Consider the following 45725-nt stretch of genomic DNA (forward strand, 5'->3'; position numbering starts at 1 on the left):
CGGCGCGCGAGGAGCTGCGTCGGGTGGTGAACTCCACGCTGGCGCGGCTGCTGGCGGAGCTGGGCCCGGCGTGGCTGCGCGAGGGGCGCCTGGACGTGATCGCCTCCGCGGTGCTTCCGATGGAGAGCGCGCCGGTCCCGTAGCTTTTTCAGCCTTGCCCGGCCCGGCGGTCCGGAGTGGTCCCGCAACCGCCCGAAGATACGGGCCTTCTTCGCCCCCAGCCCCTGGCACGCGCGCTGCTTTGCCCCTTGCCCGCTGGCCGTACGTGAACACGCAGCAAGCGCGTCGCTTGCTCCGCGTTCCCGGGCGGTCAGCAGCGGCATTCCACGAGGGCCAGGGGCACGCGTGTGACGGGACGAGCGACCGACAGCGAAGGGGTGGGGTACATGGGACCGGGCGCGCAGGGGCAGCGTCGCGACGTACTGGCGTTCTACATGCTCGCGGGGTTCGCGGCGGTGATGTACGCGGTGCCGGGTGAGTGGATCCCCGCGCTGGAGCCGCTGCGGCTCGCGCTGCTGACGTCGGGGCTGGGCGCGGGCCTGATGGTGATGCGCCGCATCGGCAAGGCGGAGCCCCTCTTCTTCGACGGCGCGCGGGGCATCGCGCTGCTGGCGTTCTCGTCGCTGGCGTTCTGCTCGGTGGCGTGGAGCGTGAACCCGGAGGTGACGCGCTTCCAGGGCGTGGAGCTGCTGAAGCTCACGGCCATCTACCTGACGCTCGTCAACGTCATCACCAGCGGCAAGCGGCTGGCGGTGGTGTGCGGCGCGATGGTGCTGGGCGCCATCGTGACGTCCATTGGCGTCATCAACTGGTACATCGTCGGCGAGGACATGGTGGAGGGCTTCCGCTCGCGCTGGGTCGGCGTGTACGCGGACCCCAACCACATGGCCATGAACATGGTGCTGGTGGTGCCGCTCGCGGTGGCGTTCCTCGCGCGCAAGAGCACGCCGTGGGTGTTCCGCCTCTTGTGCGCGGTGTCCGCGGTGCTGGCGGTGGTGGCCATCGTGCTGTCGCACTCGCGCGGCGGCTTCATTGGCCTGTCGGTGGCCATGGCGCTGTGGGCCATCCGTGAGAAGCGCCGCATGCAGGCCATCGTGCTGGGCAGCGTGTTCGTGCTGGGCCTGGTGGTGTTCGCGCCCAAGAGCTTCTGGCAGCGCAACGAGACGGTGGCGACGTTCCACGAGGACGCGTCCGCCATGGGCCGCGTGTACGCGTGGCAGGTGGCCAGTCGAATGAGCCTGGACAAGCCGCTCCTGGGCGTGGGCGCGGGCGGCTTCCGCTACGCGTGGTTCCAGTACGCGCCGCCGGAGGCGCACCGCGCCTACGTGGCGCACAACATCTTCCTCGACGTCATCGGGGAGCTCGGGTGGATTGGCCTCCTGTGCTTCCTGGTGTTCTCGGGAGGGGCCGTGGGCGGGGCGTTGGCCGCGTCGGCGGACTCGGAGATGGGGTGGCTGGCCCGGGCGCTGTCCGCGTCGGTGGCGGGCTACCTCATCTGTGACTTGTTCTCGGGCTACATCCTGTCCGCGCACTGCTACGTGCTCTTCGGCCTGGCCGCGAGCGCGCACCGCATCGCGCAGGCACGGGAGCGCGCCCTGGCGGTGGGGAGGCGGCCGGCGGTGAACACCGCGCCGGTGGCCACATGGGAGGGGTCTGGGCATGCGGCGTGAGGATGCGCGGATGGGGCACGAGCCCCTCCGCCTGGTGCAGTTCACCCGGTCGTTCCACATTGGCGGCACCGAGGTCCAGGTGCTGGAGCTGCTGCGAGGCCTGCCCTCCAGCTACCGGTTGCAGGTGTCGGTGCTGGAGGACCAGGGGCCGCTGATGGACTCGGTCTGGAAGCTGGGCCACGCGCCGGAGGTGTTCTCCCTGGACGGGTCGCTCCTCCAGCCCAACACGCTGTCGCAGATCCACCGGATGTCCCGCTGGCTCAAGGCCAACCGCGTGCAGCTGGTGCACGTGCACGACTTCTACTCCAGCATCATCGCGGTGCCGGCCGCGAAGCTCGCGGGCGCGAAGGTCATCGTCGGACGCCTGGACCTGTCCCACTGGCAGGGCAAGGCCCGCCGCCTGCTGCACGCGCGGATGACGCGCATGGCGGACCACGTCGTCGCCAACGCGGAGGCCATCCGCCAGCTGCTCATCCACGAGGAGGGGCTGCCCGAAGCGCGCATCTCCGTCATCCACAACGGCCTGGACCTCCAGCGCTTCGACGCCAGGGCGGCGGCAGGGCTCAAGGACGCCACCCCGGACACCGGCGGCGCGCCCACCGTCATCCACGTCGCCAACATGAACCACCCCGTGAAGCGGCAGGAGGACCTGCTCCTCGCGCTTGCCATGCTGCGTCATGAGGGGACGAAGCTGAACGCCTGGCTCGTGGGAGACGGGCCGCGCCGGCCGGAGCTGGAGAAGCTGGCGCACGAGCTGGGGGTGGAGGACGGGGTGCGCTTCCTGGGGCACCGGAGCGACGTCCCGGCCCTCTACGGACAGGCCACCTTCGGCGTCCTGTGCTCCACCGCGGAGGGCATGTCCAACGCGGTGATGGAGGGCATGGCGGCCGGGCTGCCCATGGTGGTGACGCGGGTGGGCGGCAATCCGGACCTCATCACGGACGGCGAGCGCGGCCTGGTGGTGGAGCCGGAGCGGCCCGCCCAGCTGGCCCAGGCCTTCCGCCGGCTGCTGGCCCAGCCCCAGGAGGCCCGGAAGATGGGCAAGGCCGCTCGGGGCTTCGTCGCCCGGGAGCTGTCCCTGGAGAAGATGGTGCGCCGGCATGACACGTTGTACCGCCAGGTGGCAGGGCTGGCCCCAGGCTGAAGCCCGCCCTTCAGGGCCGGGAAATGTCAGACCGATCCGGAGAATCCACGCCCGTCCTCAAGCAATTGGGGGCGGGTGCGTTCGTAGGAAGGGGGAGGTGCTTTCCCCGGTGGGCTCCGCGTGTGCGTGGATTATAGATGGGAATAGCGCGATTTTCGTGGAGATTGATGGGCGGGGTGTGGTAGTGGCGCCTCGGGTGTTGCCGGTGAGCAGGCGCGTGCCCACCGTGGTGATGGCGGATCAGTCGGGTGCAGGAATCGCCGCCGGGACGCAGGAGTTTTGAAGGAAGCGGACGCCGAGCGCGGGGCCCGAGACCCGGGACGCGGGGCGGACGGCAGAAAACATGAAGGTGGCGTGGGGCCGGGCCTTCGGGCCGCTTCACGTCCGCCAGCGACTTTACGAGGCCCTGCCAGTCGGCACGCGGCCCGGGGCGCTCGCCGGTAAAACTCCAAGGTGCCGGCGAGCGCTCTCTTTTTTGTCACCCAGCTACAGCTGCACACCCGGGCGTCCTGACGGGTCCTGCCTGCGGGCAGGACGCACCGGGTGGGGGACGGCCTGGGGCGCCTACGCGTCCTCGACCAGATCGAACTTCTGGCCCACGCCCTTCGCCAGCGCGACGTCGTAGAGCGCGCGGGCCAGGGCCACGTCCTGCACGGCGAGGCCGGTGGAGTCGAAGACGGTGACCTCCGTGCCGGTGCGGCCGGGCTTGCGGCCGGCGACGACCTCTCCCAGGGTGCCGGCGAGCTGCTCCGCCTGGATGAGCCCGTCATGCAGCGGCACGTTGACCTCGCCGGAGTGGAGGGCCTGCTCCGCGTCGTCGATGAAGACGCGCCCTTCGACGAGCAGCCGCGGATCCAGCTCCTGCTTTCCGGGGGCGTCCGCGCCCATGGCGTTGATGTGGGCGCCGGGCTGGACCCACTCGCGGCGGACCACCGGGGCGCGCGCGGGCGTGGCGGAGCAGACGATGTCCGCGCCGGAGGCCTCCTGGAGGCTCACCACGCGGCCGCCCTTCTCCTTCTGGAGGGCCTCCGCGGCCTGGGGGGACACGTCCGCCATGAGCAGCTCCAGGTCCCCGAAGAGGGCGCGGTGCGCGTCGATGAGGACTCGCGCCTGCACGCCGCAGCCCACGAGGCCCAGCGTGCGGGGCTTCTTCTTGGCCAGGTACTTGGACGCGATGCCGCCCGCGGCGCCGGTGCGCCACGCCGTCAAGAGCGTGCCGTCCAGGATGGCCAGCGGGGACGCGGTGTCCGGATCGCTGAGGATGTAGACGGCGCGCACCGTGGGCAGGCCGTGCTTGCGCGGGTTGTGGGGATGGGCGTTGACCCACTTCACGCCGGCCGCGCCGTCGAGGAACGCGGGCATGGCGCGGAAGTCGCCGTCGTACTTCGGCAGGGACAGGTACACCTTGGGGGGCATGAGCGCGTCGCCGCGGCCGTGGGCCAGGAACGCACGCTCGACGGCTTCCAGACCGAGCTCGACGGTGTACAGGCCGCGCAGGTCCTTCGCGCTGAGGAGGAGGGTGGGCATACGCGCCGCTATATCCAAGAACGCAATGCCCCCCAAGGACCGGCACGGCCCAAGTGCCCGCCGCGGGCACTTCACGGGTTCCGCGGGCCGCTCTCGCGGCTCAGCCGTACAGCTCGCTCAGCGGTCCTGGCGCGATGCGCGTGCTGCCCTCCTGCCCGAAGGTGTTGAAGTCCGCGTCTCCGAACGCGTGGCCGAGCGTGTTGAAGAGGTTGGAGACCTGCCGGTTCCGGGCCGCGTCGTACTTCGGGTACACGACCGTGCGCCCGTCGGTCTTCAGGCCCAGTGCGTTGCCGCCCACCACGAGCTTCGGCCACTCCCGCGAGGTGGAGTGGTGCTGCTCGCCGTTGTCGGACATGAAGACGATCGCCGTGTGATCCAGCATCGAGCCGCTCGCGCCGACCTCGGGCGTGGCGGCCAGCGTCCTCGCCAGGTTCGCCACCAGCTGCACGTGGCGGCGGGTGACCTCGGCGACGCGATCCCAGTTCTGCCCCGCGTCCAGGCCGTGCTGCAGGCTGTGTCGCGCAACGTCGCTCACCTCCGGGCCGTAGGCCACGTCGAAGCCCGAGGTGCCCGTCGCCAGCACGACCGTGTTCGTCAGCCCGCCCAGGAGGGACGCCGTGGCGATCTGGAACTGCGCCTCGAACCACTTCAGCGAGTCGGGCGGTGAGCCCGCTCCGGTGAGGAGCGGGTTGTCCTTCGGCGCCAGCGGCAGGTAGGGCCGCACGCGGTCCGCCATGCCCGCGAGCTGCTCCTCCCGCGTGCGCAGCGACTCGAGCGAGGAGACGTAGCGCTCCAGCTTCAGCCGCTCGTTGGAGTTGCCGCTGAACTCCGCCAGCGCCTTGCGCGAGTCGGCCAGCGCGAAGTCGAAGAGCATCTTGCGGTCGCGCCCATTCGTCGAGCCGCCGAGCAGCGAGCCGAAGGTGCTGTCGAACGCGAGCGACGGGTTGACGATGATGCCCGCGGGCTTGCGGGGTCCGAGCGCGCAGGTTTCGTACACGATCGACACGCGCGCGGAGCTGGTGCCCAGGCGCAGCACGTCGAACGGCGCACCCCGGCGCAGGCGGGGTGCGATCACCGCGTCGAAGGTCGCGCCCGCGCCGTTCACCGCGCAGCTCAGCCCGCCCGTCCCGCTGGAGTGCCCGCCGCCCGCGATGAGGTTCGACAGCCCCAGCAGCACGGCGGAGCGGTTCACCAGGTCGATGTTGCCGGAGGACGCCGCCAGCGGCCCGAGGCTGATCGCGCTGGCGAGGTCGTCGCCCTCACGCACCAGCGGCGTGTCCTTGTACGCGTCCCAGAAGAGGCGGTCGGAGGTGGTGGCGCGGCCACCCAGCGCCGCGCGGGTGCCCGTGCTCAGGAGCGCGCGGGGGTAGACGCCATTGCACTCGAGGACCAGCACCAGGCGCGCCGGCAACGCGGACGACTGGGCGTAGACGTCGTGGAAGTAGGGCGCGAAGAGGCCGGCGGCCATGCCCTTCAGGACGGTTCGTCGCGAGAACATGGCAGTCACTCTCCAGCCTGCGGCACACGCCGCGTCTTCCAGGTGTCGCTCGTCATCAGCGTGGTCAGCATCTTGGAGAACGAGCCGCTGTTCTGATCATAGGCCTGCTCCATCTGCGTCAGCGTGCAGGCGTCGCTCGGGTTCTCCGGGCGTCCCATGAAGTAGCGGAAGGCCTGCCGCACGAAGCAGCGCTTCACGTACCGCGAGGTCGCCAGGCGCTCGCTCAACTCCACCGCGTCGCGCACCGGGCCGTCCAGCGCGGGGTCCGGCATCGACGTGAGCGTCGAGCTTCCGTCCGGCGTGGTCCAGCCTCCGCTGGTCGAGTGATCCTGCGCGCGCAGGAAGCCCGCGTGGTTGTAGATCTCGAAGGGCAGGCCGAGCGGCTCCATCAGCCGGTGACAGCCCTGGCACTGCGCACCGGCGGTCGCCTCCTGCAGGCGGCGGCGCGCGTTCTTGTCGGCGGCGTGAGGGCCGACCTTGGCCGCCACCTGCACGCTGCTGAGCGGCGGGACGAAGCCGCACAGGAGGTTCTCTCGCACCCACTTGCCGCGGTGGACGATGGACGGATCGTCCTCGAAGTTGCCGCCGTGCGCGGCCAGCCACACCGGGTGGGTCAGCACGCCCGCGCGCTCCGCGGCAGGCAGCGTCTTCCAGCGGCCCGCGACGGTCGCCGGGAGGATCTCGCTGACGTTGTAGGGGTGCGAGAGGCCCTTGTGCGAGTCGTACGCCGCGTCCTGCATGGAGGGCACGTAGAAGGTGCGCGTGGTGAGCAGGTTCGCCAGCACGTCCCGATCCTCGACCACCACCCGGGCGATCAGATCGTCGAACTGCTGGATGAAGGTCGGCTCCAGCGGATGGAAGTTGGTGAGCAGGTTGTCGTACGAGACCGAGCTGATGTAGCCGAGCCCCTCGAGTTCGAAGCGCGAGGTCGCCGCCGGGGACTCCTTGAACACCGCGGACACGTGCCCGTAGCCGAGCCACTCGCGGAAGAAGCCCGCGACGCCGTCACCCAGCCAGTACTGCCCGCGCTTGGAGCGCTGCTCCTCGTTGTAGTCCTGCACCAGGTCGAAGCGCGGTGTCCCGTTCTGGTGGGTGTCGACACCGCCCAGGTGCTTCTTGATCAGGGCGGTGGCCGTCGCATCCTGCGTGAGCGAGCCATCCTTCGCGGCAAGGGCCACGTCCGCCAGATGCCCCTCCAGGGGCGCGGAGTAGTACGGCCACACGAAGCTCGGCGTGGCCGAGGGCGCGCGCCCCGCCAGCGCGTAGGCCAGCTGCGAGCCCAGCTCGAGGCTGGTCAGCTCCACGCGACCGTCGGCCGGCTTGTCGCCCAGCTCGCGGCGGAACATGGCGCCGGTCATCATCCACGCGGCGTTGGAGATCCGCGTGATGGAGTCCGCGCGGTTTTGAGGGGAGTAGCTCGGCTCCTGCGCGATGACCGCGGTCGCGAAGGCGGTGAGGCGGGTGAGCTCATCCTCGGTGGGCGGGCGGAAGAAGACGCCGAACTCGAGCATCTGGCCCAGGTGGAAGCGCTTGCAGGCGTCGCTCGGGTTCGCGTCGTCGAACATGCACCTGAAGCGGCTGTCGGTGAAGACACGCTCCATCCGGTTGCCGTCCGGGTAGTTCATCGTCCACGGCGCGGCGGCCGCGCCGACCACCGGCAGGAAGAGCTCCACCGTGGCCTCGTCCAGCGTCTCGTCCGTGGCCCAGGAGCTGTACTGCTCGATGGCGCTGGGATCGAGCGGGTTGTCGTAGAAGCTGAACCCGGTCCAGCTGCGCTCGACCGAGCCCCCGACGTTGCGGGTGAACTCGCGCCGGTTCATGCGGCGGATGCGCGTCGGCGCATCCGAGCGCACGCCTTCGGTGCAGGTGAAGAGCGCGGACTGATCGAGCAGGTTGGGCTCGGGCACCGTGGTCACGGGCGGGCCGCCCGTGCCATTGCAGAGGGGCATCCCCTCCCCGATCCAGGTCTCGAGCGCGGTGAGCTCGGCTGCGCTCGCGCGCTCATGCGGGGCCGGCGGCATCGGAGACGCGTCGTCGCGCATGCGGATGAGCGCGCGCTGGGCGTTGCTGAGCTTCCCATCCATCGCCGAGCTCACCCGCATGTCATGCAGGGTGCGCAGCGGCATCGTCGCCCCCTGCGTCGGCAGCGCGGCGTGACAGCCAGAGCAGCGATTGGTGAGCACCGACTGCACCACGCACGCGGCGGCCAGGTTGCCCCCGGACCCGCCGGGATCCTCGGGGTTGTTGGGGCCGCCGGTGTTGGTGTTTGGCCCGATGTTGCCCTTGCACGCAACGAGGCTCAACAGTCCGGCCAGCAGGAGGACGCGGTTCATCCGGCCAGTCTGGCACGGTCGGCAGGTGGAATAGCAAGCCAGCTGTGCCAAACGGGCCCGGACGGGATTGGTTCCCAGCCTGATCAGGCGACTGCCTGAATGCGGCGTTGCAGAGCGCTTCGACAGGACCGGCGGCTACCGGATCAGGGGCTCGCGGCTGGAATGGCCCACAGCGAGAAACCCGGGGCGCCCGGGATGGCGCGGAAGAAGATGTCGTCACCCACTCGCGTGAAGGCCGCAGCCTCCGCCGGCGTCTTGTCCGCCGTCAGCGAGTCCACCGCGCGGGTTCCCTGGACCGTCCCATCCGTGACCCAGACATTGCCCTTCGCGGAGAACAGCAGGCCGCCGTTATCCAGCGCGAAGAGGGGGGAGTGATACACGTCCGGCCGGGTGAGGCCCGAAGACAGCCGCCGCGTGCCGGCCGCCGTGCCATCCGTCACCCACAGCTCCACGTCCCGAGGCATCTGGACGCGGGCGCCCAGCGTCTGGGCGAAGTAGATGCGGTCTCCCACGCTCACGGCGTTGCGCAGGCCCGGCACGGCCTGCGGGTCATCCGCGTAGGGATTGGAGAGGACCGTGACGCCCTGCTTGAGGCCTCCGGCCAAAGGCAGCCGCCACAGCTTCAGGTAGCGCTCGTCATCGGTGAGCGTGAGCACCGTGGCGAAGGAACCCACGACCCCCAGCAGTCGGCCATCCCGGCCGAACGCGTCCAGCCGCATCGTGCCGGCCTCCGTGCCGTCCGTCTTCCAGACCTCCAGGCTGGGGCCGGCATCGGTGAAGGTGAACACCACCGTGCCGTCCACGAGCTGGGGAACGCCCATATCCACGTCCCAGGACGCATCCAATCGCTTCAACATCCGGGTCCCCGCGACGGTGCCGTCCGTCCGCCACAGGCGCGTGCCGCCCACCGCGTCGCGAAGGATGAACAGCATCGAGTCCCCGACCCGCTGGGTCCACATGACCGTGCCCGTGTACAGCCCCGGAATGCCGAAGTCCTTCAGCTGGAACGTCCCGGCCGCGGTGCCGTCCGTGCGCCACAGCCGCACCGTCTCCTCGAAGTCCTCCGTGAAGAACACGCGGAGGCCGGAGGAGGGGAGCACCTCACCGAAGGCGCCGGTGAAGCGGCCGAAGTCCCGCAGGAGGACCGTGCCCGCCGCGGTGCCATCCGAGCGCCACAGCTGCGTGAAGCCCTGCCCGTAGGGCGCGTGCCGGAAGAAGGAGAGCGCGCCGTTGAGCTCCGTGAAGCCATACAGGTTCGAATCCGCGGGCCCGGCCGCCAGGTCCGCGACGGGCTGCGTGCCCTCCGGCGTGCCGTCGCTCACCCAGAGCTCCCATCCCAGCTCCGGCTCGAACAGGTGGAAGAACAGCCGCGAGCCCAGCGGCGTCATGCCGGTGATCCGCAGGCCGCCCAGCAGCGCGTTCGTCGGCTTGAAGGCCTTCACCACGACGGTGCCCCCGGGCGTCCCGTCGCTCTTCCACAACGCGATGCGCTGATCCTCCTCCTGCACCACGAAGTAGAGCGTGCCCGCGACGTTCGTCAGCAGGTCGGGACGCGGCTCCTTTTCCAGCTGCGTCCCCGGTATCCGGCCAAGCGGGAGCACCTGCTTCACCTCGCGGGTCCCCCACGCGGCTTCCATCCGTGACTGGACCTGCGCCACCTCCGGCGGCGTCCCGGAGTCTCCGGTCTCCGGTCCGGCACCGCACCCCAGCAAGCCCCCCGCCGCCGCCACCGCCCACCACCACGACCTCGTCCGCATGTCCGCCTCCCTGCCCCCAGATGCTAGGAAGGTGCTGCGGGGAGGACATGCGTGAAGCTGCCCCGCAGGGCAGGGTCGTTGCTCGAAAGACGACGGAAGCGGGAGCCCTACGCGAGCGGCCCCATGGCGGAGCTGGATGACCCGCCCACTTTCAGTCCGGCCAGGACCAAGGCGGTAAGCGCCTCGCCATTTGCAAGATGCGCTCTGGCAAGACGGCCGTGCTTCCGTACGATGGCGCCTCAGCGGTTAGATTCATCCGCTGAATTGATGCAGCAGGGGCTGCACGAGTGCATGATCGAAATGCACCAGTGCTGCACTATTCAATTTTTGAGGTGTTAGGGAGTACCTGGACTGGATCTGTTGCAGTTGGATCTCCCTGGTCGTGGCGGCGATCATACCAATCCATGCAATTTGCTATGGCGGCCGTGTTGTTACGGTCCTTGAGTGCTGCTTCGCAGGCCGTTTCAGGGCACTGTGGATTGGACGCATTGCTTGGTCTGCCGCAACTTGAGAGATTGAATCCGGGTTCAGATGAGGCATGCGAGCAGAATGATGTTACGTATTGTTCGACAATCTTGTTTTCGTCGAACCGTCCAGGCTGGCCGGATGTTGGGCCAAACGGGTCACCTACAGGACGCAAGTTGATCTGATTCTGAAAGCAAGCAGCTCTCAGTGAGCAAATCCGTTCTTTGAGTGCCTCATCCGAGGCATCGATCTTGCCGCGCAGGGCTTCGCGGAATTTGTCGGCCGCGCCATATACGCTTGCCGATGCCTTTGAATAGCTTTCTGAACGGGCATCTCCAGTGAAGGCAGTGTTGATTGCCAATGCTCCACCAATCAAAGTGGCGCTGATTCCTGTGATGGCAAATGCTTTTTGCTCATCCGAGTCTTTGGTTAGCAGCGTCGACGTAGCAGTGGATGCTGCGCCTACTGCCGTCAGGACTGGGCCGATGACCTTGTAGAACGTCCCCTCTTTGCTGCTGTTTGTTGATAGCTCAGCATAGCCGGCTGCGATATTCTCACAGACCTGGATTTGGTATCGCGCGGCCTTCATGAGTGGACTTTGGTTGGGTACGGCTTCAATGGGCGGCAGGCGGACGTACTCCCATCGCTCAGGACGCCGGTAACCCATTGTGTGCTTGGTACATCCAGTTGCCAGTGTCACGACAGTCGCTGCTGCCAATAGTTTGATGCTGGTCGAGCTGAAGTTCATGCTGTCTCCGTTGAAGTCGATCTTGGATGCTCGGTGACAGGCGAATTCTTGGCGTGTCAGGCACTGCGTGCGAAGTAGCCCTTGAGTGAGGGGCACGCCTGACCCATCAGTGAATCGGTTGGTGCTAGATGTGGGCTTGTGTCGTGCAGCCCAGCAGCGGCTTCACGGGCTATCAGATGGCGTCGAGGACGAGTTCGTGGACCATGTCCCACGTGCTGAGGATGCCTTTGTCGCTGATCAGCCCAAGCCTGACTTTCGTTGAGTGCTGTCAGGGCCAGGGCCGGGCGCAGTAGGGCCGAACCCTGAGGGCGCATGGTCCAAAGCTCGGTCATTTCGTCGAAAACTGCGGTGTTCGTGACGCGCTGACGCGGATGGCGCTACATCCACTCAATTGGCTACATCCGCGAGCCATAGGTTGGCGGCTGTTGCAACTGGGCTGCGATGCCAAGGTGCCTTGCAAGAACGAGGACAACTCCGGGATATGCGTCGGCCGGATATGGTCGAGCGATATCGAGCAAGTGCCATTGGGTAGGCCACGTGAAAACTTGCCCCAGAGGGCAGGGTCGTTGCTCGAAAGAGGACGGAGGGCGGCGGCCCTACACGGGAACGGCGGGCGTGCCCGGATGCGCGTCCACGCCAATCACGTCGCGCACGGACGCGAAGCCGTCCCGGGCCAGCAGGGCGCCCAGCTCCGGGAGGATGCGGTCCACCATGCCCGGGCCCTCGTAGATGAAGCCCGTGTACACCTGCACCACGGTGGCGCCCGCACGCAGCTTCTCGTAGACGTCCTGGGCGGTGAACACTCCGCCCACGCCGATGAGGGGCAGGGTGCCCCGGCTCCGCTGCCAGGCGCGGCGGATGACCGCGTTGGACAGCTCACGCACGGGGGCGCCGGACAGGCCGCCGGCCTCCTTCGCGTGCACGTGCTCGAAGGGGCGGGTGAGCGTGGTGTTGGTGGCGATGAGCCCGGACAGCCCGCGCTCCATCGCCACGTCGACCACCTCATCCACGGCCTCGGGCGTGAGGTCCGGGGCGATCTTCAGGAACAGCGGCGTGCCCGGCGCCACGGCCTCCATCCGCTCGCGCACCGCGAGCAGCAGCGCGGAGAGCTGCTCCGGCTCCTGCAGCTTGCGCAGGCCCGGCGTGTTGGGCGAGGACGCGTTGACGACGACGTAATCCCCGAGCGCCGCGAGCGCGTCCACGCACGCCACGTAGTCGTCCACCGCGCGCTCCAGCGGCGTGTCCTTGTTCTTGCCGATGTTCACGCCCAGCGGGCCGGGCTTCCACGTCCGGCCCTTCAGCCGCTCCGCCGCGGTGGCCGCGCCGTGGTTGTTGAAGCCCATGCGGTTGATGACCGCGCGGTGCTCCGGCAGCCGGAACAGGCGCGGCCTCGGGTTGCCCGGCTGCGGCTTCGGCGTGACGGTGCCGATCTCCACCGCGGAGAAGCCGCAGGCGAACAGCCCGTCCACCGCCTCCGCGTCCTTGTCCAACCCGGCGGCGAGCGCCACCGGGTGCGCGAACTTCAGCCCCGCCAGCTCCACGGACAGGTCCATGGGCGCCAGGCGCAGCGTGTGCTCGCGCATGGCGCGGCAGCGGGCGGGCCACCTGCCCAGGGCCGCGAGCCCGGACATGCCCAGCCGGTGCGCGGGCTCCGGGGGCAGGGTGAACAGCAGTGCGCGAGTGAAGCCGTACATGTCAGGCCGGGATGAAGGACGCCTCGCGCGCCCACGCGAGCGCCTGGTCCACCTGCTCGGTGGAGAGCAGGCCGTTGGACTCGACGATTTCAATCTCCCGCCGCATGTCCGTCTCCAGCAGGTAGGGGCCGTCCGTGTTGATGGTGAACTTCACCTTGCGGTCCCAGAACGTCCGCATGATGTGCTCCAGCTCCTTCAGGTCCGCCACCGCCTTGGTGTGGATGTTGGACGTGGGGCACAGCTCCAGCGTGATGTTGTTCTCACGCAGGATCTTCATCGCGGACTCGTCGTACGCGGCGCGGATGCCGTGGCCGATGCGGTTCGGCTTGAGCTTCTCCACCACCGCCATCAGGCCCTCCGCGCCCGTGCCGGCCGTCTCGCCGGTGTGCACGGTGCACTTGAGGCCGCCCTTGCGCGCGCGGGCGTAGAGGTCCTCGTACTGCGACAGCGCGGGCTTGTGCTCCATGGCGTCGCGCTCCGTGCCGGCCAGGTCGATGCCGTACACGCCGCGCGTGCGGTACTTGATGGCCTTCTCCACGATGATGCTGTTGAGCTTGTGGTCGAACTCGCGGGCCAAGCAGAAGATGAGGCCCACCTTCACGCCGTACTCCAGCACCGCGCGGTCCATGCCCCGCAGCGCCGCGTGGATGATGTGGTCCAGGTCCAGCTCGCTGGAGAGGTTGCGCTTCATGGGGTTGAAGCGCAGCTCGATCTGCGTGACGCGGCTGCCCCGGTACTCCTTGCCAATCACCTCGTAGACGGAGCGCTCGATGGCGCTGGGAGAGGATTGGATCTTCTCCGTCCAGGTGTGGAGGATCTTCAGGTAGTCGTCGAGGCTGCCCACCTTGCCCGGACGGGAGGTGATGAGCTCGACGAAGTCGAAGTAGTTCTTGACGGGGAGCTTGAAGCCCTGCTGGTGGGCAATGGACCACAGGATGTGCGGGGCCACCGCGCCACCCACGTGGATGTGGAGGTCAATGAGGTCGCGAACCATGGCGGCATGTATGCACAGCCACGGGCACGCGTAAAGCTATCGGCGCAGGAGCACGTACACGGCGCCGGCCCCGCCGTCCTGCGGGCGTGCGGTGGCGAACGCCAGGACCATCCGCTCCAGCCGCTTCTGCGACAGCAGGTCGCGCACCGCGTCCTTGAGCACCGGGATCTGATCCTTGGAATTCAAACCGCGTCCGTGGACGATGAGCACGCAGCGGCGCTTGGCCCGGCGGCTGTCGGACAGGAAGCGCTCCACGGCGGCCTGGGCCTCCTTCTGCGTCTTGCCGTGGAGGTCCAGCCGGTCCTGCACGGAGAAGTCGCCCCGGCGCAGCGAACGCAGCAGGTTGGGGTCGGTGCCGGGGGAGGCGCCCTCGAAGGACGCGTCCGAGCCGGTGAAGGACAGCGGCCCGTCCACCGCGACCAGGTCGGACAGCTGCGCCAGCGCCTCCGCGTTGTCGTCGATGAGCTCCGGCAGGCGCGGGTTCGTCTTGGGGGCCTCGCCGCGGTTCGTGATCTGCTGCACGCCGTCCATGGCGGAGAAGAACAGGCCCACGTCGTCGTCCTCCGGGCGGGCCTTGGGGGCCTTCGCGGGCTTCTGCACGGCGGCCTTCTTCTTGGCGACCTCCGCGGCGGCGGCGGCCTCCTTCTCCTGCTTCTGCTGGTCCTGGAGCGTCTTGATGGCGGACTTGAACGGGTTGTTCTGGAACTCCGCTTCCTTCTTCTTCGGGGGACGCTGGCTCATGGGATTCCTGTCTTCTAACCCGGGCTACAGGCCGCGCAGCCGCCGGATTTCCTCGTAGGCGTCGCGGACGGCCTGGAACTGACGGGCGGCCCGCTCGGCGGCCCGGGGGCCCAGGTGGCTGGCCTTGTCCGGGTGGTGCTGGGCGGCGAGCTTGCGGTAGGCGCTCTTCACCTCCGCGTCGGTGGCGTCCGGCGGCAGGCCCAGGGTGGCGTAGTGGGCGGTGGCGTCGCCCAGGTGCTGTTCGGCCAGGGCCTGGGCCTTGGCGTCCGGGACGTCCAGGCCCTCGGCCATGCGCTTCAGGGCCTCGCGTTCGGAGCGCTGGAGGGGGCCGTCCGCGAGCGCCATCTCGTAGAGCGCGTCCAGCAGGCGGAGCCGTTCGCCCGAAGGCAGGGAGTCCAGGCAGGACGCGAGGGCGGCGGGGACGTCCAGGGTGGCGGGGCGGGTGAGGAAGTCCTTGAGGTGGCGGCGCACGGCCTGGACGGTGTGGGAGTCGGCGTGGAGGACCTCCTCGAAGTAGCGGCGGACCTCGCGGACCTCCTCGCGGCGCATCTCGCCGTCGGCGCGGGCCACGTCCACGAAGAGGGCGGTGAGGTCGCGGTCGAGCGGGTCCTCGTCCGGGGCCTGGACGATGGGGAACTCGCCCGGGCCCTGGGAGAGGGGGGCCTGCCTGGGAGGCGGTTCGAAGGTGGCGGGGAAGTCGCTGAAGATTTCGGGGAAGTCGGGGGGTGCGGCGTGCTGTTCGTCGAAGTAGTGGCCCAGGCCCGTGCCCACGATGAGCCCGAGCACGATGGCCCAGGGCCCGCCGAGGAGGAGGCCGGCCATGAGACCCAACATCGCCCCGAGAACTTTTCCCGCACCCATGCCGTCGCTTCGCTCCCTTGCGCCGGGCCAGTCTTGCATAAGGTGGGTCTCATGACGGCTCAGTTGATTGACGGCAAGGCAGTGGCGGCGCGCGTGCGTGCGGAGATCAAGGAGGAGGTGGCGCGCCTGAAGGCGGAGCGCGGCATCACCCCGGGACTCGCCGTGGTGCGCGTGGGTGAGGATCCGGCTTCCAAGATCTACGTGACGGGGAAGAAGAAGGCCGCCGAGGAGGTGGGCTTCAGCTCCTGGGAGCACCACCCGGACGAGACCATCACCCAGGAGGAGCTCCTGGCGCTGGTGCACCGGCTGAACGAGGACCCGGCGGTGCACGGAATCCTGGTGCAGCTGCCGTTGCCCAAGCACATCGACGCGGACGCCGTCATCTCCGCGGTGAAGCCGGAGAAGGACGCGGACGGCTTCCACCCGATGAACGCGGGAAATCTGCTGCTGGGCCGCCCGGCGACGCGGGCGTGCACGCCCTACGGCGTGATGCGGCTCCTGGAAGAGGTCGGCTGCAATCCGGCGGGCAAGCGCGCGGTGGTGGTGGGCCGCAGCAACATCGTGGGCAAGCCGCAGGCGCTGATGCTGCTCCAGAAGGACGCGACGGTGACGGTGTGCCACCGCAAGAGCGACCTGCCGGCGGAGGTGGCGCAGGCGGACATCCTGGTGGTGGCGGTGGGGGTGCCGGAGCTGGTGAAGGGCGCGTGGATCAAGCCCGGCGCGGTGGTGATCGACGTGGGCATGAACCGCAAGCCGGACGGCAAGCTGGTGGGCGACGTGGAGTTCGCCGCGGCGGCCGAGCGCGCGTCGTTCATCACGCCGGTTCCGGGCGGCGTGGGGCCGATGACGATTGCGATGCTGATGAAGAACACGCTGGAGGCGGCACAGCGCGGCGTTAAGTAAGCTGAGGGTTGAGCCTCCCTGCCCTTGAAGAAGGCAGGGAGGGAGTCTTCATTGCAGACCGCAGACGTACGGGCCGCCCTGGTTGTTGCAGGCGTCGTAGCGGATGCACCAGCCGTCTGGCGTCCAATAGGCATACGTATAGAAGCCATTGGCAAGCGGACGGGGTCGGTGTTGACGCGGCACCGGCCGAAGTCGATGTCCGGGTCGCAGCTGTCGGGCGGAGTCATCACGTGCACGCGATCGTCTGTCGTCGTGGGTTCCGTGGCGGGCGGTGCCTCAGGTCCGCAACCCGTGAGCATAGTCCCCAAGCTGAAGGCCAGTTTGAGCGTCTGTCGTTTCATGGCGTTCACCATTCTGGGCAACCCCCAGAGACCGCCGTAGTTCTTGCAGACATCCGCGTTGATGCACCAGCCGTCCGGCGTGTTGTAGGCATTCATCTGGACGCCGTTGAAACAGGTGAAGATGCTGCTGCTGACGGGACACCACCCGTCGCGTCCTCGAATGGGTCACAGCTGTCCGGAGGAGCCATTGCGCGCACCGTCCGGTCCTATCGCGAGGACTGCGTCTCCGGCGGCACTTCCTGCGCTGGTTCTGGTCCACAAGCAATGAGAAGCATCGCGGAACCAAGCGCCGCTCCAACTGACTTTAACAACGTCTATTATTGAGTAGCTGTCTCCATGACGGGGAATGGGACCGCAGAGACAGTCTAGAGCGTGTCCCACAAATTAGAGCTAGAGGCGAACCATGGCGATCTGCGCCGTGGCCACGTAGTTGGCGACGCGCTTCTCATAGCGCGTCCCTAATCTGCGATTCTGCTTCAAGTTGTTGCAGAAGTGCTCAATGCGGGGCACACAAACTGCAGGCATGCGAACAAGCTTTTTTGGCTGTGGCCCTGGCCTGCCGATGAGAGCGAGGACTTGAGGGGCGAGATAGTAGGGAGAAAAGGTGGGGCTGCGGGTAGTTGGGCAAGCCCCCATACGTTCCCGAAATCACCCTCTCAGGAACTGCACATCCCGACAGCGACCATCCAACAGTTCGTAAAAATCGACACCGCGTGCGACCAGAAGAATGTCTTCAAGAGTTATGACAGCAACAACACGCCCATTCTGCTGAAAGGCATGTGAAATCGCGCCCCTTGCATCGGCACCACCGTTTCGTCCCGTAATGCCCGATCTCGAAAAGTACACTCCAAAACTTAAACGCAACTCCTCTAGTTTGCCCAAGAAATCCCGAATCTCCTTGGCACCAGCAGGGGAGTCCCAATTCTTACACTCAACAGCAAAGTAACGCTCAAACTGTTCAAATAGCAGTGCCTGAGGAACGCGCACGTACTCGCCGACGAGATCTATCTCGGCGGTTCTTGTTCGAAGCCGACGTTCGCGCACACGTACGCACTGAATTCCTTCCAAGAGCAGAACCGCAAGATCCTCAAGGGCCTTGCCTTTCTCTGCTGCGCTGGACTCAGCATTGATGAGACGGATCAAGCCAGCCAAGCGCGATGCATTTACCTTGAAGAGTCCCGAACCGACTCTGCCCGGATCGCTGATAACTAATCGCTCGCTGACTGATTTTTTTCCCACCAATCCATAGAATTCATTGACGAGCGATTGCTCTTCAGTTCCGGCTCGCAGCTCTAATCGCCTCTCTCCTGAGATGGCCACTATGCGCTTGGGAGCAACAAGAACACCTGCAGGTGCGCCGGCTTCGTCAATAAGAGAACGAAGTTGCTCAAACATCACTTCCCCTCCCATGGACGAATTACTGTTTTTCACTTCAAAGACTACATATGGCGTACCCTCCCGTACTGGGGAGGCCACCGCATCTACTTCAGCACCAGATGCGAGACGTACAGAGAAGTGAAGTTCTCCTGGTTCAAACCCAAGAGCGGATGCAAGCTGAGGCAACAACCACGCCTCAAGCGGAACTGCCCCACGTCGCCCGCCTGAATCAAGGACCTCCATTGATTTTAAAAGTCGACTTATTTCTTCCGGACCAATCGAGGGACCGAGAGCACGAGACCAAAAATCCACTGCTAGATGTACCGCCTCTAGGAGGCTCAACCCTCTAAGTGAAGGGAGAAACATCTCAAGGTCAATATAGATAATCTCCTTTTCGCTTACCTGTGAAACAGAGAATTCCTCAATCTCTCCTGCCTGCTTAAGCCGCAAAAGTTTCTCAAGAACGGCGGCGCGATCTTGCTCAAGCAAGACAACGCGAGCCTTAGCGTCGGGGAAGGTGTCCTCATCACGAATGATAGCGTCCTCAATTCGAACGAACGCTCGGCCACCAACATTGCTCAGTTCAACCCCCGATCCATCTCGATGCATCTCCCTTGAGCTGCCACCTATTACGCGTTGAGCAGGCCATACGCTAATCTCCTCCGGCAAGTCTTCAATTCGCAGCCGCGAAAGAAGCCCGCTACGCATAAGCACGGGTCCGCTACCGTCGTCTGCGTAGCATTCCTCGTCATCGACGAATAAAATCCCTGCGTCAGCATCCCATTCGATCGTAGGCATCCCCGCCCTTCCAGTCAGCTTATTCGGTAGGTCCCTGGCGTCCCCACGAACCAAAGCCATCTTCACACCCGCTCGTCAGTGCGGCCAGTATTACGGACGGGGACGCACATCCACCAATAGCACCAATCCTCGTCCCAGATGAAGTCTGCCGAGCCTGCATGTGGGCCCCAGCGGGAGGGCCGACATGCAGGAGCCTGGCGTGAAACTGAAGCAGGCGGACAAGAAGGCATTGGACGCGCTGATGCGTCGGGTGCGCCAAGTTGTGCGGGTCTTGAATCGAGTACGCGCCCTGCCCAAGAGGTTCGGGCATTGGAAGACCGTCTGAGTAGTCCCTGGTGTCATGCGCACCGCATTCGTCCCGTCATTCCCACGCACTGTGACTAGCGGCGCTTGGCTTACGTCAGTCACAACGCCTACCGACAACGCAACCTCGTCGAGCGCTTCATCGGCCTGCTCCAGCGTTCTCAACGGATGGTGAAGCGCCACGGTATGTGTACCAGTCATTCTCTGTTGTCCTGGAGGGCAACTCGTCTTTGGCGTTCGTTTTTGAAGTTGAAATGAGAAGCCAGGACGCAACGAGGCATTGGGTGCTCCAGGAGTAAGTTTGCGCTTGTAGGGGATATTTACGGCAAACCCGAGAGCCGTCTAGCGAGAGAGGCCCATGAGTTTCCGGTTGCCTCAGTTATTGGGATGGTGACCATTTCTCCTCCCTCGTCATTTTGTGTGGGTTCTGCGTAGTAGTGGCGATTTAGCTTTGTGTTGATGACAAGAAGTAGGCCTGGGATGTTTGAGTTTGTGAGGAGATTGTGAGCCCTTCTTGAGATTTTGAATGTACTTGGGGCGGGGTTTCCTGTGGACTTCACCTCGACTGCGACAATATTCATTCCTCCTTTTGGATTCAAAAAACCAACAAAGAAATCAACCCCAAAGTCTGAGCTTTCGCTGCGAGCCACAAAGGCTGGGTGTAGGTCTTGAAGAAGAAGTTCGGCCATGATTTCGCTGCGGCGCGCGACCAACTCTTGGTCCTGAATTTGTTTTTTCATCCGAACACCGATGTTGTTGGCTTGTGTGTTGTTGTTGACCAGTATGCAACTACTTCGTCATGTAGGCGCTGAAGGTTTGCGGCATTGAGTTCGTGCTGCACCGGGATTGTAGATATTGCCCTCTTTGGCGTTCCCGCATGGACTGCTCTTGCGAATACGCGCTTTGTGGGTTCATGCACGCCAAGAATGTATGTCGGAGCGGGGATCTGAAGGAGATGCTCAATGTCATCCCGATCTGTCGAAATCTTCAATCGCCTAGAGCGTGGTGTGATTGGGGTGCTTGTTGATTTGGCTTGGCCGAAGAAATAGAGCCGACGGTTGCTGGTAGAGGTCAGTTCGACATAAAAATCTATTGCAGGCCACTTGTCTCCTAGGAATCCTGGGCGAAAAAGGGGGTAGGCAAAGCTGCTGTAGTCTGTCAAACAAAGTTCGACGATTCTCTCTCCGCGGAATCCAGTGACATCTCGAAGTTGCCGGATCATGAATGGCTTCTATTTCTTGCTGTGAGGTTGTCGTTTCCTGCGCCGCTTCAGGTCGGCTCGCGATGAGCCGCATCGCGGGGCCCACTGCGATTCCGACCAACTTCATAAAAGTCTGCCATTGCGTGGATGTCTCCAGGAAGGGAGAGGATTACTGGATCAGTCTAGAGCCGGTTTCAGAATTGAGCGAGCAGGCATGAGGACGAAGGCCGGGCGGCTGATCGAAATGGAGGGGATGGCCATGTTCGAAACTGACCGGCGGACCTGTCGGATGAACAGTGGAACTTGATCTGCCACAGGAGAAGTACCCGCCCTGCAAGACGGTCCCCCCTGGTTCCAGGGCAGGGTGCGGGACGGCATCTTCCGAGCCATCCTGCGTACCTTGGCCCTGAACCTCAAGGGGCGCGGAGGTTTGGACCTGAAGGAGGACTTCGTTGACGCGTTCTTCATGGGAGTGAAGTTGATTGCTCCTCACCGCCGGGCGCACAAGGCGAAGACTCAGGATGGCCGCGAGTTGCGTTGATACCTCGGACGCTGGAATGTGGAGCGACTCTTTGCTTGGCTCCAGAACTTCCGTCGCCTCGTCACTTGATACGAGGTGAAGGTGGAGAACTTCGTCGGTTTTCTCCACCTCGGATGCATTCTCATCCTCTTGAGGCAATTCTTAGGTTACCCTCAGCCTGGGATGCTAGGATGGGTTGGGAGCTCTCGCGTTCTGGTGACGATGTGGCGGCTCCACGCACGCCGCACCCACAGCATCCGCTCAATGATGCAGCGGCGAACCGGGGCGCTGACGGGCGAGCGTAAGGACTGGCAGCTCGCCGGCTTGTGCCCTGCGTGCACCCGGCGCAAGGGCATTCACCGGTACGCCTGCCCACGCGGAGAGCCGCTCCAGGGCCTGCGTCCGCTCCGCTTCCGGCAGGTCGAAGAGGGACGAGTTGTGATTGCCGCCCGCGACGAAGTACCGGTACGAGTCATTGCGCTGGCTCACCTGGAACGGGTTCGTGGACCAGGGATCGTTCTCTCCGTAGACGAACATCATGCGCTGACCGAAGAGCTTCACCCATCCCTCGATGAGCGGCACGGAGAAGGGATTGAACGGGTAGGGCTTGAGCGAGAACGGCACGAGCGACGCGGGCGCGTACTGGCGGGGGTAGTGCAACAGCCCCTGCAGGTGGCTCTCGTCCGAAGCATAGCTGCCCAGCTGCGTTCCGGCCTGGAAGTAGTAGGTCGCACTTCTCTCGATGCCCGTGTCATCGAATGCATATATTCCTGAGATGTCGTTGAGGACATCCACGACCGCCGCGGCGGGGGCGCCAGGCAGCGGGATGGCCTCGCAGACGGACGCATCGCCGTATTGCCAGATGGAGAACGGCAGCTCGAGCGTGGCGAACTCCATGGCCTTGTCCAGGCCCAGGAAGTCGAATGACAGGCCCGTTGCCCAGGCGTACTCGGCGACGGCGGGGAGGAGCTCCTCGCGACGGGTCAGCACGTCGCGCTGGAAGTTCCGGATCCGCTCGCGGCAGGCGGCGGTCCCCACGCGGCGCAGGAACTGGATGTAGCTGGGATCCTGGGGGCCGTGGCTGTTGGGAGCCACATACGCCACCGTGCCGTTGACGTCCTGGGGATAGAGCGCGCGGTGATAGGCGGACGCCATGCCTCCCTTGCTGCCGCCGGTGCTGAGCCACCGGGCGGTGTAGAGCGGCTTCAGCGCGTTCACGATGCGGTGGTGGTCCGCTGCGGCCTGCTCCAGGTTCAGGTGCTGGTACGTCGCGGGCTGGGGCGTGGACGGGCCGAAGAAGCGCTGCTCCACCAGCAGTTGGTTGCCTTGCGTCAGGTAGGTCACCTCTGTCTGGAAGGGGAACGGCAGCAGGTCGTAGCCCGTGGTGGCCAGCACCATGGGCAGCTGCGTGGAGCGGTGCAGCAAGGTCAGACGCTGCTGGAAGCGACGGCCTTGCGGGTGCAAATGGTCGACGGGCTGCTCGTAGGTGAGGAAGAAGAAGCGCACCCCCGGCGCAGGGGCGGGAGTCTCGCTGACCACCGTGAGGCCCGGGATCGCTTGGAGGGCCGAGACCAACTCATCTGTGGGCGCCTCCTGCGTCAGGGCCTGGGGGCTTTCAGCCGTGGGCCCCGGCGTTGGCTCCGGAGGCGGCAATCCCTCACCACAGGCCTGGAGCAACATCGCCAGCACACCCAACAACAGGGCAGGGCGTCGAACGGAATTCAACATGTGTTGTGTTCCCCTCGTCATGTCCTCGGACAAGCTCCGGAAGGACCGTGCCTGGATAGTGGGGGAACTGGCGGCGGGTTCAAGCGGTGCACAAAAACGGCTGTATTTGCAGGCGCCGCGTGGGCTGCACCCACCGATATCCATGAGTCGAGACGAAGTGACGAATGCCGCACGCCGCCATTCCCCTTCGTCCCGGGCGGGACCTGACGGATGATGCGCGCATGGGTCCGGCCTTGCACCGATGCGTACGTGGCGGGGCCGCGCTGGGACTGCTGTTGCTCGCAAGCCCCGCGCGTGCCCAGGACGCCACGCCGTTGCCGACGTTCTCGCTGGAGCGCCTGGACCCCAACCCGGGGCTGGGACCGGTGGCGCTCGGGAGCGGGGAGCTGCTGGCGCCCGGGGCGGTGCGGGTCTCCCTGCTGGCGCACTACCAGCGGGCCCCCCTGACGATCCTGAACGGGTCGGACGAGTACCCGCTCGTCCTGTCCCGGACCACCGGCGTGGTGTCGCTGGCCGTCGGCGTGCTGCCCTGGCTGGAGCTTCAGGCCCAGCTTCCGGGCGTCATCCACCAGAGCGGCGCGGACGTGAGCACCGTGCTGTCCATCTCCCCGCCGTCACGCAGCGGCCTGGGGGCGCCGAGGCTCGCGGCCCGGCTGGGAGTGCTGGGGACCTCCGCTCCCGAGGCCTTCCATCTGGCGTTCGACCTGGACGTCCGGTTGCCCGTGGGCGGCTCGGGAGCGCTCGCTCGTGATCAGGGTGTCCGCGGCCAGGGACGGCTCATGATGGGGAAGCGCTGGGGGCCCGTGGCTCCGGCGCTGGAGCTGGGCGTGCTCCTGCGTCGCGCCGTGTCGACGGACTCCGGCGTGGACAGCCTCAACGGCGTGGGCAACGAGCTGCGGGCCGGGGTGGGGCTGACAGTGGGGTACGCCCTGCGCGCGGAGGTGTCCGCGACCGGTGCGTACTCCTGGCGGCAGCAGCGCACCAGCGGGGAGCTGCTCGGGGGCCTGCGCTACGCCCCCGCCCGGCCCTGGGAGTTCTTCGCCATGGGCGGGGCGGGCGTGGGCTCGGAGCCGGGGTCCCCGCGCTTCCGGGTGCTCGCGGGACTGGCCCTGCTCTTCGACAAGGCGCCACCTCCGCCCCCGGAGGACATCGTCTACGAGCTCGTCCAGGGCCTGCCGCGTGCCCCCGTCGAACCCCAGCTCGAGCCCGAGCCCACGCCCTCGGAACCCCCGCCTCCCGAGCCCGCCAAGGACGTGTCGGTCACCGAGACCGACACGGATGGGGATGGCGTCGTGGACGTGCTGGACGCCTGCATCCATGAGCAGGGCCCCCGTGAGCACGGCGGTTGCCCCGAGTCCGAAGACCCGCTCGTCACCCTGACCCGCGAGCGCCTCGTCCTCCATGGCCAGGTCTTCTTCGAGGTCGGCGCGACGACGCTGCCGGGCCGCTCGCGCGTGCTGGATGAGGTGGCGCGGGTGCTCCTGGAGCATCCCGAGGTGGAGCGCGTCGTCATCGAAGGGCACACGGACGCGGAGGGCTCCTCCGCGTCGAACCAGCGCCTGTCCCTGGCCCGCGCGGAGGCGGTGCGCGACTACCTTCAGCAAAAGGGCGTCCCGGCCCACCGGCTGGAAGCCCGGGGCCTCGGTGCACGCCGGCCCGCGAGCTCCAATGGAACCCAGGCGGGCCGGGGCGAGAACCGCCGCGCGGAGCTGCTGTTGATCCTGGGCGAGCCGCTCCGTCCCGCGCCATCCCGCGCCGCCTGCCCCCTGAGCCTCAGCGCAGCCGCCGCCCGCGCCGGAGCATCGCCATGGCGAGGAGCCACATCGCCAGCAGCCCGGCACCGCCCGCCCCACCCACGGAGCAGCCGCTGCCCTCCACGGTGACGGCCTCGCCAATCCCCTCCACGGGAACGACGGTCGGGGCGAGTCCGCCTCCGCTCGGCACCACGCGCACCTCTCCGCGCACCGTGCCCGTGCTCGTCGGGTGGAACGTCACCGGCACGCTGGCCCGGCCACCCGCCGGGATGGCTTCGGCCACCTCGCGCGTGTCCACCTGGAAGGCGGCGTCGGAGGACGTCACCTGCACGGTGACGGGCACGTTGCCCGTGTTCACGAGCTCCAGCGGGAGCGCCTGGCTGGTGGCGTTCACCCGCTGGTTGCCGAAGGCGATGGCCCCGGGCGTCACCGTCAGCGCCTGCTGAACGCCAGTCCCCTGCACGGCGAGCAGCAGCGGGGTGGCGGACGCGTCGTGCCGCAGGGCGAGCGACCCGGTGTACTCACCCGGCCGTGGAGGCTCGAACGCCACGGAGAAGGCGTGACTGGTGCCGGCTTCCAGTTGATGGGGCCGCGGCAGTCCTGACACGGAGAACCCGTCCACCGGATCCAACCCCGTGAGCGTGATGGGGCTCGTGCCGGTGTTGCGCAGCTCCACGACCCGCTGCGGACTCGTCCCCAGGAACTGGGGACCGAAGGCCAGCGTCGTCACGGAGGCCTCGATGGAAGCCGTGGTCCCGGTGCCCCGCAGCGTCACCTGGGCGGCGCGCGGCGCGTTGCTCTGGACCTCCAGCACGCCGTTCTCCGCCGTGGCCTCGGTGGGCTTGTAGCTGACCTGGAACGTGCGGTTTCCGAGCACCGGCACGCTGGTGCCCACGTTGAGCCCGGAGATCAGGAACGGCCCGGTCACGTTCACCGCCGTCACGTTCAGCGCCTCGCTTCCCGTGTTGAACAGCGTGAACTCCCGGGGCGCGCTCACGGTGCCCAGCCGCTGGCCTCCGAACTCGAGCACGTCGCTCGCCATCCGGGCGATGGCCTGGAGCCCGTCACCCTCCAGCTTCACCACCGTGGGGGACGACGGCGTGTTGGAGAACACCCGGAGCGCGCCGGCCACGGGGCCATCCTCCAGCGGACTGAAGGTGACCTCCATCGTGAAGGCGTCGCGCGGGGTGAGCACCTTGGGCAGCTCCGGGAGCACCACCGAGAACGGCCCTGCCACCGCGATGGTGCTGATGCTGATGGAGTCCGTCCCCGCGTTGACGAGCGTCACCTGCACCGCCTTGCTGCTGCTCCCCACCTCCGTCCGCGAGAAGGACAGCGCCGCGGGGGTGGCGGTCAGCTTCCCTTCGACGCCCTGTCCGCTGAGCGGCACGGCCTGGGTGGAGCCGCCAGGGCCGTCCGCGCTCAGCGTCAGCTCCTGCGTGAACTGGGCGGTGTGCGGAGGCTCGAACGTCACCTGGACCTGGGTCGTGGCGCCGGGCGCCAGGCTGAGCCGCGTCGTCGGCGTCACGGCGAAGCCCGTGGGGGCCTGGATGGGCTCCACCACCAGCGTCCCCGCGCCCACGTTCTTGAGCGTCAACGTCTGCGGCGTGCTCACGGAGTTGACCTCCCGTGAGCCGAACTCCAGCGCCGTGCCGCCATCCGGCGCGGTGACCTGGAGCGCGGGGACCTCCACGCCGGTGCCCGTGAGGGACACCTTGAACGCGGGGTGGTTCACGTCGTTGCTCCGCAGGATGAGGTCCTTCATGACGCGCCCCGCGACAGGCGCGAAGGCCACGGTCAGGTCCACCTGTTCCCGGGCCTTGATGGTCAGCGGCAGGCCGGCCTCCACCGAGAAGGGCGCGGCCACGTCGAACGCGGTGATGATCAGGTCCGCCTGGCCCATGTTGTTCACCGTCAGCGTCTGGTGAACCGGGTCGATGCCCGCGGTGTGCACGCCGAAGTCCATGGCGGTCGCCGCCACGAAGATGGCGGGCTCGATGCCCGTGCCGTGCAGCGCGACCTCCGCGAGCGGCGTGGTGGACCCCTGGGACTGGATGTACAGCGGCTGGTCGGCTTCCCCCGCCGTCGCCGTGAAGGTCACCGTGAGCGGGAGGCCGCTGCCGGGCTGCAGCACGACACCCCCCGCGGGAAGGCCCGTGACGGAGAAGGGCGGCTGGGTCAGGAGGGCGGGGATCGTGAGCGGCAGGTTCCCCACGTTCTTCAGCTGGAGGGGGAGGTTCTTGCTCGTGCCAACCCGCACGGCATCGAAGTCGAGCGAGGCCGGGTTGAGCTGGAGCTTCGCGGCCCCGCCGGTCCCCTCGAGCGGGATCCGCAGCTGGGGCAGGTCGGGATCACTGCTCACGACGGTCAACATCCCGGAGTCCGCGCGGTCGACGTTGGGCGAGAACGTCACGTTCACGTCCAGGCTGGAGTGGGGCTTGAGCGTGAAGGGCAGGGTGACGGGCGTCAGCCCGAAGGGAGACGCGGAGGTGACGTTGAGGGAGCGGATGACGAGCGGGACGATGCCGTCATTGGTCAAGGTCACCTTCTGCGTGGCGGACGCCCCCACCGCCACCGAGCCGAACGACACCTTGGCGGGATTGAACGTGAGCAGGGGCCGCCCCGCCTGGATGCGGATGTCGGCGGTGGCGAAGCAGTTGGTCTTCTCCGTGCGCAGCGTCAGGGTATTGAGGGCACCGTACTGGTAGCCGGGCAGGCCCGACGGATCACCCGCGACGTACTTGACGGCCTGCGGCACGCAGAAGCCGCAGCTGAACAACGGCCGTGGGGGGAGGGTGAAGGACCCCAGCGCCAGGTTGTTCATCCGGACGGTGGAGAGGCCACCGTCGTAGCCTCGGGCGGCGATGTTCACGAAGACCTGTGTCGCCACCCAACCCGAAGGGAGGGGATCCGCGAAGCTCTGGACCCCACCGTTCCAGTTCCCCGTGTTGTCAGAGCAGGCATAGGAGGCCCGCCCGCAGGTGTCGCACTTGGTCGCGCCCGTCCATGCCACCTGGGCGTTGAACTCCCGCGACAACTGCACGGCTCGGCTCCGCGAGGTGCCGTCAGGCGTCTCGCGCGGCTCAGGCGCCTCGGGCTCCACCGGGGAGCACGCGGAAAGGACAGACAGGCAGAGGGCAGTCAGCAGGGTGAGTCGACGCATCGGAGCGCCTCTCGTAGGGAGCAGGGAAGAGCGCGAGAGCTTCGCATGAACCATGAACACCGCGCGAGCCGTCAGCCTTTACATGGATGGTGTCCTGAGTACACGATGGGGTTGGGGCACGGACCTGGGAGGTTGGGACATGGTGAGTCGCGAGGAGCGCATCGCGGGAGGGCTGTATGGGCTGCTCGTCGGAGACGCGCTCGGGGTGCCCTACGAGTTCCACAGGCCAGAGGTGATTCCAGCTCCCCAGGCCATCGAATACGACCCGCCGCCGGGGTTCGACCGCGCGCATGATCGCGTCCCCCCGGGCACGTGGTCGGACGACGGAGCCCATGCGCTGTGCCTGCTGGACTCGCTGACGCATCAGCAGCGGCTCGACTGCGAGGACCTGGGCCGGCGGCTGGTGAACTGGCAGGACTGGGGCTACCTCGCCGTGGATGGCGACGTGTTCGACGTGGGCATCCAGACCAGCACCGCCCTGCGCAGGCTGCGCGACGGCACGCCCGCGATGCTCGCGGGCCCCAACGGCACGATGGACAACGGCAATGGCTCACTGATGCGTGTTCTGCCTTTGGCTCTGTGGCACCAGGGCAAGGATGCCGCGCTTGTTTCAGACGCCATGGCGCAGTCGCGCGTGACGCACGGCCACGTGCGCGCCCAGGTGTGCTGCGCGCTGTATTGCCTCTGGGCCCGCCGCATCCTGGAGGGCGCGGCGGATCCGTGGGCCGACGCCGTGGCCACCTTCCGCGACCTGTACGTGGAAGGCTTCCCGCAGCGGGAGGAGCTGGAAGCCCACCTCCGCCCGGACGACCCGGCACCCGGCACGGGCGGTGGCTACGTCGTGGACTGCCTGCGCTCCGCTCGCGCCTGCGTGGCGAACGGCAAGTCCTACGAAGAGGTCGTCAAGTCCGCCATCCGCCTGGGCCACGACACGGACACCACGGCCGCGGTCGCGGGCGGCATCGCGGGACTCATCTTCGGCCTGAATGGCATCCCGCACCGCTGGCGTTCCCAGCTGCGCGGACAGGAACTCGTCGAACCGCTCCTGGAACGACTCATGAAGTCGCTGGGCTGAAGCCTCAGTCCGGGAAGAGCTCCAGCACGTCCTTCAACATCGCGGCCCCCGTGCCCCGGGCGCCCTGCTCACCGTTGATGACGGTGTTCACGCCGTGCAGGTCGCTGCGGAACACCGCGCCCATCTCCATCGCGCCCAGCCGGGCCAGGGGATGGGACGCGTCCACGGCGGTGGGCCGCACGCTCCACTCCCACCGGTCCGTGCCCAGCGGCTCGCCGCGCGCGAGCAGCAGCACCTGGCCGCCCTTCGCCCGCGCCGCGTCCAGCTCCGCGCGCGTCACGCCGCGCATGCCCGTCACCGCCACGTCCTTCAGCGTCGTGGGCACGCGCATTACCGCGTTGGCCAGGATGACCAGCTTGCCCGCCGTGTCCCAGCCATCCACGTCCAGCGTCGGGTCCGTCTCCGCGATGCCCAGCGCCTGCGCCTCCGCCAGCGCGGCCTCGTAGGTCTTGCCCTCCGCCATGCGGCACAGGAGCAGGTGGCTGGTGCTGTTGAGCACGCCCTCGAACCGGCCCAGCTTCCCCAGCGCCAGGTCCCGGCGGCCCACGTTCACCAGCGGCATCGACGCGCCCACCGCCGCGCTGAAGCGCAGGGGAGGGCGGCCCGGCGACTCCAGGTCGCTCAAGGACGCCAGCTCCTGGAACCCCAGCACCAGCGGCCCCTTGCTCGCGAGCACCGCCGGCAGGCCGCGCATCAGCGCTTCGCGCGTGATGTCCAGGCCGGGCTGTCCGTCCTGGAAGCTGGTGGGCGTGGCCTCCAGCAAGAGGTCCGCCTTCACCTCGCGCACCAGGTCGCGCCCGCTCATCCCCGGACGGCCCACCACCGGCAGCGACGCCACGGAGTGCCGCGCCCGCTTCACCGCCAGCACCGCCGCCACGTCCAGCCCATGCGGCGACACCGCCGCGCCGCCGGAGTCCGCCAGGCCCACCGGCAACAGCTCCAGCCGGTAGCGCTCCATCAGGAGCGACGCGCGCGACTGGAGGATCTCCAAGAGCGGCACGCCCACGTTCCCCAGGCCCGTGAGCAGGAAGCGCACCGTGCGGACGGCGCGCGGGTTCATGGTGAGAACGCCTCGCGCACGCCGTCGCGGCGCAGCGTGAAGAGCATCCACACCGCCACCGGCACTCCGACGAAACAGCCGGGCGTCAGCGTGTACATCGCGCAGATGGCGCCCACCGTCGCCAGGCCGTAGCCCTTGAGGTTCATCGCGTTCCACGCGCCCCAGATGGCCAGGAGCCCGCAGAGGATGCCGCCCACGATGGCCAGCGAGAACCCCGTCGTGAACTCCAGCACCACCGGCGCCTGCCCCGGCGTCGCGAAGGGCGACGCCACCTTCAGCGCCGCCAGCACCCCGCCCAGCAGGCTGAAGGTGACGTGCAGCACGCCGACGATGAGCAGGAAGAACGCCGGGAAGCGCACGATCTGGAAGACCTTGAGGCGCGGATCGCCCGGCGGCAGCTGCGGACCCGGGCCGCTCATGACCGCCCCTTCAGCGCGCCCACGATCATCCGCGTCGCGGGGGACTTGTTCAGCGTGTAGAAGTGGATGCCCGGCACGCCGCGCGACAAGAGCTCCATGCACTGCACCGTGGCGTGCGCCACGCCCAGCTGCACGACGGCGTCCGGCTGGTCCTTCACGCGCTCCATCTGCAGCGCCAGACGCATGGGCACCGTGGCGCCGCACATGCGCGTGAAGCGCTGGACCTGCTCGTAGTTGGTGATGGGCATGATGCCGGGGACGATGGGGACGTTGATGCCCACCCGCCGCGCCCGCTCCACGAAGTCGAAATAGAAGGCGTTGTCGAAGAAGAGCTGCGTCACCACGAAGTCCATCCCCGCATCCACCTTGGCCTTCAGGTGTTGGAGGTCGTCCTCGCGCGACGCCGTCTCCACGTGGCCCTCCGGATAGCACGCACCCCCGATGCAGAAGTTGAAATCCTCTTCTCGGACGAATCGGACCAGCTCCTCCGCGTAGCGGAAGCCCCCGGGCACCGGCTCGAACGTCGCCTGCCCCTGCGGCGGGTCCCCTCGCAGGAGGAGCACGTTCTCGATGCCTGCCGCGTCGAGCCGGCGCAGCACGTCACGAAGCTCGTCGCGGGTGTGACCCACGCAGGTCAGGTGCGCCATCGCCTCGATGCCGGACTGCTGCTTGATGTGTGTGACCAGCTCCACCGTCCGGTCGCGCGTGCTCCCGCCCGCCCCGTACGTCACCGACACGAACCCCGGCTCCAGCGGCGCGAGCTCCTCCACCGTGCGCAGGAGCGAGGCCACGCCCGCGTCCGTCTTGGGAGGAAAAAACTCGAAGGAGAAGCTGGGCTTCGAGGGATTGAGACAGTTGCGGATCTTCATGTCCGGATGAGTTTAGTCCCTTCCGCGTCGGCCTTGATCGGAGAAGGTGCGCCGCTATAGTCCGCGCCGTTTCGCCACCCCCTTTCCTGCCATGGAGAAGTCAATGACCCGGCGTACGCCCCTCAACGAGGCCCACCGCAAGCTGGGGGCCCGCATGGTCGACTTCGTGGGCTGGGACATGCCGGTGCAGTACTCCTCCGTCATCGCCGAGCACGAGGCCGTGCGCACCGCCGTCGGCCTGTTCGACGTCTCCCACATGGGGGAGATTGAATTCACCGGCCCCGGCGCGCTGGAGACCGTGAACCGGCTCATCTCCAACGACCTGGCCCGCTGCCAGGACGGCCAGGCCGTCTACGCGGGCCTGCTCAACGACCTGGGCGGCTTCGTGGACGACGTCGTCGCCTACCGTTTCAGCCCCGAGCGCATCCTCATCTGCGTCAACTCCAGCAACCGCGAGAAGGACTTCGCCTGGATGAAGGCGCGCGCGGAAGGCGTGACCCCGGTGGACCGCGGGGACGACTACGCGCAGATCGCCGTCCAGGGCCCCAAGGCCGTGGGGCTGGTGCAGCGCCTGACGAAGGCGGACCTGTCCCAGGTGGGCACCTACCGGTTCACGCAAGGGGAGGTGGCCGGCGTGAAGTCCATCATCTCCCGCACGGGCTACACCGGCGAGGACGGCTTCGAGCTGTACTGCGCCAGCGACGACGCCGTGAAGCTCTGGGACGCGCTCCTGGAGGCCGGGCAGCCGGACGGGGTGAAGCCCTGCGGCCTGGGCGCCCGCGACTCGCTGCGCACGGAGATGAAGTACGCGCTCTACGGCAACGACATCGACGACGCGCACACCGCCCTGGAGGCGGGCCTGGGCTGGATCGTCAAGCTGGACAAGGCGGGCGGCTTCATCGGCAAGGACGCGCTCGTGGCGCAGAAGGCCGCGGGCGTGCCTCGCAAGCTCGTGGGCTTCGAGCTCACCGGCGCCGGCATCCCGCGCCACGGCTACCCCATCCTCAAGGACGGCGTCCGCGTGGGCGAGGTGACGAGCGGCACGCAGGGCCCCACGGTGAAGAAGCCCATCGGCATGGGCTACGTGCCCACGGCGCTCGCCACCGAAGGCTCCACCTTCGACGTGGAGATCCGCGGCCGCGCCGTGCCCGCGGTCGTCGTGAAGACCCCCTTCCTCAAGAAGTCCTGATTCCCTCCCGTTCGCACCCGTTGCGAGGAGCCGCCTCCATGTCTGACAACATCCCGCAGGACCTGAAGTACACGAAGGAGCACGAGTGGGCCCGCATCACGGGCAAGACCATCGTGGTGGGCGTCACGGCCCACGCCCAGGAGTCGCTGGGTGACGTGGTCTACGTGGAGCTGCCGAAGCTGGGCGCCACCCTCACTGAGGGCAAGAACTTCGGCGTCATCGAGTCCACCAAGGCCGTGTCGGACCTCTTCGCGCCCATCTCCGGCACCGTCGTGAAGGTGAACGACGAGCTCACGGGCAACCCGTCCCTCATCAACTCCGACCCGTACGGGCAGGGGTGGATCGTGGAGGTCGAGCCCTCGGACGCCAGCCAGGTGGGCAAGCTCCTGGACGCCGCCGCCTACGAGCCGCTCACCAAGTAGCCACCGCGCGCGCAAGAAGTCGGGCGCCCCGGTTGTTAGAGACGCTCCATGGGGCGCCGAGCCCGCTCGGACGCCGACCTTCTTGACGCACCTCACGCGAGCCCTTCCGACCATGTCCCTCAACTGGAAGTACCAGGAGTCCTTCGCCGGCCGGCACATCGGCCCGGAGACCCCTGAAGTGAAGCAGATGCTGTCCACGCTGGGCGTCACCTCGCTCGATGCCTTCATCGAGAGCGCGGTGCCCCCCGCCATCCGCTCCCAGGAGCCCCTGCGCCTGCCCGCCGGCCGTGGCGAGAACGAGGTGCTGGCGCAGCTGGAGGCCATCGCGGCGAAGAACCAGGTGTTCCGGTCCTTCATCGGCATGGGCTACAGCGACACCCACGTCCCCAACGTCATCCTGCGCAACATCTTCCAGAACCCGGGCTGGTACACCCAGTACACGCCCTACCAGGCGGAGATCGCCCAGGGCCGGCTGGAGGCGCTGCTCAACTTCCAGACGATGGTGACGGACCTCACCGGCATGGAGGTGGCCAACGCCTCCCTGCTCGACGAGGGCACCGCCGCGGCGGAGGCCATGGCGCTGGCCATGCACGCCAAGGGCGACGGCACGGGCGGCGCGTTCTTCGTCTCCGACGGCTGCCACCCGCAGACGGTGGACGTGGTGCGCACGCGCGCCCTCCCGCTGGGCGTGGAGGTCGTCGTGGGCGACCACCGCACGGTGGACCTGGCCCAGAAGAAGTTCTTCGGCGCGCTGGTGCAGTACCCGGCCACGGACGGCGTGGTGCACGACTACCGCGCCTTCGGTGAGCAGGTGCACGCGGCGGGCGGCCTGTTCGTCGTCGCGGCGGACCTGCTCGGCCTCACGCTGCTCACGCCCCCGGGCGAGTTCGGCGCGGACGCGGTGGTGGGCAGCGCGCAGCGCTTCGGCGTGCCGCTGGGCTACGGCGGCCCGCACGCCGCCTTCTTCGCCACGAAGCACGCCTACACCCGCGTGATGCCGGGCCGCCTCATCGGCGTGTCCGAGGACGCGCAGGGCCGGCCCGCGCTGCGCATGGCGCTGCAGACGCGCGAGCAGCACATCCGCCGCGAGAAGGCCACGAGCAACATCTGCACCGCGCAGGTGCTGCTGGCCGTGATGGCCGGCATGTACGCCGTCTACCACGGGCCGGAGGGGCTCAAGGCCATCGCGGAGCGCGTGCACGGGCTCACGGTGGTGCTGTCGCGGGGCCTGGCGAAGCTGGGCTTCAAGCCGCGGCATGAGCAGTTCTTCGACACGCTGCGCGTGGAGCTGACGCCTCCGCAGGTGCGCGGCGTGCTGGCCGCCGCGGAAGGCGCGAAGATGAACTTCCGCCGCATCGACGAGAAGACGCTCGGCCTGGCGCTGGACGAGACGACGCGCGCCAAGGACGTGGAGGACATCCTCGCGGCCTTCATCCAGGGCGCGAACAAGTCCGCGGCCCCGGTGAACCTGGACGAGGTCTCCGATGGCCTGGAGAGCCCGCTCGCCCCCGAGCTGCGCCGCTCAAGCGCGTACCTCACGCACCCGGTCTTCAACCGCTACCACTCCGAGACGGAGATGCTGCGGTACGTGCGCCGGCTGGAGGCGAAGGACCTGTCCCTCACGCACTCCATGATTCCGCTGGGCAGCTGCACCATGAAGCTCAACGCCACCGCGGAGATGATCCCGGTGACGTGGCCCCAGTTCAGCAAGCTGCACCCGTTCGCGCCCACCTCGCAGGCGGCCGGCTACAAGGTCGTCTTCGAGCAGCTGGAGCACGCGCTGTCGCAGGTGACCGGCTTCGCCGGGTGCTCGCTGCAGCCCAACGCGGGCAGCCAGGGTGAGTACGCGGGCCTGCTGGTGATTCGCGCCTACCACCAGGCGCGCGGGCAGGGGCACCGCGACGTGTGCCTCATCCCGTCCTCCGCGCACGGCACCAACCCGGCCTCCGCGGTGATGGCCGGCTACCGCGTGGTCGTCACCAAGTGCGACGAGAACGGCAACATCGACCTGGCGGACCTGCGCGCCAAGGCGGACGAGCACAAGGACAAGCTCGCCGCGCTGATGGTGACGTACCCGTCCACGCACGGCGTGTTCGAGGAGGAGATCCGCGAGATCTGCTCCACCATCCACGAGCGCGGCGGCCAGGTGTACATGGACGGCGCCAACCTCAACGCGCAGGTGGGCCTCACCGCGCCGGGCCTGGTGGGCGCGGACGTCTGCCACATCAACCTGCACAAGACGTTCTGCATCCCGCACGGCGGTGGCGGCCCGGGCATGGGCCCCATCTGCGTGGCGTCCCACCTGGTGAAGTTCCTCCCCGGGCACCCCGTCATCCAGACGGGCGGGGCGGACGCCATCGGCGCCATCTCCGCGGCGCCGTGGGGCAGCGCCAGCATCCTGCTCATCTCCTGGATGTACGTGCAGATGATGGGCGGCGAGGGCCTGACGCAGGCCACGAAGCTGGCCATCCTCAACGCCAACTACGTCGCGGAGCGGCTCCAGCCGCACTACCCGGTGCTGTACCGGGGCAAGCGCGGCCGGGTGGCCCACGAGTGCATCGTGGACCTGCGCCCGCTCAAGAAGACCGCGGGCGTGGAGGTGGAGGACGTGGCCAAGCGCCTGATGGACTACGGCTTCCACGCGCCCACCGTGTCGTTCCCGGTGGCGGGCACGCTGATGATTGAGCCCACGGAGTCCGAGTCCAAGGCGGAGCTGGACCGCTTCTGCGACGCGATGATCGCCATCCGCCAGGAGATCCGCGACGTGGAGGAGGGCCGCGCGCCCAAGGACAACAACGTCCTGAAGAACGCGCCCCACACCGCGCGCACGCTGACCGCGCCGGAGTGGAACCGCCCGTACACCCGCGAGCAGGCCGTGTTCCCCACGGCGTGGGTGCGTGACAACAAGTTCTGGCCGTCCGTGGGACGCCTGAACAACGTGCTCGGGGACCGGAAGCTCGTGTGCTCGTGCCCGCCGATTGAAGACTACGACACGCCCGAGCAGAAGGTCGCGTAGGCGGCGTCTTCGCCAGCAGCAGTCACCGGGGCCGTCTTCCAGCGCATCGGAAGGCGGCCCTCGTGTTTCTAGCGGGCCCTGGCGGGCTCCACGTGCACCACCACGTCCACCACCTGGGGGTAGGCGTCGTGCAGCGTCTGCTCCACCTTGTCCGCGACCTCGTGGGCCTGCGCGGTGGTGAGCTGCGGGTCGACCTCAATCTTCAGGTCCACGTAGACGCTCTCCTCCATGCCCCGGCTGCGCACGTCGCGGCACGAGCGCACGCCGGCCACCGCCAGCGTGCGCTGGGACACCTGCGCGGGGTCCAGGCGCGCGGTGTCGGAGAGGATGCCCACCGCCTGCCGGACGATGCCGTAGGCCACCCACGCGACGAAGAGCATCACGGCCAGCGCCACCAGCCCGTCCGCGCGAGGGAAGCCCAGCGCCACCAGGCCAATGGAGATGAGCACCGCGATGGTCACGAACACGTCCGACAGCGTGTGCTGCGCGTCCGCGAGCAGCAGCGAGCTCTTGTACTTCTGCCCGTAGTGCCGCTCCACGCGGGTGACGGCCAGGTTGATGACGAGCGTGAGGACCATCACCCCCGCCATCGTCACGGACACCGTGGGGTACTTGTCATGCAGGAGCGAGTCGAACGCCATGCGCCCCAGCTCCAGCATGCCCACGCCAATCATCGCGCCGATGCCCAGCGACGCGAGCGCCTCGAACTTGCCGTGGCCGTAGGGGTGGTCCGCGTCCGCCGGCCGCGACGCGACGCCCATGGCGACGAGCCCCAGCACGTTGGAGCCGCCGTCGATGAACGAGTGCAGCCCGTCCGCCGTCACCGACGCGGACTGGGCCATGAGGCCGAAGACGAGCTTGGCGGCGGCCACCACCCAGTTGGCCACGAGGATGGCCAGCAGGACGAAGCGGACCTTCCGGTTGCGCTCCTGGAGCGCGGCGCTGCGGTCGACGAGGGGGGCTTCCACGGTGGGGCAGGGTAGTGCCTCATGCCGCCCATCGCGAGGGCTCCGTGGCGCCTACTGTCGGAACAGCCGCATCCGGGGGCCTCCGCCCATCTCCAGGAAGAAGCCGAACTGGAAGCGCACCGTCGCGTCCTGGCTCAAGAGGCCGGAGGGCGGGTTGGGGAAGGGCTGCGCGCGCTTGAAGGAGGCCACGGCCTCCATGTCCAGGAAGTCCAGGCCGCTGCTCTTCTCCACCTGGATGTCCTTCACCGCGCCGCGCTCGTCCAGGGTGATGGTGAGCAGCGTCTGGCGGTCTCGCCCGGAGTAGATGTTCCCCGTCGGGTCGCGCATGCGCAGCTGCTCGTTGGGGTTCCAGTGCATGCCCACGCTCTGCTTCACGCGGTTGAAGAAGCTGGCGTACTTCCACTCGCGCGTGTTGAGGAAGGTGCCGTCGCCCTCCTCCTGGTCCTGGAGCATGTCGTTGGGCGCCGCGCCCACCACCTTGTCCATCGCCGCCTGCGACGGCATCAGCGTGGCCAGCCCCGGGGAGCCGGTGCGGCCGGTGGAGCCCTCCTGCTCGCTGTCCTCGCCCTCGCCGGGCTGGATGCGCAGGCGCTTCGCGTTGCCCTGCGTGGCGTCGCTCTCCGACTGGTTGTTCACCGCCATGCCCGGGCCGCGCTCGCGCGGATCCGTCTTCATGGCGATCTCCTGCTTGCGCCGCGTCTCCGGCATCTCGAAGACGGGCTTCTTGCCGCCCTGGGACTGGGGCCGGTCGTCCGCGCCCTGGCCGTTGTTGCCCGACACGCGCGGCGGCTGCACCTGCTCCTGCTGCGCGCCCTCCTGCTTCTGGGGCGCGGTCCGCTGGGGCATGGCGTTGCGGTAGAAGGCCGTCTGGTCGCGCGCGCGCGTCTCCTTCTCCACCGTGTTGTTGTGCTCGGCCAGGTACTTCGCGTCCGGGGACTGCTGATCATTCCCCGGCGCCACGTCCACCACCTGGCCCTGGGGCTTCGTCTCGTCCGGCTTCTTCTCTTCCTTCGGCTCGCGCTTCTCCGTGGGGCGGGGCTTCGTCTGCTGCTGCGCCACCGTCCCCCGGTTCTTCGCCCACTGCTCCGACGTGAGCGGCCTCACCGCCACGGACGTGGGCCGCGCGGGGCGCTTCTCCTGCGGGAGGCTGCCCTGGATGGCGGACACCAGGAGCACGAAGCCCACGAAGGCCGCCTGGGCCAGGAGCGCCAGGATGCCCGCCACCAGATAGCGCAGGGGGGCGCGCTGCTTCCGCGCGCGCCGCTGACGCCAGTCTGTCGAGGAACCCGTGCCCACGGCCTGATGATAAACCTCCGGACCGCTTCTTCAGTCCCGAACGTGCGGCCCGTAACACGCGGGACCTCCAAGAGATTCACGAGCCAGGCAGCCGGTGCGCGCGAATTGTTCCCTGGGCTTCAGTAGATGGGGGCCACCTCCGCCCCGTTGAAGTAGAAGCGAAGGATCTCCGGATAGCGCTGGCCCGCCTCCGCCCGGCCGATGGCGCCTGTCTGACACATGCCCACGCCGTGGCCCCAGCCGCCGCCCCGGAACAGCCATCCGGTGAGCCGGCCCTCGGCGTCCCGCTCGGCTTCCACCGTGGCCATGCTGCTGTTGAGCATCCCGAAGAGCCGCCGGATGTTCAGCTCCCCGCGCACCTGCGTGGCCCCCTGCGTGCCGGACACGGTGAGCAGCCGGGCGCGCCCGGACACCCCGCGCTCGGACAGGGCGAGCCCCTGGACCGCCCCCACGCCCAGCTTCTGCGTGAGCGCGTCCACCTGTCCTTGCGTGAAGCGCTTCTCCCACCGGAACTTCGTCGGCTGCGCGAAGCTGGACAGCTTGCACGCGGCGGGCACGTCCGACGTCGCCAGCCACGCCCTGAGGTTCGAAGGCCCGGGCACGTCCGGCGCGGGCGCCAGCAGGTCCGGCCGGCCGCGCAGGCTGGGGTCCGGCGGGCCGCCCACACCACGTCGTTGTCCTCGGTGTGGCCGCCGCACACGGCGCTGTAGACGGAGTCCACCAGCCGCCCGTCCTGGCTGAAGAGGGCCTGGCCCCGGGTGGCCTCCACCGCGGCGGTGGTGCTGGCCGCCTCTCCGGTGCGGCCCCGGTACACCGCGCAGTGCTGCTCCGAGCACAGCAGGTACGGATCCGCCAGGTGCTTGATGCCCACCTTCGCCAGCACCTCGCCCCGGGCTGTGACGGCCTGCGCCTTGAGCGCCTCCGGGTGCGCGCGCGCGAAGATTTCAGACGGCACCAGCCCCTTGAGCAGGTCCTCCAGGCCCACCACGTTCACCACCGCGAGCTTGCCGCTCCGGTCCACCGCGAACTGGAGCGCGCCCCGGAAGCTACGGTCCTCGAAGGCGTGGAAGTCGTAGCCCACGCCGTACTCCACCTGCCGCACGTCGAAGCCGCTGCCGTCCGGCGTCTCCGCGTCCAGCCGGTCCTGCGCCAGGCCCACCACGGCGTCGTTCTCGTCCTTCAGCTCCAGGATGGCGCTGGCCGGCTTGCGGACCTCCTCGAAGAGCGTGGTGCGCAGGCCGTAGCGGCGCAGCAGCTCCGCCTGCTGCCGCGCGGCGGCGGCGGGCGTCAGCGCCTCGTCCCCCAGCAGGAGGTAGCGCCGGTTGTCGATGACCTTCCCCGCGATGCCGTACACGGAGCCCAGCGTGTGCGTGCGCACCGCGAGCCCCCGCGCGCGCCACGTCTCCTGCGCCTCCGCGAGCCCCGCCTTGTCCGCGAAGCGGAACTCGCCCAGCTGCACCCGCGCGCTCCACTGCGCGGGCTCGCCCTGCGTCACCCGCACTGTCCAGCGCGAGCCCGCGGGCGCGTCCAGCACCTTGTCGCCCGGGCCCCCGAAGCGAAGGCGCATCCGGCCGCGCGGCGAGAACGTCACCCCGTCGCGCCCCTCCATGAGCTTGATGGGGAGGCGCGGCTCGCCGTTGCGGAAGTCCAGGCGCTTCAGGTCCTGCGGCCCGGGCAGGCCCGCCGTGAGCGGATCCTCCAGGCCACTGCTGGGCGCGGGGGGCTTCACGCCCGCGTCCGCGGCGGTGCTGGCCGGAACGGAGACCTCCGGCTCGCCCAGCCCGCGGGTGCCAGGGGCAGGGGAGGGCGCCGGCGTGGCGCAGGAGACGAGCAGCAGGGCGGTCAGGAGCAGGACGGCTTTGGACACGGCGGCGGCACCGTAGCCGCCGCGGGGCCGAGCGTCACGGTTCTCCCTCCCAGGGCGGGGCGTCCTGGCGCGGATGACCGGCAGTGAATAGAACGCCCGACGCCGTGCGTTGCCTCTGCTCATGCGAATTCTTGGAGGCAACGGATTGAAGACGCGAAACGCCCTGGTGGCCTCCCTGGCTGCCTGCACCCTGGCGCTTGGGCTGACCGCTTGTGGGGGCGGCGGTGGCCCTGGCGGGGGGACCGGCGGTTCCTCGAGCGGCGGCGGCGCCCAGCCCCCGCGGCGAACACGGGAGCGACCCCCAAGGTCGAAAAGACGCCCGCCACCCCGGGCCAGGCGCCGCCCATCGGCGTGCAGCCGGTGGAGAACACGCCCGCCGCGCAGATGCCGGCGCACGCGGACCACGCGCCCATCGCGGAGCCCGGTCCCCAGCCCGCCGTCAGCGCCAAGGCCATGACGGAAGCCCCCGCCACCCCGCCCGTCAACGAGTGGGTCGTGTCGCCGACGGGAGACGACGGCGCGCAGGGCACGGAGGCCGCGCCGCTGCGCACCATCGCCATGGCGGTGGGCAAGGCCGGCCCGGGTGACCGCATCCGCGTGCTCGCGGGCACCTACGCCGAGCGCGTGGTGCTGGGGGAGAACGCCAAGGCCGGCACGCCCGAAAAGAAGATCACCCTCCAGGGCGAGGGCCGCCCGAAGCTCACGCCGGGCAGCGGCTCGGGCGCCGCGGTGCAGGTGCGCCGCGCGAACTGGGTCATCGACGGGTTCGACATCGACGTGCAGGCGCAGCCCATCTTCGGCGTCACCTTCGAGGGCGACGTGCAGGGCACGGTGCTGGCCAACTCGGAGCTGCACGGCGGCACCGGCGGCGCGGGCATCACCATGTTCAACAACGCCCGCGGCCCCACCATCGAGAACAACAACATCCACGACTTCGTGCGCAACACCGGCAACAAGGACTCGCACGGCATCGTGATGCAGCCCGCGTCCTACGACGTGACGGTGCGCAACAACGACATCCACGACGTCTCCGGTGACTCCGTGCAGTGCCTGGGGCCCGAGGGCTTCAGCTCCCTGCCGCCCGCCACGGGCCTGCTGGTGGAGAACAACCACCTGTTCAGCAACCGGGAGAACGCCGTGGACATCAAGACCTGCCACGACGTCACCATCCGCAACAACCGGATGCACAAGTTCCAGGCGAACGACACGGCGAAGGGCGAGGCGCTCGTCGTCCACTACTCCGCCAACAACGTGCTGGTGGAGGACAACGAAATCTATGACGCCGCCAAGGGCGTCTCCGTGGGCGGCAACCACGAGGGCCCGGTGCCCCAGGCCGTCGTCGTGCGCCGCAACCGCGTGCACGACATCACCGATGCGGGCGGCGGCGAAGGCACCGGCATCCGCCTGGAGAACTCCAAGGGCACCGTGGTGGTGAACAACACCGTCACCCGCGCCAAGGCCGGCATCATCCTGGGCCACGGCACGGGCGGCCCCACGGAGTCGCTGCGCGTGGAGAACAACCTCGTGGACGCCCCCATCAGCGTGGACGTGGGCGGCCAGGCCCCCGGCCTCAAGATGGGCTCCAACCTCTACCCGGCCGGCACGCAGTTCATGAACAACGGCCAGCTCCAGGCCCTGGACGCCTTCAAGGCCGCCACGGGGGACACCACCTCCAACGGCGGGGACGTGGCGGTGTCGGAGGCCTTCGCCCCGCCGGCCGCCGCCCAGGACAAGGGCCAGGACCAGGGCCAGCCCTTCTGCGGCGCCGGCCCGGACATCGGCGCGGTGGAGCTGGGCTGCTAGGCCCCACCCGTTAAGGCACCCCCGGAAAAACAGAAGGCCCGATGCGGAACTCCGCATCGGGCCTTTTTTCTGTGAGGCGCCACCCGGATTCGAACCGGGGAATGAAGGTTTTGCAGACCTTTGCCTTACCACTTGGCTATGGCGCCGGAAGCGATTGGGGCCGGGGTTATACGCAGCCCCGTAGGAGCCGGTCAAGGAAGCAACACCATCCAGCCCCGCTTCTCGTCCCGGTACCATGCGGCCCGGGATGTCGGACACCACCGAGCGAGGGAGCACACGATGCTGCAGGGCCATGGGGTCTTCCAGGAAGAGCACGACGCCTTCCGCCGTACCGTCCGGGCGGTGGTGGACAAGGAGCTGCGCCCGTTCGCCGCCGAGTGGGAGGCCCGCGAGGAGTTCCCCCGGGAGCTGTTCACCCGCTTTGGCGAGCTGGGCTTCCTGGGCCTGAAGTACCCGGAGGCCTACGGAGGCACGGCCGCCGGAGAGCTGTACGAGGCGGTGCTCCTGGAGGAGCTGGGCCGCTGCGGCTCCGGCGGCGTGGCCGCGGGGCTGGGCGGGCAGTTCACCATCGCCACCGGCCCCGTGCACCTGTTCGGCACGGAGGCCCAGAAGCAGCGCTGGCTGGCCCCCGCCATCCGGGGGGAGAAGGTGGGCGCCCTGGGCATCACCGAACCGGACGCCGGCTCGGACGTGGCGGGGCTGCGCACCACCGCCCGCCGCGACGGCGACCACTACGTCGTCAACGGCTCCAAGACGTACATCACCAACGGGGTGCGGGCGGACTTCGTGGTGCTGGCGGTGAAGACCGACCCGTCGCGCGGCCACAAGGGCCTGTCCATGCTGGTGGTGGAGCGGGGCACGCCCGGCTTCAGCGTGGGGCGCAAGCTCCAGAAGGTGGGCTGGCGCGCGTCCGACACCGCGGAGCTCTTCTTCGAGGACTGCCGCGTGCCGGCGGAGAACCTGCTGGGCGTGGAGAACCAGGGCTTCTCGCAGATCATGGGCAACTTCCAGTGGGAGCGCCTGTCGCTCGCGCTGGGCGCGGTGGGCGCCATGGACGACATGCTGGAGACGGCGCTCGAGCACGTGAAGCAGCGCCGCGCCTTCGGGCAGACGCTGGCCGGCTTCCAGGTGGTGCGCCACAAGCTGGCGGACCTCTACACGGCCCGTGAATGCGCGCGGCAGCTCACCTACCACGCGCTGCGCCTGCACGTGGCCGGTGAGTACGCCGTCGCGCAGACCTCCATGGCCAAGAAGGTCGCGACGGAGACGTGCTGCCGCGTGGCCGACGAGTGCCTCCAGCTCCACGGCGGCGCGGGCTACATGATGGAGTACGACATCCAGCGTCATTGGCGCGACGCGCGGCTGGGCCCCATCGGCGGCGGCACCAGCGAGGTGATGAACGAGATCATCGCCAAGCAGCTGGGGCTCTGAGCCCCGGGGACCTCCCGGGAGCAGGCGGGCAGGCGGGCGGGAAGAGGGGAAAAGGCGCTCCGGTTCATGTTCGATGGAGCCTGTCGCCTCGGGGAGGTCCCGGTGGAGCCCACCATCATTTGCGATGAGTTGTTCATGCGTCTGGGGGACGAGGATGTGCTCGTCCTGGATTGCCGCGACGCGATGGACTGGGAGCGGTTCGAGATCCACATCCCCGGCGCGCTGCGCATGACGGCCCCGGAGATTGCCCGGGACCTGGCGATGCTGCCGGACGACGAGCTCATCGTCCTGTGCGGCACCACCCAGGACTGCGCGGACATCCGCCGCGTGTGCCGCGTGTTGCGCCTGCGGGGGCGCAACGCCGTCTGCCTCGCGGGCGGGCTCCACGCCTGGGTGACGGGGGGCTACCCCACGGAACGCCACGCGCGCGCCTCCTCCCACGCCCACCGTTGAGCGGCGGATGCAGCGCGTCGTGAAAGGGTGTAAGGAGCGCCCTGCCGCCCCCACCGGAGACTCCCCACGATGGCCAAGCTTCGCGCCGTGCTCATTGGCGCCACCGGACTCGCGGGTCAGCAGTTCATCGCTGCCCTGAAGGACCACCCGTTCATCGAGCTCACCGGGCTCGCCGCCTCGCCCCGCTCCGCGGGAAAAACGTACGCGGACGCCCTGCGCGCCTCCAACGGCATGCTGGCCTGGTTCGTCCCGGAGCCGCTGCCGGAGGCCATCGCCCGCATGACCGTGGTCAGCGGCGACGCCGTCCAGGCGAAGGACTACGACCTCGCCTTCTCCGCCGTGGAGGCGGACGTCGCGCGGGAGCTGGAGCCGCGCCTGGCCCGGGACATCCCGGTGTTCTCCGCCGCGAGCGCCTTCCGCTACGACGCGGACGTGCCCCTGCTCATCCCCCCCGTCAACGCCGCCCACGCCCCGCTCATCAAGGAGCAGCGCCGGCAGCGCGGGTGGAAGGGCTTCATCGTCCCCATCCCCAACTGCACCACCACCGGTCTGGCCGTGACGCTGGCCCCCCTGGCCGAGCGCTTCGGCGTGAAGGCCGTGCTGATGACCAGCCTCCAGGCCATGTCCGGCGCGGGGCGCTCCCCCGGCGTCATCGGCCTGGACATCCTCGACAACGTCGTGCCCTACATCCCCAAGGAGGAGCACAAGGTCGAGGTGGAGACGAAGAAGATCCTCGGGGCGCTCGACCCCGCGGGCGCGGCGCTCACCCCGCACGACGTGCGCGTCTCCTGCACCTGCACCCGGGTCGCCGTCCTGGAGGGCCACACCGAGTCCGTCTTCGTGTCGCTCGGGAAGAAGGCCAGCGTGGCGGAAGTCTCTCAGGCGATGCGTGAATGGCAGGGCGCCCAGGTGGCGAAGGACCTGCCGTCCGCTCCGCCCCGGTGGATCGAAGTGCTGGAGGACCCCTTCCGCCCCCAGCCCCGCATGGACCGGGACACCCACGGCGGCATGGCCACCACGGTGGGCCGCATCCGCGAGGACGGTGTGCTGGAGAACGGCTTCAAGTACGTCCTCGTCTCCCACAACACGAAGATGGGGGCCGCCAGGGGTGCCATCCTCGTCGCGGAGCTGCTCCGGGCGCAGGGCTTGCTGGGCTGACCTGGGAACGAGGCTGGGGGAGGCCCTAAATTCAGGGTGCCAAGCCCGGCCGCAACCATCTACTGTGCGCGGCCACGGACGCGCGGAATACCGCACAGAGGAGAGATCAACATGGCCTATGTCGTCGCCGAGCCTTGCATCAAGTGCAAGTACACCGACTGTGTCGAGGTGTGCCCGGTCAACTGCTTCTACGAGGGTGCGAACTTCCTCGTGATCCACCCGGACGAGTGCATCGACTGCGGCGCTTGCGAGCCCGTCTGCCCGACCAAGGCGATCTTCCCCGAGACCGAGCTGCCCTCGGAGTGGTCGGAGTACAAGAAGCTCAACACGGACTTCTCGGCCAAGTGGCCCAACATCGCGGAGAAGAAGGCCGCGCTGCCCGAGGCCGAGGAGTACAAGGACAAGAAGGGCAAGCGCGCGGAGCTGAACACCGCGCCCGGGAAGTAGTCTCGGGCCGCGTCCGAGCGTGCCCGTCGTGGTGAAGGCCCTCGCGCCCCCTGGCGTGAGGGCCTTCGTCGTTCGTGGCGGCTGGCAGGCAGGGGGCATCGCCGGACGTTCACCCCGCCTGGAGGACGCTGAGCCGCAGCCCCCGGGCCTCCAGCGCGTCGCGCAGCCGCGCCACGTCCTCGGTGGGGACGGGCCCGCGCCGCCCCTGGATGCGCAGCGCCACCTCGCGCGGCCCCGTGCGCTCCACCTCCACGGTGGCCTCCAGCGGCCCGCGCAGGCTCAGGCCCAGCGCCGGCCGCTGTGACTTCACGAAGACCTCGATCTTCTCGATGAGCGCCAGGGTGGACTCGACCTGCGCGGCGGGGGGACTGGCCAGCCCTGCGCCCTCCGCGGATCCGCTCGCCGCGCGGGGGCCTTCGACGGTGGAGGCGCGCGCCAGGCCCTCCGAGGACCGGTCGTCACGCATGGGCGAGGGGACGGGAGGCGGCGCCGGGCGCGGCTCGGCGCGGAACGAGCGCTCCACCTCCCGGGCCAGCAGCTCCGACGCGCGGTGGGAGGCCTGCGTCCCTCCCTCCGAGAGCGCCTCCTGGCGCACCGTCCCCAGCCGCTGCGCCTCCACGTGCATGCCCTGCCGGGCCTGCCGGAGCGCCTCCGGGCTCCCTAGCGCGCTGCGCGTCGTCGAGAGGATGGCCCCCGATGCGCGGACGCCGGGGAGCGCTGGCGTGGCGCGCG

At 68.4% G+C, this 45725-nt stretch carries 37 protein-coding genes and 1 tRNA gene; 15 read left to right on the plus strand and 23 right to left on the minus strand.

The window, feature by feature from the left end; genetic code table 11:
- The first annotated feature begins 386 nt into the window (after nucleotides 1–386).
- The gene (locus ACLEQD_RS02000; RefSeq protein ID WP_410381275.1) at nucleotides 387–1670 is read left to right on the plus strand and encodes an O-antigen ligase family protein; all 1284 of its coding nucleotides are present in this window, start codon (nucleotides 387–389) and stop codon (nucleotides 1668–1670) included.
- The gene (locus tag ACLEQD_RS02005; RefSeq protein ID WP_410381277.1) at nucleotides 1660–2814 is read left to right on the plus strand and encodes a glycosyltransferase; all 1155 of its coding nucleotides are present in this window, start codon (nucleotides 1660–1662) and stop codon (nucleotides 2812–2814) included. The genes ACLEQD_RS02000 and ACLEQD_RS02005 overlap by 11 nt, the downstream gene beginning before the upstream one ends.
- Nucleotides 2815–3378: 564 nt before the next feature.
- Here ACLEQD_RS02005 and ACLEQD_RS02010 read toward each other — a convergent pair.
- The 9 genes from ACLEQD_RS02010 to ACLEQD_RS02050 all read right to left on the minus strand — a co-directional run bounded on the left by ACLEQD_RS02010 (nucleotide 3379) and on the right by ACLEQD_RS02050 (nucleotide 15393).
- On the minus strand, nucleotides 3379–4341 hold the full coding sequence (locus ACLEQD_RS02010) for an ornithine cyclodeaminase family protein (RefSeq protein ID WP_410381279.1): 963 nt from the start codon (nucleotides 4339–4341) through the stop codon (nucleotides 3379–3381).
- Between the two features lie 100 nt (nucleotides 4342–4441).
- Complete coding sequence (locus tag ACLEQD_RS02015) at nucleotides 4442–5839, minus strand: DUF1552 domain-containing protein (RefSeq protein WP_410381281.1); 1398 nt, start codon at nucleotides 5837–5839, stop codon at nucleotides 4442–4444.
- 5 nt (nucleotides 5840–5844) lie between these two features.
- A complete protein-coding gene (locus tag ACLEQD_RS02020; RefSeq protein WP_410381283.1) occupies nucleotides 5845–8172 on the minus strand; it encodes a DUF1588 domain-containing protein in 2328 nt (775 codons plus the stop codon).
- Nucleotides 8173–8315: 143 nt separating this feature from the next.
- Nucleotides 8316–9929 carry a hypothetical protein gene (locus tag ACLEQD_RS02025; RefSeq protein WP_410381284.1) on the minus strand — a complete coding sequence of 538 codons (1614 nt, stop codon included), beginning with the start codon at nucleotides 9927–9929 and terminating at the stop codon, nucleotides 8316–8318.
- 316 nt (nucleotides 9930–10245) lie between these two features.
- Nucleotides 10246–11142, minus strand: a complete 897-nt coding sequence (locus tag ACLEQD_RS02030; RefSeq protein WP_410381285.1) for a hypothetical protein — start codon at nucleotides 11140–11142, stop codon at nucleotides 10246–10248.
- 596 nt (nucleotides 11143–11738) lie between these two features.
- Nucleotides 11739–12836: a quinone-dependent dihydroorotate dehydrogenase gene (locus ACLEQD_RS02035; protein ID WP_410381287.1), complete on the minus strand. Its 1098-nt coding sequence runs from the start codon at nucleotides 12834–12836 to the stop codon at nucleotides 11739–11741.
- 1 nt (nucleotide 12837) lies between these two features.
- Nucleotides 12838–13830 (minus strand): adenosine deaminase, encoded by a 993-nt coding sequence (gene add / locus ACLEQD_RS02040; protein WP_410381289.1) that lies wholly within the window; start codon nucleotides 13828–13830, stop codon nucleotides 12838–12840.
- A 36-nt stretch (nucleotides 13831–13866) separates the two neighbouring features.
- Nucleotides 13867–14571: a Smr/MutS family protein gene (locus ACLEQD_RS02045; RefSeq protein ID WP_410381291.1), complete on the minus strand. Its 705-nt coding sequence runs from the start codon at nucleotides 14569–14571 to the stop codon at nucleotides 13867–13869.
- A 24-nt stretch (nucleotides 14572–14595) separates the two neighbouring features.
- The gene (locus ACLEQD_RS02050; protein ID WP_410381293.1) at nucleotides 14596–15393 is read right to left on the minus strand and encodes a TerB family tellurite resistance protein; all 798 of its coding nucleotides are present in this window, start codon (nucleotides 15391–15393) and stop codon (nucleotides 14596–14598) included.
- A gap of 90 nt (nucleotides 15394–15483) precedes the next feature.
- Here ACLEQD_RS02050 and folD point away from each other — a divergent pair, with 90 nt between their 5' ends.
- Nucleotides 15484–16335 carry a bifunctional methylenetetrahydrofolate dehydrogenase/methenyltetrahydrofolate cyclohydrolase FolD gene (gene folD, locus ACLEQD_RS02055; RefSeq protein WP_410381295.1) on the plus strand — a complete coding sequence of 284 codons (852 nt, stop codon included), beginning with the start codon at nucleotides 15484–15486 and terminating at the stop codon, nucleotides 16333–16335.
- A 989-nt stretch (nucleotides 16336–17324) separates the two neighbouring features.
- Here folD and ACLEQD_RS02060 read toward each other — a convergent pair.
- Nucleotides 17325–18851 (minus strand): hypothetical protein, encoded by a 1527-nt coding sequence (locus ACLEQD_RS02060; protein WP_410381297.1) that lies wholly within the window; start codon nucleotides 18849–18851, stop codon nucleotides 17325–17327.
- A gap of 199 nt (nucleotides 18852–19050) precedes the next feature.
- Between ACLEQD_RS02060 and ACLEQD_RS02065 the strand changes: the two genes are divergently transcribed.
- On the plus strand, nucleotides 19051–19176 hold the full coding sequence (locus ACLEQD_RS02065; RefSeq protein WP_410381299.1) for a hypothetical protein: 126 nt from the start codon (nucleotides 19051–19053) through the stop codon (nucleotides 19174–19176).
- Between the two features lie 298 nt (nucleotides 19177–19474).
- Here the strand turns inward: ACLEQD_RS02065 and ACLEQD_RS02070 are convergent, their stop codons facing one another.
- Together ACLEQD_RS02070 and ACLEQD_RS02075 are read right to left on the minus strand one after the other, a co-directional pair.
- Complete coding sequence (locus ACLEQD_RS02070; protein WP_410381301.1) at nucleotides 19475–19894, minus strand: DUF4365 domain-containing protein; 420 nt, start codon at nucleotides 19892–19894, stop codon at nucleotides 19475–19477.
- Nucleotides 19891–20376, minus strand: a complete 486-nt coding sequence (locus ACLEQD_RS02075; protein ID WP_410381303.1) for a DUF4365 domain-containing protein — start codon at nucleotides 20374–20376, stop codon at nucleotides 19891–19893. The genes ACLEQD_RS02070 and ACLEQD_RS02075 overlap by 4 nt, the downstream gene beginning before the upstream one ends.
- A gap of 343 nt (nucleotides 20377–20719) precedes the next feature.
- Here ACLEQD_RS02075 and ACLEQD_RS02080 point away from each other — a divergent pair, with 343 nt between their 5' ends.
- Complete coding sequence (locus tag ACLEQD_RS02080; RefSeq protein WP_410381305.1) at nucleotides 20720–20896, plus strand: hypothetical protein; 177 nt, start codon at nucleotides 20720–20722, stop codon at nucleotides 20894–20896.
- 240 nt (nucleotides 20897–21136) lie between these two features.
- Here the strand turns inward: ACLEQD_RS02080 and ACLEQD_RS02085 are convergent, their stop codons facing one another.
- Complete coding sequence (locus ACLEQD_RS02085) at nucleotides 21137–22450, minus strand: S28 family serine protease (protein WP_410381307.1); 1314 nt, start codon at nucleotides 22448–22450, stop codon at nucleotides 21137–21139.
- Nucleotides 22451–22917: 467 nt separating this feature from the next.
- Here ACLEQD_RS02085 and ACLEQD_RS02090 point away from each other — a divergent pair, with 467 nt between their 5' ends.
- Nucleotides 22918–24486 (plus strand): OmpA family protein, encoded by a 1569-nt coding sequence (locus tag ACLEQD_RS02090; protein ID WP_410381309.1) that lies wholly within the window; start codon nucleotides 22918–22920, stop codon nucleotides 24484–24486.
- Here ACLEQD_RS02090 and ACLEQD_RS02095 read toward each other — a convergent pair.
- Nucleotides 24377–27400, minus strand: coding sequence for a choice-of-anchor D domain-containing protein (locus tag ACLEQD_RS02095; RefSeq protein ID WP_410381311.1), 3024 nt, complete (start codon nucleotides 27398–27400; stop codon nucleotides 24377–24379). The two genes, ACLEQD_RS02090 and ACLEQD_RS02095, sit on opposite strands and share 110 nt — an antisense overlap.
- Before the next feature lie 259 nt (nucleotides 27401–27659).
- Between ACLEQD_RS02095 and ACLEQD_RS02100 the strand changes: the two genes are divergently transcribed.
- Complete coding sequence (locus tag ACLEQD_RS02100; RefSeq protein WP_410381313.1) at nucleotides 27660–28595, plus strand: ADP-ribosylglycohydrolase family protein; 936 nt, start codon at nucleotides 27660–27662, stop codon at nucleotides 28593–28595.
- A gap of 4 nt (nucleotides 28596–28599) precedes the next feature.
- Here ACLEQD_RS02100 and ACLEQD_RS02105 read toward each other — a convergent pair whose 3' ends face one another.
- From ACLEQD_RS02105 to metF, 3 genes are read right to left on the minus strand one after another with little or no spacing between them, the layout of a single operon-like run.
- Nucleotides 28600–29655 (minus strand): hypothetical protein, encoded by a 1056-nt coding sequence (locus ACLEQD_RS02105; RefSeq protein WP_410381315.1) that lies wholly within the window; start codon nucleotides 29653–29655, stop codon nucleotides 28600–28602.
- Complete coding sequence (locus ACLEQD_RS02110; protein WP_410381317.1) at nucleotides 29652–30074, minus strand: hypothetical protein; 423 nt, start codon at nucleotides 30072–30074, stop codon at nucleotides 29652–29654. The genes ACLEQD_RS02105 and ACLEQD_RS02110 overlap by 4 nt, the downstream gene beginning before the upstream one ends.
- Nucleotides 30071–30943, minus strand: coding sequence for a methylenetetrahydrofolate reductase [NAD(P)H] (gene metF, locus ACLEQD_RS02115; RefSeq protein ID WP_410381319.1), 873 nt, complete (start codon nucleotides 30941–30943; stop codon nucleotides 30071–30073). Before metF ends, ACLEQD_RS02110 begins: the two co-directional genes overlap by 4 nt.
- A gap of 103 nt (nucleotides 30944–31046) precedes the next feature.
- Here metF and gcvT point away from each other — a divergent pair, with 103 nt between their 5' ends.
- The 3 genes from gcvT to gcvP all read left to right on the plus strand — a co-directional run bounded on the left by gcvT (nucleotide 31047) and on the right by gcvP (nucleotide 35570).
- The gene (gcvT, locus tag ACLEQD_RS02120; protein WP_410381321.1) at nucleotides 31047–32132 is read left to right on the plus strand and encodes a glycine cleavage system aminomethyltransferase GcvT; all 1086 of its coding nucleotides are present in this window, start codon (nucleotides 31047–31049) and stop codon (nucleotides 32130–32132) included.
- Nucleotides 32133–32170: 38 nt separating this feature from the next.
- A complete protein-coding gene (gcvH, locus tag ACLEQD_RS02125) occupies nucleotides 32171–32554 on the plus strand; it encodes a glycine cleavage system protein GcvH (RefSeq protein WP_410381323.1) in 384 nt (127 codons plus the stop codon).
- A gap of 112 nt (nucleotides 32555–32666) precedes the next feature.
- Entirely contained in the window at nucleotides 32667–35570 is a 2904-nt protein-coding gene (gene gcvP, locus ACLEQD_RS02130) for an aminomethyl-transferring glycine dehydrogenase (protein ID WP_410381325.1), read from the plus strand.
- 68 nt (nucleotides 35571–35638) lie between these two features.
- On the opposite strand, the gene ACLEQD_RS02135 is transcribed toward gcvP, so the two are convergent.
- The 4 genes from ACLEQD_RS02135 to ACLEQD_RS02150 all read right to left on the minus strand — a co-directional run bounded on the left by ACLEQD_RS02135 (nucleotide 35639) and on the right by ACLEQD_RS02150 (nucleotide 39701).
- Nucleotides 35639–36538 carry a cation diffusion facilitator family transporter gene (locus ACLEQD_RS02135; protein ID WP_410381327.1) on the minus strand — a complete coding sequence of 300 codons (900 nt, stop codon included), beginning with the start codon at nucleotides 36536–36538 and terminating at the stop codon, nucleotides 35639–35641.
- Nucleotides 36539–36589: 51 nt separating this feature from the next.
- Nucleotides 36590–37834, minus strand: coding sequence for an energy transducer TonB (locus ACLEQD_RS02140; protein ID WP_410381329.1), 1245 nt, complete (start codon nucleotides 37832–37834; stop codon nucleotides 36590–36592).
- Nucleotides 37835–37953: 119 nt separating this feature from the next.
- Nucleotides 37954–38220, minus strand: coding sequence for a hypothetical protein (locus tag ACLEQD_RS02145; RefSeq protein WP_410381331.1), 267 nt, complete (start codon nucleotides 38218–38220; stop codon nucleotides 37954–37956).
- Nucleotides 38178–39701 carry a SpoIID/LytB domain-containing protein gene (locus ACLEQD_RS02150; protein WP_410381333.1) on the minus strand — a complete coding sequence of 508 codons (1524 nt, stop codon included), beginning with the start codon at nucleotides 39699–39701 and terminating at the stop codon, nucleotides 38178–38180. The genes ACLEQD_RS02145 and ACLEQD_RS02150 overlap by 43 nt, the downstream gene beginning before the upstream one ends.
- 351 nt (nucleotides 39702–40052) lie before the next feature.
- On the opposite strand from ACLEQD_RS02150, the gene ACLEQD_RS02155 reads away from it, so the two are divergent.
- Nucleotides 40053–41504 carry a nitrous oxide reductase family maturation protein NosD gene (locus ACLEQD_RS02155; RefSeq protein WP_410381334.1) on the plus strand — a complete coding sequence of 484 codons (1452 nt, stop codon included), beginning with the start codon at nucleotides 40053–40055 and terminating at the stop codon, nucleotides 41502–41504.
- A 74-nt stretch (nucleotides 41505–41578) separates the two neighbouring features.
- Here the strand turns inward: ACLEQD_RS02155 and ACLEQD_RS02160 are convergent.
- Nucleotides 41579–41650: transfer RNA gene (locus ACLEQD_RS02160), tRNA-Cys, on the minus strand.
- A gap of 133 nt (nucleotides 41651–41783) precedes the next feature.
- Here ACLEQD_RS02160 and ACLEQD_RS02165 point away from each other — a divergent pair.
- The 4 genes from ACLEQD_RS02165 to fdxA all read left to right on the plus strand — a co-directional run bounded on the left by ACLEQD_RS02165 (nucleotide 41784) and on the right by fdxA (nucleotide 44993).
- The gene (locus ACLEQD_RS02165; protein ID WP_338278625.1) at nucleotides 41784–42935 is read left to right on the plus strand and encodes an acyl-CoA dehydrogenase family protein; all 1152 of its coding nucleotides are present in this window, start codon (nucleotides 41784–41786) and stop codon (nucleotides 42933–42935) included.
- 102 nt (nucleotides 42936–43037) lie between these two features.
- Complete coding sequence (locus ACLEQD_RS02170; RefSeq protein WP_410381336.1) at nucleotides 43038–43388, plus strand: rhodanese-like domain-containing protein; 351 nt, start codon at nucleotides 43038–43040, stop codon at nucleotides 43386–43388.
- 69 nt (nucleotides 43389–43457) lie between these two features.
- Nucleotides 43458–44546, plus strand: coding sequence for an aspartate-semialdehyde dehydrogenase (gene asd, locus ACLEQD_RS02175; RefSeq protein ID WP_410381338.1), 1089 nt, complete (start codon nucleotides 43458–43460; stop codon nucleotides 44544–44546).
- Nucleotides 44547–44657: 111 nt separating this feature from the next.
- A complete protein-coding gene (gene fdxA / locus ACLEQD_RS02180; protein WP_120530736.1) occupies nucleotides 44658–44993 on the plus strand; it encodes a ferredoxin FdxA in 336 nt (111 codons plus the stop codon).
- A gap of 109 nt (nucleotides 44994–45102) precedes the next feature.
- Here fdxA and ACLEQD_RS02185 read toward each other — a convergent pair.
- Nucleotides 45103–45725, minus strand: a 623-nt coding sequence (locus ACLEQD_RS02185; protein WP_410381341.1) for a hypothetical protein, incomplete at its 5' end; no start/stop codon positions are given.

Source organism: Corallococcus sp. 4LFB, assembly GCF_046520365.1.
Lineage (GTDB): Bacteria > Myxococcota > Myxococcia > Myxococcales > Myxococcaceae > Corallococcus > Corallococcus caeni.

Excerpts from the sequence above, each read along its gene's own strand:
- ACLEQD_RS02000 (WP_410381275.1), top strand. The coding sequence starts at position 387 with ATGGGACCGGGCGCGCAGGGGCAGCGTCGCGACGTACTGGCGTTCTAC.
- ACLEQD_RS02005 (WP_410381277.1), top strand. The coding sequence starts at position 1,660 with ATGCGGCGTGAGGATGCGCGGATGGGGCACGAGCCCCTCCGCCTGGTG.
- ACLEQD_RS02010 (WP_410381279.1), bottom strand. The coding sequence starts at position 4,341 with ATGCCCACCCTCCTCCTCAGCGCGAAGGACCTGCGCGGCCTGTACACC.
- ACLEQD_RS02015 (WP_410381281.1), bottom strand. The coding sequence starts at position 5,839 with ATGTTCTCGCGACGAACCGTCCTGAAGGGCATGGCCGCCGGCCTCTTC.
- ACLEQD_RS02020 (WP_410381283.1), bottom strand. The coding sequence starts at position 8,172 with ATGAACCGCGTCCTCCTGCTGGCCGGACTGTTGAGCCTCGTTGCGTGC.
- ACLEQD_RS02025 (WP_410381284.1), bottom strand. The coding sequence starts at position 9,929 with ATGCGGACGAGGTCGTGGTGGTGGGCGGTGGCGGCGGCGGGGGGCTTG.
- ACLEQD_RS02030 (WP_410381285.1), bottom strand. The coding sequence starts at position 11,142 with ATGAACTTCAGCTCGACCAGCATCAAACTATTGGCAGCAGCGACTGTC.
- ACLEQD_RS02035 (WP_410381287.1), bottom strand. The coding sequence starts at position 12,836 with ATGTACGGCTTCACTCGCGCACTGCTGTTCACCCTGCCCCCGGAGCCC.
- add (WP_410381289.1), bottom strand. The coding sequence starts at position 13,830 with ATGGTTCGCGACCTCATTGACCTCCACATCCACGTGGGTGGCGCGGTG.
- ACLEQD_RS02045 (WP_410381291.1), bottom strand. The coding sequence starts at position 14,571 with ATGAGCCAGCGTCCCCCGAAGAAGAAGGAAGCGGAGTTCCAGAACAAC.
- ACLEQD_RS02050 (WP_410381293.1), bottom strand. The coding sequence starts at position 15,393 with ATGGCCGGCCTCCTCCTCGGCGGGCCCTGGGCCATCGTGCTCGGGCTC.
- folD (WP_410381295.1), top strand. The coding sequence starts at position 15,484 with ATGACGGCTCAGTTGATTGACGGCAAGGCAGTGGCGGCGCGCGTGCGT.
- ACLEQD_RS02060 (WP_410381297.1), bottom strand. The coding sequence starts at position 18,851 with ATGCCTACGATCGAATGGGATGCTGACGCAGGGATTTTATTCGTCGAT.
- ACLEQD_RS02070 (WP_410381301.1), bottom strand. The coding sequence starts at position 19,894 with ATGAAAAAACAAATTCAGGACCAAGAGTTGGTCGCGCGCCGCAGCGAA.
- ACLEQD_RS02075 (WP_410381303.1), bottom strand. The coding sequence starts at position 20,376 with ATGATCCGGCAACTTCGAGATGTCACTGGATTCCGCGGAGAGAGAATC.
- ACLEQD_RS02100 (WP_410381313.1), top strand. The coding sequence starts at position 27,660 with ATGGTGAGTCGCGAGGAGCGCATCGCGGGAGGGCTGTATGGGCTGCTC.
- ACLEQD_RS02105 (WP_410381315.1), bottom strand. The coding sequence starts at position 29,655 with ATGAACCCGCGCGCCGTCCGCACGGTGCGCTTCCTGCTCACGGGCCTG.
- ACLEQD_RS02110 (WP_410381317.1), bottom strand. The coding sequence starts at position 30,074 with ATGAGCGGCCCGGGTCCGCAGCTGCCGCCGGGCGATCCGCGCCTCAAG.
- metF (WP_410381319.1), bottom strand. The coding sequence starts at position 30,943 with ATGAAGATCCGCAACTGTCTCAATCCCTCGAAGCCCAGCTTCTCCTTC.
- gcvT (WP_410381321.1), top strand. The coding sequence starts at position 31,047 with ATGACCCGGCGTACGCCCCTCAACGAGGCCCACCGCAAGCTGGGGGCC.
- gcvH (WP_410381323.1), top strand. The coding sequence starts at position 32,171 with ATGTCTGACAACATCCCGCAGGACCTGAAGTACACGAAGGAGCACGAG.
- gcvP (WP_410381325.1), top strand. The coding sequence starts at position 32,667 with ATGTCCCTCAACTGGAAGTACCAGGAGTCCTTCGCCGGCCGGCACATC.
- ACLEQD_RS02165 (WP_338278625.1), top strand. The coding sequence starts at position 41,784 with ATGCTGCAGGGCCATGGGGTCTTCCAGGAAGAGCACGACGCCTTCCGC.
- asd (WP_410381338.1), top strand. The coding sequence starts at position 43,458 with ATGGCCAAGCTTCGCGCCGTGCTCATTGGCGCCACCGGACTCGCGGGT.
- fdxA (WP_120530736.1), top strand. The coding sequence starts at position 44,658 with ATGGCCTATGTCGTCGCCGAGCCTTGCATCAAGTGCAAGTACACCGAC.